The sequence below is a fragment of the Tatumella ptyseos ATCC 33301 genome, from assembly GCF_000735525.1.
Lineage (GTDB): Bacteria > Pseudomonadota > Gammaproteobacteria > Enterobacterales > Enterobacteriaceae > Tatumella > Tatumella ptyseos.
Genome location: NZ_JMPR01000038.1, coordinates 111,538 through 169,208, shown reverse-complemented (window position 1 = coordinate 169,208; position 57,671 = coordinate 111,538). Strand labels below are relative to the sequence as shown.

At 53.2% G+C, this 57,671-nt stretch carries 56 protein-coding genes (2 of these 56 only partly in view); 31 read left to right on the top strand and 25 right to left on the bottom strand.

Annotated elements, in window-relative coordinates:
* The 5 genes from acpA to GTPT_RS12670 form a co-directional block, all read right to left on the bottom strand.
* A protein-coding gene (gene acpA, locus GTPT_RS12695) for an acid phosphatase (protein ID WP_029989328.1) crosses the window boundary here: on the bottom strand, nucleotides 1-1,661 show its 5' portion. The gene continues 73 nt to the left of window position 1, outside the view; the window shows 1,661 of its 1,734 coding nt (coding positions 1-1,661); the start codon lies at nucleotides 1,659-1,661; its stop codon lies beyond the left edge, outside the window.
* A 148-nt stretch (nucleotides 1,662-1,809) separates the two neighbouring features.
* Nucleotides 1,810-2,928: an N-methyl-L-tryptophan oxidase gene (gene solA, locus GTPT_RS12690; protein ID WP_029989327.1), complete on the bottom strand. Its 1,119-nt coding sequence runs from the start codon at nucleotides 2,926-2,928 to the stop codon at nucleotides 1,810-1,812.
* A 308-nt stretch (nucleotides 2,929-3,236) separates the two neighbouring features.
* Nucleotides 3,237-3,491: a biofilm formation regulator BssS gene (bssS, locus tag GTPT_RS12685; protein ID WP_025901754.1), complete on the bottom strand. Its 255-nt coding sequence runs from the start codon at nucleotides 3,489-3,491 to the stop codon at nucleotides 3,237-3,239.
* Nucleotides 3,492-3,936: 445 nt separating this feature from the next.
* Entirely contained in the window at nucleotides 3,937-4,983 is a 1,047-nt protein-coding gene (gene pyrC / locus GTPT_RS12675; protein ID WP_029989326.1) for a dihydroorotase, read from the bottom strand.
* 128 nt (nucleotides 4,984-5,111) lie between these two features.
* Nucleotides 5,112-5,675 carry a lipoprotein gene (locus GTPT_RS12670; protein WP_029989325.1) on the bottom strand — a complete coding sequence of 188 codons (564 nt, stop codon included), beginning with the start codon at nucleotides 5,673-5,675 and terminating at the stop codon, nucleotides 5,112-5,114.
* Between the two features lie 275 nt (nucleotides 5,676-5,950).
* On the opposite strand from GTPT_RS12670, the gene rimJ reads away from it, so the two are divergent.
* A complete protein-coding gene (gene rimJ, locus GTPT_RS12665) occupies nucleotides 5,951-6,541 on the top strand; it encodes a ribosomal protein S5-alanine N-acetyltransferase (protein WP_025901758.1) in 591 nt (196 codons plus the stop codon).
* 125 nt (nucleotides 6,542-6,666) lie between these two features.
* Entirely contained in the window at nucleotides 6,667-8,205 is a 1,539-nt protein-coding gene (gene murJ, locus GTPT_RS12660; RefSeq protein WP_025901759.1) for a murein biosynthesis integral membrane protein MurJ, read from the top strand.
* 458 nt (nucleotides 8,206-8,663) lie between these two features.
* Here the strand turns inward: murJ and rne are convergent, their stop codons facing one another.
* Nucleotides 8,664-12,008 (bottom strand): ribonuclease E, encoded by a 3,345-nt coding sequence (gene rne, locus GTPT_RS12650; RefSeq protein ID WP_029989324.1) that lies wholly within the window; start codon nucleotides 12,006-12,008, stop codon nucleotides 8,664-8,666.
* Between the two features lie 563 nt (nucleotides 12,009-12,571).
* On the opposite strand from rne, the gene rluC reads away from it, so the two are divergent.
* Nucleotides 12,572-13,528: a 23S rRNA pseudouridine(955/2504/2580) synthase RluC gene (rluC, locus tag GTPT_RS12640; protein WP_025901763.1), complete on the top strand. Its 957-nt coding sequence runs from the start codon at nucleotides 12,572-12,574 to the stop codon at nucleotides 13,526-13,528.
* Between the two features lie 47 nt (nucleotides 13,529-13,575).
* Here rluC and GTPT_RS12635 read toward each other — a convergent pair whose 3' ends face one another.
* Entirely contained in the window at nucleotides 13,576-14,163 is a 588-nt protein-coding gene (locus GTPT_RS12635; protein WP_025901764.1) for a Maf family protein, read from the bottom strand.
* Nucleotides 14,164-14,304: 141 nt separating this feature from the next.
* On the opposite strand from GTPT_RS12635, the gene yceD reads away from it, so the two are divergent.
* From yceD to GTPT_RS12535, 21 genes are all read left to right on the top strand, one after another.
* A complete protein-coding gene (gene yceD / locus GTPT_RS12630; protein WP_025901765.1) occupies nucleotides 14,305-14,826 on the top strand; it encodes a 23S rRNA accumulation protein YceD in 522 nt (173 codons plus the stop codon).
* Nucleotides 14,827-14,840: 14 nt separating this feature from the next.
* The gene (gene rpmF, locus GTPT_RS12625) at nucleotides 14,841-15,011 is read left to right on the top strand and encodes a 50S ribosomal protein L32 (protein ID WP_025901766.1); all 171 of its coding nucleotides are present in this window, start codon (nucleotides 14,841-14,843) and stop codon (nucleotides 15,009-15,011) included.
* 27 nt (nucleotides 15,012-15,038) lie between these two features.
* Nucleotides 15,039-16,079, top strand: a complete 1,041-nt coding sequence (gene plsX, locus GTPT_RS12620) for a phosphate acyltransferase PlsX (protein ID WP_025901767.1) — start codon at nucleotides 15,039-15,041, stop codon at nucleotides 16,077-16,079.
* Entirely contained in the window at nucleotides 16,080-17,033 is a 954-nt protein-coding gene (locus tag GTPT_RS12615) for a beta-ketoacyl-ACP synthase III (protein WP_025901768.1), read from the top strand.
* A gap of 16 nt (nucleotides 17,034-17,049) precedes the next feature.
* Nucleotides 17,050-17,982, top strand: coding sequence for an ACP S-malonyltransferase (gene fabD / locus GTPT_RS12610; RefSeq protein ID WP_025901769.1), 933 nt, complete (start codon nucleotides 17,050-17,052; stop codon nucleotides 17,980-17,982).
* Between the two features lie 10 nt (nucleotides 17,983-17,992).
* Nucleotides 17,993-18,727: a 3-oxoacyl-ACP reductase FabG gene (fabG, locus tag GTPT_RS12605; RefSeq protein WP_025901770.1), complete on the top strand. Its 735-nt coding sequence runs from the start codon at nucleotides 17,993-17,995 to the stop codon at nucleotides 18,725-18,727.
* A gap of 153 nt (nucleotides 18,728-18,880) precedes the next feature.
* Nucleotides 18,881-19,117, top strand: coding sequence for an acyl carrier protein (gene acpP / locus GTPT_RS12600; RefSeq protein WP_025901771.1), 237 nt, complete (start codon nucleotides 18,881-18,883; stop codon nucleotides 19,115-19,117).
* Between the two features lie 85 nt (nucleotides 19,118-19,202).
* Complete coding sequence (fabF, locus tag GTPT_RS12595; RefSeq protein ID WP_025901772.1) at nucleotides 19,203-20,444, top strand: beta-ketoacyl-ACP synthase II; 1,242 nt, start codon at nucleotides 19,203-19,205, stop codon at nucleotides 20,442-20,444.
* Between the two features lie 102 nt (nucleotides 20,445-20,546).
* Nucleotides 20,547-21,356, top strand: a complete 810-nt coding sequence (gene pabC / locus GTPT_RS12590) for an aminodeoxychorismate lyase (RefSeq protein WP_029989323.1) — start codon at nucleotides 20,547-20,549, stop codon at nucleotides 21,354-21,356.
* Between the two features lie 2 nt (nucleotides 21,357-21,358).
* Nucleotides 21,359-22,522: an endolytic transglycosylase MltG gene (gene mltG / locus GTPT_RS12585; RefSeq protein WP_025901774.1), complete on the top strand. Its 1,164-nt coding sequence runs from the start codon at nucleotides 21,359-21,361 to the stop codon at nucleotides 22,520-22,522.
* Nucleotides 22,512-23,144 (top strand): dTMP kinase, encoded by a 633-nt coding sequence (gene tmk, locus GTPT_RS12580; RefSeq protein ID WP_025901775.1) that lies wholly within the window; start codon nucleotides 22,512-22,514, stop codon nucleotides 23,142-23,144. Before mltG ends, tmk begins: the two co-directional genes overlap by 11 nt.
* Complete coding sequence (locus tag GTPT_RS12575) at nucleotides 23,144-24,127, top strand: DNA polymerase III subunit delta' C-terminal domain-containing protein (protein ID WP_025901776.1); 984 nt, start codon at nucleotides 23,144-23,146, stop codon at nucleotides 24,125-24,127. Before tmk ends, GTPT_RS12575 begins: the two co-directional genes overlap by 1 nt.
* A 25-nt stretch (nucleotides 24,128-24,152) precedes the next feature.
* Entirely contained in the window at nucleotides 24,153-24,950 is a 798-nt protein-coding gene (locus GTPT_RS12570) for a metal-dependent hydrolase (RefSeq protein ID WP_025901777.1), read from the top strand.
* A 104-nt stretch (nucleotides 24,951-25,054) separates the two neighbouring features.
* Nucleotides 25,055-25,183, top strand: coding sequence for a hypothetical protein (locus GTPT_RS17945; RefSeq protein WP_276971104.1), 129 nt, complete (start codon nucleotides 25,055-25,057; stop codon nucleotides 25,181-25,183).
* A 104-nt stretch (nucleotides 25,184-25,287) separates the two neighbouring features.
* Entirely contained in the window at nucleotides 25,288-25,638 is a 351-nt protein-coding gene (gene hinT, locus GTPT_RS12565) for a purine nucleoside phosphoramidase (protein ID WP_025901778.1), read from the top strand.
* 17 nt (nucleotides 25,639-25,655) lie between these two features.
* Nucleotides 25,656-26,024, top strand: coding sequence for a YcfL family putative periplasmic lipoprotein (locus GTPT_RS12560; protein WP_025901779.1), 369 nt, complete (start codon nucleotides 25,656-25,658; stop codon nucleotides 26,022-26,024).
* A gap of 10 nt (nucleotides 26,025-26,034) precedes the next feature.
* Nucleotides 26,035-26,667, top strand: a complete 633-nt coding sequence (lpoB, locus tag GTPT_RS12555; RefSeq protein WP_025901780.1) for a penicillin-binding protein activator LpoB — start codon at nucleotides 26,035-26,037, stop codon at nucleotides 26,665-26,667.
* The gene (thiK, locus tag GTPT_RS12550; protein WP_029989321.1) at nucleotides 26,648-27,475 is read left to right on the top strand and encodes a thiamine kinase; all 828 of its coding nucleotides are present in this window, start codon (nucleotides 26,648-26,650) and stop codon (nucleotides 27,473-27,475) included. Before lpoB ends, thiK begins: the two co-directional genes overlap by 20 nt.
* A 35-nt stretch (nucleotides 27,476-27,510) precedes the next feature.
* Nucleotides 27,511-28,554, top strand: coding sequence for a beta-N-acetylhexosaminidase (gene nagZ / locus GTPT_RS12545; RefSeq protein ID WP_029989320.1), 1,044 nt, complete (start codon nucleotides 27,511-27,513; stop codon nucleotides 28,552-28,554).
* Between the two features lie 303 nt (nucleotides 28,555-28,857).
* On the top strand, nucleotides 28,858-30,162 hold the full coding sequence (locus GTPT_RS12540) for an NAD(P)/FAD-dependent oxidoreductase (RefSeq protein ID WP_071780082.1): 1,305 nt from the start codon (nucleotides 28,858-28,860) through the stop codon (nucleotides 30,160-30,162).
* A 209-nt stretch (nucleotides 30,163-30,371) separates the two neighbouring features.
* Complete coding sequence (locus GTPT_RS12535; protein WP_029989319.1) at nucleotides 30,372-30,914, top strand: glycine zipper 2TM domain-containing protein; 543 nt, start codon at nucleotides 30,372-30,374, stop codon at nucleotides 30,912-30,914.
* A 372-nt stretch (nucleotides 30,915-31,286) separates the two neighbouring features.
* On the opposite strand, the gene GTPT_RS12530 is transcribed toward GTPT_RS12535, so the two are convergent.
* Together GTPT_RS12530 and mfd are read right to left on the bottom strand one after the other, a co-directional pair.
* Nucleotides 31,287-31,847, bottom strand: coding sequence for a hypothetical protein (locus tag GTPT_RS12530; protein WP_029989318.1), 561 nt, complete (start codon nucleotides 31,845-31,847; stop codon nucleotides 31,287-31,289).
* Between the two features lie 506 nt (nucleotides 31,848-32,353).
* Nucleotides 32,354-35,797, bottom strand: coding sequence for a transcription-repair coupling factor (gene mfd, locus GTPT_RS12520; protein ID WP_025901787.1), 3,444 nt, complete (start codon nucleotides 35,795-35,797; stop codon nucleotides 32,354-32,356).
* Nucleotides 35,798-36,087: 290 nt separating this feature from the next.
* Between mfd and lolC the strand changes: the two genes are divergently transcribed.
* The 4 genes from lolC to cobB all read left to right on the top strand — a co-directional run bounded on the left by lolC (nucleotide 36,088) and on the right by cobB (nucleotide 40,465).
* Nucleotides 36,088-37,287, top strand: coding sequence for a lipoprotein-releasing ABC transporter permease subunit LolC (gene lolC / locus GTPT_RS12515; protein ID WP_025901788.1), 1,200 nt, complete (start codon nucleotides 36,088-36,090; stop codon nucleotides 37,285-37,287).
* Nucleotides 37,280-37,984: a lipoprotein-releasing ABC transporter ATP-binding protein LolD gene (gene lolD / locus GTPT_RS12510; protein ID WP_025901789.1), complete on the top strand. Its 705-nt coding sequence runs from the start codon at nucleotides 37,280-37,282 to the stop codon at nucleotides 37,982-37,984. The genes lolC and lolD overlap by 8 nt, the downstream gene beginning before the upstream one ends.
* Entirely contained in the window at nucleotides 37,984-39,228 is a 1,245-nt protein-coding gene (lolE, locus tag GTPT_RS12505) for a lipoprotein-releasing ABC transporter permease subunit LolE (protein ID WP_025901790.1), read from the top strand. The genes lolD and lolE overlap by 1 nt, the downstream gene beginning before the upstream one ends.
* A 400-nt stretch (nucleotides 39,229-39,628) precedes the next feature.
* On the top strand, nucleotides 39,629-40,465 hold the full coding sequence (gene cobB / locus GTPT_RS12500) for a Sir2 family NAD+-dependent deacetylase (protein ID WP_029989317.1): 837 nt from the start codon (nucleotides 39,629-39,631) through the stop codon (nucleotides 40,463-40,465).
* A gap of 286 nt (nucleotides 40,466-40,751) precedes the next feature.
* On the opposite strand, the gene potD is transcribed toward cobB, so the two are convergent.
* From potD to potA, 4 genes are all read right to left on the bottom strand, one after another.
* Complete coding sequence (gene potD / locus GTPT_RS12495) at nucleotides 40,752-41,795, bottom strand: spermidine/putrescine ABC transporter substrate-binding protein PotD (RefSeq protein WP_025901792.1); 1,044 nt, start codon at nucleotides 41,793-41,795, stop codon at nucleotides 40,752-40,754.
* Between the two features lie 18 nt (nucleotides 41,796-41,813).
* The gene (gene potC, locus GTPT_RS12490) at nucleotides 41,814-42,584 is read right to left on the bottom strand and encodes a spermidine/putrescine ABC transporter permease PotC (RefSeq protein WP_025901793.1); all 771 of its coding nucleotides are present in this window, start codon (nucleotides 42,582-42,584) and stop codon (nucleotides 41,814-41,816) included.
* A 400-nt stretch (nucleotides 42,585-42,984) separates the two neighbouring features.
* Entirely contained in the window at nucleotides 42,985-43,851 is an 867-nt protein-coding gene (gene potB, locus GTPT_RS12485) for a spermidine/putrescine ABC transporter permease PotB (RefSeq protein WP_038011505.1), read from the bottom strand.
* A complete protein-coding gene (gene potA / locus GTPT_RS12480; protein WP_025901795.1) occupies nucleotides 43,835-44,950 on the bottom strand; it encodes a spermidine/putrescine ABC transporter ATP-binding protein PotA in 1,116 nt (371 codons plus the stop codon). The genes potB and potA overlap by 17 nt, the downstream gene beginning before the upstream one ends.
* 52 nt (nucleotides 44,951-45,002) lie before the next feature.
* On the opposite strand from potA, the gene GTPT_RS17940 reads away from it, so the two are divergent.
* Together GTPT_RS17940 and pepT are read left to right on the top strand one after the other, a co-directional pair.
* Nucleotides 45,003-45,128 carry a hypothetical protein gene (locus tag GTPT_RS17940; RefSeq protein WP_277871014.1) on the top strand — a complete coding sequence of 42 codons (126 nt, stop codon included), beginning with the start codon at nucleotides 45,003-45,005 and terminating at the stop codon, nucleotides 45,126-45,128.
* Nucleotides 45,129-45,241: 113 nt separating this feature from the next.
* Nucleotides 45,242-46,540: a peptidase T gene (gene pepT, locus GTPT_RS12475; protein WP_025901796.1), complete on the top strand. Its 1,299-nt coding sequence runs from the start codon at nucleotides 45,242-45,244 to the stop codon at nucleotides 46,538-46,540.
* On the opposite strand, the gene GTPT_RS12470 is transcribed toward pepT, so the two are convergent.
* The 8 genes from GTPT_RS12470 to rluE form a co-directional block, all read right to left on the bottom strand.
* Complete coding sequence (locus tag GTPT_RS12470; RefSeq protein ID WP_025901797.1) at nucleotides 46,510-47,640, bottom strand: ribosomal protein uL16 3-hydroxylase; 1,131 nt, start codon at nucleotides 47,638-47,640, stop codon at nucleotides 46,510-46,512. The genes pepT and GTPT_RS12470 overlap by 31 nt on opposite strands.
* 69 nt (nucleotides 47,641-47,709) lie before the next feature.
* The gene (gene phoQ / locus GTPT_RS12465) at nucleotides 47,710-49,149 is read right to left on the bottom strand and encodes a two-component system sensor histidine kinase PhoQ (protein ID WP_029989315.1); all 1,440 of its coding nucleotides are present in this window, start codon (nucleotides 49,147-49,149) and stop codon (nucleotides 47,710-47,712) included.
* Between the two features lie 7 nt (nucleotides 49,150-49,156).
* Nucleotides 49,157-49,828, bottom strand: a complete 672-nt coding sequence (gene phoP, locus GTPT_RS12460; RefSeq protein WP_025901799.1) for a two-component system response regulator PhoP — start codon at nucleotides 49,826-49,828, stop codon at nucleotides 49,157-49,159.
* 106 nt (nucleotides 49,829-49,934) lie between these two features.
* Nucleotides 49,935-51,305, bottom strand: coding sequence for an adenylosuccinate lyase (gene purB, locus GTPT_RS12455; RefSeq protein ID WP_029989314.1), 1,371 nt, complete (start codon nucleotides 51,303-51,305; stop codon nucleotides 49,935-49,937).
* Between the two features lie 45 nt (nucleotides 51,306-51,350).
* A complete protein-coding gene (hflD, locus tag GTPT_RS12450; protein ID WP_025901801.1) occupies nucleotides 51,351-51,992 on the bottom strand; it encodes a high frequency lysogenization protein HflD in 642 nt (213 codons plus the stop codon).
* 14 nt (nucleotides 51,993-52,006) lie between these two features.
* On the bottom strand, nucleotides 52,007-53,122 hold the full coding sequence (gene mnmA / locus GTPT_RS12445) for a tRNA 2-thiouridine(34) synthase MnmA (RefSeq protein WP_025901802.1): 1,116 nt from the start codon (nucleotides 53,120-53,122) through the stop codon (nucleotides 52,007-52,009).
* Between the two features lie 63 nt (nucleotides 53,123-53,185).
* A complete protein-coding gene (locus GTPT_RS12440) occupies nucleotides 53,186-53,644 on the bottom strand; it encodes an NUDIX domain-containing protein (RefSeq protein WP_025901803.1) in 459 nt (152 codons plus the stop codon).
* A gap of 59 nt (nucleotides 53,645-53,703) precedes the next feature.
* Nucleotides 53,704-54,318, bottom strand: coding sequence for a 23S rRNA pseudouridine(2457) synthase RluE (rluE, locus tag GTPT_RS12435; protein ID WP_029989312.1), 615 nt, complete (start codon nucleotides 54,316-54,318; stop codon nucleotides 53,704-53,706).
* A 346-nt stretch (nucleotides 54,319-54,664) separates the two neighbouring features.
* Here rluE and icd point away from each other — a divergent pair, with 346 nt between their 5' ends.
* Nucleotides 54,665-55,915, top strand: coding sequence for an NADP-dependent isocitrate dehydrogenase (gene icd, locus GTPT_RS12430; RefSeq protein ID WP_029989310.1), 1,251 nt, complete (start codon nucleotides 54,665-54,667; stop codon nucleotides 55,913-55,915).
* A gap of 109 nt (nucleotides 55,916-56,024) precedes the next feature.
* Here the strand turns inward: icd and GTPT_RS12425 are convergent, their stop codons facing one another.
* The 4 genes in view from GTPT_RS12425 to GTPT_RS12410 are tightly spaced (at most 2 nt apart) and all read right to left on the bottom strand, a layout consistent with a single transcriptional unit that may run on beyond the window.
* Nucleotides 56,025-57,152, bottom strand: a complete 1,128-nt coding sequence (locus GTPT_RS12425) for a phage integrase Arm DNA-binding domain-containing protein (protein ID WP_029989308.1) — start codon at nucleotides 57,150-57,152, stop codon at nucleotides 56,025-56,027.
* Complete coding sequence (locus GTPT_RS12420; RefSeq protein WP_029989306.1) at nucleotides 57,133-57,378, bottom strand: excisionase; 246 nt, start codon at nucleotides 57,376-57,378, stop codon at nucleotides 57,133-57,135. The genes GTPT_RS12425 and GTPT_RS12420 overlap by 20 nt, the downstream gene beginning before the upstream one ends.
* A 2-nt stretch (nucleotides 57,379-57,380) precedes the next feature.
* Nucleotides 57,381-57,650, bottom strand: a complete 270-nt coding sequence (locus GTPT_RS12415) for a hypothetical protein (protein ID WP_051170674.1) — start codon at nucleotides 57,648-57,650, stop codon at nucleotides 57,381-57,383.
* Nucleotides 57,650-57,671 carry the 3' portion of a hypothetical protein gene (locus GTPT_RS12410; RefSeq protein WP_071780079.1) on the bottom strand. Its footprint extends 608 nt past the window's final position, so only the last 22 of its 630 coding nucleotides appear in the window; its start codon lies beyond the right edge, outside the window — the gene reads right to left on this strand; the stop codon is at nucleotides 57,650-57,652. The genes GTPT_RS12415 and GTPT_RS12410 overlap by 1 nt, the downstream gene beginning before the upstream one ends.

Here is a 57,671-nt window from a genome sequence, read left to right as displayed (position 1 = left end):
CGCAGTTTCAGCCCCGGTAACACCGGAAGATCATAGACGCGACTGATTAATCGCAGCACTGAACCGGTATCATATTGAGTATGCTCAACATGGCCTTTACGTGCATAAGGCGAAATCACCAGGGCCGGAATGCGGGTGCCGGGTCCCCAACGGTCGCCTTTCGGTGGAGCCACGTGATCCCACCAGCCACCATTTTCATCAAAAGTAATCACCACCAGGGTGTTTTCCCATTGCGGACCTTGCTGCAGCCGGTCGACAATATGGGCGATATGGCGATCCCCTGACTCCACATCCGAATATCCGGCATGCATATTCAGGTTACCCTGCGGTTTATAGAAGGTCACCGGAGGCAGTTTTCCTGCATCAACATCCGCCAGGAATTTATTAGTCTCTGCGGTATCACCCAGCCCACCGTCCCGCAGATGCTGGCGACGATTTTCCGGATGCCCCGGCCCCAGATCCGCAAAATAGTTTAACGGCTGGTGGTGGAGCTGGAAGTCAGGACGGGCAGGGAAATCGTTACTGTCTTTTTTACCATCAACAGCAAACTGCCAGCCACCGGCATACCAGGCCCAGTCGATATTCTTGTCTGACAACAGGTTACCGATATGTGTATGGGTCTGTGGCGGCAGTGTATTCGGTGATGAACTGTCAGCCAGTGCCGGGTCTGTTTTATCACGGCTGCCTGATGGCCAGTACGGTGGCAACATCGTATTGACGGCAAATCCGTCAGGGGTTATCTGGCTTGGCCCGAAGCGGGGGATCCCGTCAAGAGCGCTGGCCGGCGAGTCGTCCAGCGGTTTCAGGCGGGGATCCGCCGGGTCATCACTCATCAGTGTGGCCACCTTACCTTTGGCGGGAGAGTGATGAACGTCCGGATAAACCGGTGGCCGGGCAGAAACCAGATACTGGTGATTGAGGAACGATCCGCCAAAGGCTCCCTGGAAGAAGTTATCGCAAAGTGTGTATTCCCGGGCCAGGTTCCACAGCCGCATATTCCAGGCGCTGTCTCCATAATATCCCATCGTCAGCGCACCGGAATCTGCCCAGGCGACGAATTTGTCGTTCTTTCCGCCGTTGATCTGCATCTGATTCTGATAAAACACATGCCATAAATCCCGGGTAACCACTCCCTGAGGCAGGGCCTCACCACCGGGGCCTTTCAGGGCAAATGGCTGGTTAGGCAGTTGTTGCATGTAGTCAGCATTTTCCGGTACCTGGTAACGGGTATGGTTAACCGTTTGTTCATGCGGGACCAGGCCTGTCCAGACCGGAGGCAGGTGAGGAAGTAACTCTCCGTTACGATCACGTTGCCGGAGCGCTTCAGGTTTCAGGGATGACAAAGGTTGCTGTACACCCGGGAAATTGGCAAACAGGTTATTGAAACTGCGGTTTTCTGCGTAGATAACGACCACATTGCGGATATGTTTACGCAGTAAAAGATCCTGCTCTTTTCGCGGCAGCTTACTCAACAAATGCCGGGTATCTGTGCAGCCTTCCGTCCCTGTGGCAGCATTTGCCATCGGCAGAATACCGGAACTGAGGCCAAGCACAGAAGCCCCGGCCAGGAAGCGGCGGCGGGCCGGATTATCCGGCGTCATACCTTCTGCGGAGGGAGATTTTTCTGTGTTTTCAGGTTGTTTACTGTCTGGCTTTTTCATTAGTCTGACCTTAATAGGATCCGAATGGCAGAAGCAGCAGGGATGCTATTAAGCAGCGGTGACAGTCATATGACGATTTTATAAAGAAATGATGACAGTGACCCGGGGTGACAGTTACCCCCGGGAAATGAAAACGACGGACGTCAGATTAGCGGGTAAATCGGCTGAGCGAAAAAGGACGTAATCCGTCCGGTAATGTGCCCTGTTGTGCAAATTCACTCGCAATTTCACCTAGCAGTGGCGCGAATTTGAAGCCATGTCCGCTTAAACCAGTGATTACCATGCAGTCAGGGTTATCCGGCAGTGTATCAATAATAAAATCCCCGTCCGGGGAGTTATCGTAGCTGCAGCTTTCCCCGTACAGGCAGCCGCCGACACCGGGCAGACATTGGCGCAGAAAGGCAAAACATTCACTGCCATCTTCAGGGTAGCTGCCAAAAGGGAAGCCTTTATTATCTGACACCCCGGGCTGCCCCCCGTCATGACGACCGACTTTCAGCGCGTTATCCTGCGCCGGAAATCCATAATAATGGCTGCCGTCGTCCAGACCGATGCTGAAGCCCGGGAAATGATTATTTTCGCTGTAACGGCCATCCGCCTGGAACCAGGCAAAGACTTTCCGGGTCTGGATGACCGGCAGAGATGCAACAAAATCGTTGATCCGGCTTCCCATACTGATGAGCAGCCGGGCCGCGCTGAAGGTTCCCTCATCGGTGACCACCTGCTGCAGGTCGCCATCGCGGGAAATACTTTTTATCGGACAGTTAAACAGCTGTGCTGCCCCCTGTTCACGGGCAAGGCGGATCCAGTGTTCGACGGCCAGTTCACTGGACAGATAACCGGCGTCGGGTTCAAAAACAGCGTCAAAATGGGCCGGTAACGTAATCTCAGGCCAGCGTCGGGCCACCCCTTGCGGAGTCAGAGGTTCAACATTCAGTGACCAACGCTCAGCACTTTCTGCCAGGCTTGTCATAAACAGTGAGTCCCGGGGGCCTGCATTCAGCACGCCACAGGGATGAAGCAGCCGGACACCGGCATCGGCTTCAAACTGCTGCCAGAGCTGCTGACTGCGCAGCAGCAGCGGGACATATTTCTCACCTTCGCCATAGGCGTAGCGGATCAGTCGGTTCTTTCCGTGGTGGGCACCTTCTGTATGAGGCGGATGAAAGGCATCTACCATCAGCACCTTTAAACCGGCCTTGCTGGCATAATAACCGGCCGCCGCACCGGCAGATCCGCTGCCGGCGATGATCAGATCGTAAATCATTCCCTGTGAGCTCCTGAATCAAGACAGATAAAGCAGCATAGCAGACCCGCGTAGAGAATAAAAAAAGCAATAATGCGGATAAAGCGTCTCCGGTTGTTACCCCTGCAGTGCAGTTGTAGTGCAGGTGACTGATGTGCCCGGAGTACATTCAGGATGAACACCGGTACCTCTCAGGTTACCGTTACGGAGGGGGACTGACTAACAGAAGGGCATGCATCGACCTTTTGAGGACAGGTAACACGATAGCCTTGCAGGTGAGAAAACGGAAAGGATGCAGGCACCCGGCAGGGTGCCTGTCAGAGGAGAGATTAATGTTTTAGCGGTAAAGATAAACTGTTTTCGGCAGATTCTATTTTGGCGATACCCGCTTCCAGAATCGAAATAAATTGCCGGGCGACGTCCGTCGTCAGCCAGTAAGTCGGGCCCACATCGGCATCTTCTTCACTTTGCTGCATTGATGATAATGAGTGCAGGCGGATCATCATGGCGTCATAGACATCAACGGTACTGATATCCCAGCCGACCAGTGAATGGGTCTGAATAACATCTTTCTCTCTGTCCATAAAACCTCCTGATTACTCGTTAGACTACGTGTAGGTTGAGGTTTACATCCGGCCTTCTGTGATGGAAAGAAGGTGGATCCAGTATAGCATGACTGTTGAAAACACGCTTATTCAGCGCGAAGAATATGAGACAGGGATAATGATTACCGGAAAATGAACAGGAAGTACAGTCGGTTTACCGGAGAGCCCGGCAGGGTGTCGCCAGTCAGACAAAACTGCCTGCTTTTTATCGGACTTTTAGCATCGGGCTACGCCCGGGTGCTGCAGGCCAGTCTTAAGGACACGCTGTTGCTGAAACGAATAAAAAAGCCGGATGGCGACACCCGGCACGGCGCATGACACGCTTAATCGTTACTGAAATGATCGGTTAAACAGCCGCAGTGGCGGCTGTTTATGCTGTATGTATTTACAGTGTTTGGGCGGAAAATGCAACCCCTGGCGGCTCTCAGGCCTCTACACTCCAGTTCAGGGTTTCACCGGCCAGGAAAGGTACCAGCACATCTTCCCCGGCAGGGATGGTCTCCGGCACGGTCCAGGGTTTACGGACCAGTGTGACGGTATCGGTATTGACCGGTAAGCCGTAGAACTGCGGCCCGTTCAGTGAACAGAAGGCTTCCAGGTGCTGCAGAGCGCCCAGTTCATCGAATACAGTGGCATAGGCTGACAGTGCTGTCGGGGCATTAAAGACCCCGGCGCAACCGCAGGACGATTCTTTGCGTCCGCGCAGGTGAGGAGCCGTATCTGTTCCGAGGAAGAAACGGCTATCCCCGCTGGCAACAACCTGACGCAGCGCTTCCTGATGGACATTACGTTTCAGAATAGGCAGACAGTACAGATGCGGGCGGATCCCCCCGCTGAGCATATGGTTACGGTTAAACATCAGGTGCTGCGGTGTGATAGTCGCGGCAATATGTTGTTTTTCACTGCTGACAAACTGGGCCGCATCCCGGGTGGTAATATGTTCCATCACAATCCGCAGCTCAGGAAACTGACGGCGGAGCGGGATCAGGACCTGGTCAATAAATTGTGCTTCACGGTCGAAGATATCAATATGGGCATCGGTCACTTCACCATGAATAAGCAATGGCATACCGATAGCCTGCATGCGCTCCAGTACCTTAGCGATATGCTGAATACTGGTAACACCGTGGCTGGAATTGGTGGTCGCATGTGCCGGGTAAAGTTTAGCCGCCGTAAATACCTTCTCTTTAAAACCGGTTTCAATTTCATCCGGGTCCAGGGAGTCGGTCAGGTAGCAGGTCATCAGGGGCTGGAAGCGGTGTGCCTTTGGCGTCGCTGCCAGGATACGTTCACGATAGGCTTTCGCTGCGCTAACAGAAGTGACCGGCGGCACCAGGTTGGGCATGACAATCGCCCGTGCAAAAACATCACTGGTATACGGCAGGACAGTATTAAGCATTTCATCGTCACGTAAATGAATATGCCAGTCATCGGGGCGGCGTAAAGTGATTGTATCTGGGTGAAGAGTCATGCATCAGGCTCCGGCGTCAATAAGTGAAGGTGGGATTTAACCGGGGAGTAAGGATAAAGCTCCCCGCGCCGGAATGCACATGTTTTTTCGCGTGATTTCTGTCGTCAGCAGAAATCACTGTCACACCTTTAGCGGGTGAGTGAAATCACTAATTCTCCCGGTCTGACTTCCAGTCCCTGCGCCAGTTTTTTCGCTATCGCTTCCCCGGTACCGCGATCCGCATTCAGTACATAGGCCGGATGGGTTCTGAAATAGTCCTGCAGTGACTGGTTCAGTACCGGCATCAGGGCATTGACGACCTGTTGCAGTTTTTCCGGCCGGACCTGGCTGTCAGTCACCTGCAGATCCTGCAGATAAATGGCACCCTGATCAGGGTTATAAACCGGCTGTGCTTTCATCTTCAGGAAAATATCGGCGTTCTGCTGACCAAACAGCGACGTTAACTGCAGACTGGCTTTCCCCGAGAGGGTCATTTTACCAGGTTCTTCACGGCCGATAGCAGACTGCAAGTCTGTCAGGGTAATATGTGCGGTCGCCAGGCCGTTCACACCGATATCTTTCTCATAATTGTCATGCTTCTTCAGCGCCTGATTCACTTCCTGCTCCGTAATGGTATAGCGGGCCAGATGGTCACAGGCACTCAGTAACAGAATACTGATCAATAACGGTACAAACAGAATAACCTTACGCATTTTTCCTCACTCACCGGGCATTTTATCAGGCGCAGACGGGCATTTTGCCTGAGTTATCCCGGAGTGTATATCTCCGCGCGTCTGATACTCCGGGGAAGCCGGACAGTGACCGGGATTTCAGGAGGTGATCGGAAAATCGCCATTCAGGACAGAAAGTGATGCGTTTTTAATGGGATAAATTTCCTGACGGGTTTAACATAGCCTGCTTCCACCGCCGGCGTGGAGGGGCGTGGCAGAACGCAACTCTCCGGTGAATTTATCTTCAGGGAGCTTCTATGTTCGGATATCGCAGTATGGGACCACGGGTGAGTCTGACCACAGATCGCATGGTGGTCCGTTTAGTCAACGAACGTGATGCATGGCGTATGGCCGATTATTATGCCGGTAACCGTGACTATCTCATGCCCTGGGAGCCTATCCGTGATCAAAGCTACTTTCAGCCTTCGGGCTGGCAGACACGGTTATCGATCATGGCCGAACAGCAACGGCAGGGCGCAGCCTGTTATTTTATTCTGACTGATCCTGACAGCGAAGAAGTGATGGGGGTGGCTAACTTCAGTAATGTGGTACGAGGATGTTTTCATGCCTGTTATCTGGGATATTCGCTCGGCGAAAACTGGCAGGGACAGGGACTGATGCAGGAAGCATTACAAACGACTCTTCGTTATATGCAGCGCCAGCAGAAAATTCATCGCATCATGGCTAATTATATGCCGCGCAATCAGCGAAGTGGTAATCTGCTGGCGCGACTGGGATTTGAAAAAGAAGGCTATGCCCGGGAATATTTACTGATTAATGGCGTCTGGGAAGATCATGTACTGACCGCGCTGACCTGGAAAGAGGGCACGGCGGACAAGTATCGCTAAATCACGCCTTGTAACAAACAGTACTGGTCATTTTACTGCGGGGCAGTAGACTAACGCCGGCACACCCGGAGAGTTATCTCCTGGCAGGGACATAAATGTCGAAATAGCAGGATGTCAGAAACACTATGAATTTGCTCAAATCACTGGCTCAGGTCAGTTCTATGACGTTATTTTCCCGTATCCTGGGGTTTGCCCGGGATGCTATTGTCGCCAGAGTCTTTGGCGCAGGTATGGCGACGGATGCCTTCTTTGTGGCATTTAAACTGCCGAACCTGTTAAGGCGTATCTTTGCAGAAGGTGCCTTCTCGCAGGCTTTTGTGCCTATTCTGGCAGAGTATAAAAATACTCAGGGTGAGGAAGCGACCCGTATTTTTGTCTCCTATATCTCCGGTCTGCTGACGCTGGTACTGGCCATTGTCACGCTGCTGGGAATGCTGGCAGCCCCCTGGGTTATCTATATTACTGCCCCCGGGTTTGCGGATACGGCCGATAAATTTGCGCTGACGACGTCACTGCTGCGCGTCACGTTTCCTTATATTCTGCTTATTTCACTGGCCTCGCTGGTGGGTGCGATTCTGAATACCTGGAACCGTTTCTCGGTGCCGGCTTTTGCCCCGACGCTATTGAATATCAGCATGATTTTCTTTGCACTGGTCGCGACTCCCTGGTTCCACCCGCATATCATGGCTCTGGCCTGGGCTATTGTTGCCGGTGGCGTATTGCAGCTGGGTTATCAGCTGCCGCATTTACGTAAAATCGGGATGCTGGTACTGCCGCGTATCAATCTGCATGATAGCGGGGTCTGGCGCGTTTTACGGCAGATGGGGCCGGCGATCCTCGGGGTCTCCGTCAGTCAGATTTCCCTGATTATCAACACCATTTTTGCTTCTTTCCTGGCCTCCGGCTCAGTCTCCTGGATGTATTATGCGGACCGCCTGATGGAGTTTCCTTCCGGAGTGCTGGGGGTCGCACTGGGGACTATCCTGTTACCGTCGTTATCACGCAGTTTTTCCAGCGGTAACTTCAAAGAATATTCTCATCTGATGGACTGGGGGTTGCGCCTGTGTCTGTTACTGGCCATCCCGAGTTCGGTGGCTATCGGTATCCTTGCCGGTCCCCTGGTCTCTGCGCTGTTTCAGTACGGTAAATTCAACGCCTTTGATGCACTGATGACCCAGCATGCGCTGGTGGCTTATGCCGTAGGTCTGGTCGGCGTGATCGTGGTAAAAGTGCTGGCTCCCGGTTTTTATTCGCGTCAGGATATTAAAACTCCGGTAAAAATTGCCATCGTGACGCTGATTTCTACCCAGTTAATGAACCTGGTCTTTATCGGGCCGCTGAAGCATGCCGGGTTATCGTTATCTATCGGTCTGGCCGCCTGCCTCAATGCCTCACTGCTGTTCTGGCAATTGCGCAAGAAAAACTTTTTCCAGCCTCAGCCTGGCTGGTACAGCTTCCTGGCCCGGCTTATCCTGGCAGTGATCCTTATGGCCGTCGTGTTGTGCGTAGTGCTGCACTTTATGCCTTCCTGGGGCGAAGGTGAGATGGTCTGGCGTATTTTACGCCTGATGGGCGTGTGTGCTCTGGGTGGTTTTGTTTACTTCGCCAGCCTGGCGGCCTTTGGCTTCCGTCTGAAAGACTTTTCCCGCCGCAGTGTTCAGTAACGTATCATGAACATTCCACGGCTTACCCTGACAGGGTAAGCCGTGCGGGGTTCAGTTTTATCACTTCTGTTTCTTCCCCGCGATTATTATCTCTCCGGACCGTTTTCTGTCATTGAGTCTCTGCCTGCAGGACAAATGCCTCTGCTGTGCCGGGTGAGGCTATCAGCACGCCGGATTTCTGCAGAACCGTGAAACAGTAAGCGAAAGTCATGACGGATAGCCTGATATACCGGGCAGGGGGCTGAGCGCGGATTCTGTAATAGCGATTCCGTTCATGTAACCGGGTGATCAGCATAGTCACGCTGACTTAACAGAGAGGCTGGGGCTGATCCCTGTCATGCAAAACGGCAGGCAGCCTGACAGATCGGTTATTATGACCTGCAGAACCCGGAGGCAAAAAAAACCTGACCGCAAGGTCAGGTTTTTTGGGCTGGCAACATGGCCGGCATCATCAGGAATTACTCGCCGGTTTTAGTCACCGGAGCAGTTGCATGATGTGTAGCGGCATGACCACCGGCTGAACCTTTACCGTCGAAAGCATATTGAGGACGAACCCAATCGCTGTGTGGCAGAGGTTCCGGACGCCATTCCGGCGCCGGAGCTTTCGTCATCGGTGCCGTTGCATGGTAACGATAACGCGCAGTGACCGATGCGTCAGCCGGTGCTTCGGTCTTAACTGGCGCAATATCCGCGACCGGTGCTTCGGCGACCGTAGCCTGCGGCGCGGGACGTTGTTCTGCCGGTGTCGGTGTTTCAGCATCAGCCTGCTGTGCGGTAGCCTGTTCAGTCACCTGCGCTGCCTGAGGGGCTGGTGCAGGGACGACAGTTTCAGACGACTCGTCTTCTGCTGCAGGCTCTGCCACCACTTCAGTGTCGGGCTGACTGACAGCCGGCGCTTCTACGGCGACAGGCGTTACGTCGATAACCCCGGCTTCGCTCACCGGAGTGACGGTGTCAACGTCATGTTTTTCAGCCACTACCGCATTCGTTTCTGCGACATCAGCGGCATGTTCAGGTGATACCTGAGGTTCTGCCGGGGTTGTCACAACAGAGACAGGAGCCTGAGGTTCGGCCTGCGGAGTCACTTCAGCAACAGTTGTCTGTGGTTCAGACTCTGTAGTGACTGCCGGCAGATCGTAACGGATCCAGACTTTACCTGACGCCATCTCCGGGGAGGCAGCCGCTGTTTCCAGAGGCATCGGAGATTGCTGCGGGTAACGCTCATCACGATAACGACGACGACGCTGACCACTGACACGCAGGTGACGCGGTGAACGGCGTGAACGACGCGGAATATTAGCGTTATTCGCAGAGGCTTCGCGGCCGGTATCGCTTGCGGGTTCTTCCTGAACGGCCGGAGTGGTTTCCACCGCCGGAGTTTCTGCGGCCAGGTCTTCTTCAGACACATAACGGACTTTCTGTGTCAGCGTACGTTGCTGACGACGTGCAGTGACCTGAACCTGTTCTTCTTCACGTTCACGTGCAGGTTGCTCTGCCTCCGTTTCCGCGACGACGGTAGCCGTTTTTTCTGTAGCATTGGCCGCCTGTTGCTGGCGACGTTCTTCCTGACGGCGACGCTGGCGCTCAGCACGTTGTTCACGACGCTGTTGCTCACGTTGCTGACGGGCTTCTTCGCTCAGAGGCTGACGAGGTTCAGCGGCGGTGTTGCGATCCTCTGTAGCAGCCGTATTACGACGGTTGTTACGGCGATTATCGTCACGGGTATTTGCTGTCTCGTTATTACGATCGTTGTTGCGTGACTGACGGTCATTACGCTCGTTACGGTCATTACGCTCGTTACGGTCATTACGCTCGTTACGGTCATTACGCTCGTTACGGTCATTACGCTCGTTGCGGTCATTACGCTCGTTACGGTCATTACGCTCGTTGCGGTCATTACGCTCGTTGCGGTCAGTACGCTCGTTGCGGTCAGTACGCTCGTTACGATTGTTGTTACGGCGATTGTTACGGCGGTCGTTACGGTTGCCGGACGTATTTTCACGAGGGCGTTCCGGCGTCGCTGTTTTTTCCGGCGTTGCTACCGGGGCTTCAGCTTCCCGTGGGGCTCCGCCAAACAGGTTTTTCAGTCCGCTAAACAGACGACTGAAGAAACAAGACGCTGTTGCGGTGGTTTCTTGCTCTTTTTCTGCGGCACGACTCTGAGAAGCCGCTGACTCGGTCACTGCCGGAGGTGCTTCCTGGATTGCAAAAGCAGCAAGTGCAGGTTGCTCCGGACGACGGCGTTCAGCCGGCTCTTCATCTGAAATGGAGGCAATTTCAACTTCATGCAGCTTCGGCAGGTGATAGCTGAGGGTCTTGGTCTCTTCACCTTTACGAACACGCAGCACCGAATAGTGTGGAGTTTCCATACGCTCATCAGGAACAATGATAGTACGTACGCCCCCCTGACGGGTTTCAATGGCATTGACCGCTTCACGTTTTTCGTTCAGCAGGTAAGAAGCCACCTGTACCGGCACAATGGCATGGACTTCTTTGGTGTTTTCTTTCAGTGCTTCTTCTTCAATCAGACGAAGAATGGACAGAGAAAGTGACTCGTTGTCACGTACTGTACCGGTACCACTGCAACGCGGGCAAACGTGGTGGCTGGACTCACCCAGTGACGGGCTGAGACGCTGACGGGACATTTCCAGTAAGCCGAAGCGCGAAATGTGGCTGATCTGAATACGGGCGCGATCCTGACGGACAGCTTCACGCAGACGGTTTTCAACCGCACGCTGGTGGCGTACCGGAGTCATATCGATAAAGTCGATAACAATCAGGCCGCCCAGGTCACGTAAGCGTAACTGGCGGGCGATTTCGTCTGCCGCTTCCAGGTTTGTATTGAACGCGGTTTCTTCAATATCACCCCCGCGGGTAGCCCGGGCGGAGTTAATATCGATAGCGGTCAGAGCTTCAGTACTGTCGATAACAATCGAGCCACCGGAAGGTAGCCGGACTTCACGCTGGAAAGCGGATTCAATCTGGGATTCAATCTGGTAATGGCTGAACAACGGGATTTCCCCGGTGTACAGTTTGATTTTGCTGCTGAAGTCGGGACGGCCGAGCGCGGCAATATGCTGACGAGCCAGCTCCAGAACTTTCGGGTTATCGATAAGGATCTCACCAATATCCTGGCGCAGGTAATCACGGAAGGCGCGAACAATGACATTACTTTCCTGATGGATCAGAAAAGGGGCAGGGCGATTTTCTGCCGCTTTCTTAATCGCATCCCAGTGTTTCAGACGAAAGCTCAGGTCCCATTGCAGGGCTTCTGCCGATTTACCGACGCCTGCGGTACGCACGATCAATCCCATACCTTCCGGCAATTCCAGCGAGGAAAGGGCTTCTTTCAGCTCTGTACGGTCATCACCTTCGATACGGCGGGAGATCCCACCGGCACGCGGATTGTTCGGCATCAGTACCAGATAGCTTCCGGCCAGGCTGATAAAGGTGGTCAGCGCAGCGCCTTTGTTACCACGTTCTTCTTTATCAATCTGAACAATGACTTCCTGACCTTCACGTAACACGTCTTTAATATTAGGACGGCCGTGCATGGAGTAATTGGCAGGAAAATATTCGCGGGAGATTTCTTTGAGAGGAAGGAAACCGTGACGTTCAGCACCGTAATCAACAAATGCAGCTTCAAGGCTGGGTTCAATTCGGGTGATTTTACCTTTGTAGATGTTCGCTTTTTTCTGCTCATGACCAGGACTTTCGATATCCAGGTCATACAGGCGCTGTCCATCCACCAGGGCGACACGCAACTCTTCCTGCTGAGTTGCGTTTATTAACATTCTTTTCATTTATAAGTACTCGTCATTTTTTCATAAGTGACTCAGCTGTGGGCATCATTGCCCCGGACGAAGATAAACCGATGGCTCCGTGGCTTATTGCAATCACGTCAGCCTCACGGCTGTCGATCGCTAAAGGAGCGCAAATAATGTCGGAGGTGAGGTCTCTCAAAGAGACCGCGACCAGGAGGATGTCAACTGCATGATAAAAAACAGTGGTATGCCCCCCCATACGTCCGGGCTACAACCCGCAGCCCGCTAAGTGCCTGAGTTAACATTACGTCTTATGCCATTGCTGCGTGTCTGTTCAATCCGGCAAAAATTTCTGCTTCATGTTTTCCTTATTCCGGATTTCCGGAAAAAGAAACCAGAGCATTATTCCATTGCTGGCATTAATATAGCAAGGTGACTTTCACTGCGAAGATCACTTTATTTGTTATTTATTTGTTCTGCTGAACAGGCAGCTCTGGCGATAGGCCAAAAAGGAAACGCATTGCTGGCGAAATAACCAGCGCAATTGCTGGCCGGTGACAAAAAAGTAGCACTCAGGAATAACTCTCTTTAGAATCGCACCCATGAAAAATGAGAACCAGGGCGTACAATTTGTCGCCATTACGGCGGAAAACGCCGGACAACGTATCGATAACTTTTTGCGTACCTTTTTGAAAGGGGTTCCGAAAAGTATGATTTACCGTATTTTGCGTAAAGGTGAAGTACGGGTTAACAAAAAGCGGATCAAACCAGAATATAAACTGGAGGAAGGTGACGATATTCGTATTCCCCCGGTGCGGGTCTCAGAGAAAGAAGCGCCTGAAGTTTCTCCTAAGCTCGAAAAAGTGGCACAACTGGAGCGGGCCGTTATCTACGAAGACGAGGCTATCCTGGTCCTGAATAAACCTTCCGGTACCGCAGTTCATGGGGGCAGTGGCCTGAATTTCGGCGTTATTGAAGGGCTGCGTGCTCTGCGTCCTGAGGCACGTTTTCTTGAGCTGGTGCACCGTCTGGATCGCGATACCTCCGGTGTCCTGTTGATCGCTAAAAAGCGTTCAGCATTACGTTCATTGCATGAGCAGCTCCGTGAGAAGGGGATGCAAAAAGATTATCTGGCACTGGTCCGTGGCCAGTGGCCTTCGCATACTAAATCCGTGAAAGCTCCGCTGTTAAAAAATATTTTACAGAGTGGTGAGCGGGTGGTGCGGGTCAGCAGTGAAGGTAAACCGTCCGAGACGCGCTTCAAAGTCGAGGAACGTTATCAGCATGGCAGTCTGGTAAAAGCCAGTCCGATCACCGGGCGTACGCATCAGATCCGTGTGCATACTCTGCATGCCGGACATCCGATAGCCTTTGATGATCGTTACGGCGACAGTGAATTTGACCGGCAACTGGCGAAAACCGGGTTAAACCGGCTTTTCCTGCATGCCGCGGCCATTACTTTTACCCATCCGTCAACGGGCGAAACATTGCGCCTGGAAGCGCCGATGGACGAAAAACTGCGCCGTTGCCTGGCCATTCTGCGCCAGGAAAAACAGTAATTGCCTCTCCTGCCGGGGTATATGCCCCGGCAGCACTCACTGCGGGCTTAATCCGTTAGCGGATTAATTCCCGCGTCACGCAGAAATTCTCCGAGAGCGATCAGCGGCAACCCGACCAGGGTATTGGGGTCCCGGCCCTGTAACTTTTCAAACAGGCTGATGCCCAGGCCTTCCGCTTTAAAACTGCCCGCACAGTGTAATGGCTGCTCTTTCGCGACATACCCTGCAATTTCAGCCGCAGAAAGAGTGCGGAAAGTGACATCAAAAGTCTCACAGCATTGCCAGAATTGCCGGCGACGTGAACAATACACGGCCAGTCCGGTGTAAAAAGTGACGGTATTACCGCTGGCGGCTTTCAGTTGCTGTCTGGCGCGTTCTTCCGTATGAGGTTTGCCAAGGAACGTACCATTCAGCACGCCTGTCTGATCAGACCCGATGATAAGCGTGTCTGGCCAGGCGTCTGCCAGGGCCAGCGCTTTCTGCTTTGCCAGTCGTATCACCAGTTGCTCTGCAGTTTCGCCGTCCAGTGCAGATTCATCAATATCAGGCGCCGCCCATTGAAAGGGCAGGCCAAGTTTTTCGAGAATGGCACGGCGGAATGGGGAAGACGATGCCAGTAACAGTGCTTGTTTCATATTTTTTTCATTATCTGTAGCGAATTGAACGTTCTCATTTTAAACTATCCGCCGCACCGGATGCGAATATTGGGTGAAAGATGCCTGAAAACGGCCTTTTTCTTTGACTCTCTGACATTACAAAGTTAATATGCGCGCCCTATGCAAAAGGTAAAATTACCCCTGACACTGGATCTGCTCCGTTCTGCTCAGAAACGCCTTGATTATCATGGCGTCTATACTCCTGAACTCACGGAACGTATTGCGGCCTCAGTTGTGAGTGTGGACAGTGATGTAGAATGCACCATGAGTTTTGCAATCGATAACCAGCGCCTTGCGGTGCTGAAGGGCACGGCCGGAGTAGAGGTCACCCTGCGTTGTCAGCGTTGCAATAACACGTTTCCGCACACTGTAAACGTAAGTTATACCTTCAGTCCTGTCCGTAATGACGAACAGGCGGAGGCGCTACCGGAAGGTTACGAGCCAGTTGAAGTCGATGAGTATGGCGAAATCGATTTGCTCGCGGTCATCGAGGATGAAATTATCCTCGCATTACCTGTCGTTCCGGTGCATGATTCTGAACACTGTGAAGTGTCCGACGCGGATATGGTCTTTGGTGAATTGCCTGCAGAGGCAGAGAAACCAAACCCGTTTGCCGTATTAGCCAGTTTAAAGCGTAAGTAATAGGAGTAAGGTCCATGGCCGTACAACAGAATAAACCCACCCGTTCTAAGCGTGGTATGCGCCGTTCTCACGATGCGCTGACCACTACCACTCTGTCAGTAGATAAAGTTTCCGGCGAAACTCATCTGCGTCACCACATGACTGCCGACGGTTACTACCGTGGTCGTAAGGTCATCACTAAGTAATTTCTTGCTGCGACGCAAGGCGTTACTTTGACACGTTTGACCCTGGCAGTTGATGCCATGGGCGGGGATTTCGGTCCTCCCGTGACGGTGCCTGCTGCATTGCAGGCACTGGCCTCACACTCGCAACTTGAACTTCTTTTAGTCGGTTATCCCGACGAAATTCAGCCATTACTTGCCAGAGCGGATTCTCTGTTACGACAGCGGGTGCATATTATCCCGGCTGAGTCGGTTGTTGCCAGTGATGCTATACCTTCCGTCGCTATGCGTCACAGCCACGGATCTTCAATGCGTATCGCATTGGAACTCATAAAAGAAGGGCGGGCTGATGCCTGCATTAGTGCCGGGAATACCGGGGCATTGATGGGGCTGGCCACCTTGTTATTACGGCCGCTTGAAAATATTAAGCGACCGGCGCTGGTCTCTGTGGTTCCCCATATCCGACAGGGGCAGACCGTACTGCTGGACCTCGGGGCGAATGCCTGTGCAGACAGTACGATGCTGGTTCAGTTTGCGATGATGGGCGCAGTGCTGGCCGAAGAAGTGATGGGGATAAAAAACCCGCGCGTTGCTCTGCTGAATATCGGGCAGGAGGCAAGCAAAGGGCCACGGCATATCCGTGATGCCGCCGGAAAGATACGCTTACTCGACGGGCTTAACTACGTCGGTTTTCTGGAAGGCAGTGATTTGCTGAGTGGCAAAACAGATGTATTAGTGTGTGATGGCTTCGCAGGAAATGTCTCACTGAAAACTATGGAAGGTGTAATAAAAACATTTCTGACCCTGATGACAGGGACAGGACAGACAATGAAGCGATCATGGTGGCGTCACCTGGTTGTCCGGAGTATGAAGGGACGTCTGATGAAGCGTTTTGGCGAAATCGACCCCGATCAGTATAACGGTGCATCCCTGTTAGGGTTGCCCGGAATTGTTATTAAGAGTCATGGTGCCGCAAGTGAGCGAGCCTTCGCCGTTGCCATCGAACACGCGATTCAGGCGGTGATCCGTAATATCCCTGAAAAAATTTCGGTTCGGCTTGATACAGTACTAGCCAGGAGTGACATAGCCTAGATGTTTAGCAAAATTATTGGTACGGGCAGCTATCTGCCTCAACAGGTTCGCACCAATGCTGATCTGGAGAAAATGGTAGAGACCTCAGACGAGTGGATTGTCACCCGGACAGGTATTCGTGAACGACGCATTGCTGCTGCCGATGAAACGGTCGCGACGATGGGCGCAACCGCGGCGCAGAATGCGCTGCAGATGGCCGGTATCGATGCTAATGACATCGGGCTTATCATTGTCGCCACGACGTCGTCGTCACATGCTTTCCCAAGCTCGGCCTGTATTATCCAGCAACAGTTAGGGATCCGTGATTGCGCGGCCTTTGACCTGGCCGCGGCCTGTGCCGGTTTTACCTATGCACTCAGCGTTGCCGACCAGTACGTGAAAAGCGGCGCGGTTAAAAATGCACTGGTGATCGGTTCAGACACTTTATCCCGGACGCTGGATCAGGCTGATCGCGGTACCGTTATCCTGTTCGGAGACGGTGCCGGGGCAGTGGTTCTGGGCGCGAGTGAGCAGCAGGGGATTATCTCTACCCATTTACACGCGGACGGTAATTACGGTCAGTTACTGACGTTGGCTAATCCGTCACGTGATGAAGGGGCAGAACCTGCCTACCTGACGATGGCGGGCAATGAAGTCTTTAAAGTTGCCGTCACTGAATTGGCTCATATCGTTGAAGAAACACTGGCGGCTAACAATATTGATCGTCAGGAACTCGACTGGCTGGTGCCACATCAGGCGAATTTACGCATCATCAATGCAACGGCGAAAAAGCTGGGCATGGGGATGGATAAAGTCGTGGTCACGCTGGATCGTCACGGGAATACCTCGGCCGCTTCCGTGCCGACGGCCCTGGATGAAGCCGTGCGTGATGGCCGTATTAAACCAGGCCAACTGGTGCTGCTGGAGGCCTTTGGTGGCGGGTTCACCTGGGGTTCAGCGTTAGTTCGTTTTTGATAGACAGGAACTCGAAATGACACAATTTGCAATGGTATTCCCGGGTCAGGGGTCACAGGCTGTTGGCATGCTGGCTGAGCTGGCAGAACAGTATCCGTCAGTGGAAGCGACGTTCGCCGAGGCTTCTGCGGCTCTGGGTTATGACGTATGGCAATTGGTTCAGCAAGGACCGGCTGAAGAACTGAATAAAACCTGGCAGACACAGCCGGCATTGCTGGCGGCCTCCGTGGCTATTTATCGTGTCTGGCTGGAGCAGGGCGGCGAAGTCCCTGCGCTGATGGCAGGCCATAGCCTGGGCGAATATTCTGCATTGGTGTGTGCCGGTGTTCTGGATTTCGCTGATGCCATCCGTCTGGTAGAATTACGTGGCAAACTGATGCAGGATGCCGTCCCGGCAGGGACCGGGGCAATGCAGGCGATTATTGGTCTGGACGATGCGGCGATCCGTCAGGCATGTGAAGAGAGTGCTCAGGGCCAGGTGGTTTCACCGGTCAACTTCAACTCTCCGGGCCAGGTCGTTATTGCCGGTAATAAAGAAGCGGTTGAACGTGCGGGTGCAGCCTGTAAAGCCGCCGGTGCGAAACGCGCACTGCCTTTACCGGTCAGCGTACCTTCGCATTGTGCACTGATGAAACCTGCCGCGGATAAACTGGCTCAGGCTCTGCAGGATCTGACGTTTAACACTCCGTCAGTCCCTGTGGTCAACAACGTGGATGTGAAGTGCGAAGTCTCTGCGGAGGCTATCCGTGACGCATTAGTGCGCCAGCTTTACAGCCCGGTCCGCTGGACCGAAAGCGTTGAATTTATCGCTTCACGTGGCGTAAGCCAGTTAGTTGAAGCGGGTCCGGGCAAAGTCCTGACCGGCCTGACCAAACGTATTACGGACTCATTGACAGCCGTTGCTGTGAATGACCCGGCGTCCTTAACTGTGGCGCTGGCAAAAGAATAAGAGGATAATCATGAACTTCGATGGTAAAATTGCGCTGGTCACCGGTGCGAGCCGTGGAATTGGCAAAGCAATCGCAGAAAAACTGGCAGCACAAGGTGCCACAGTTATCGGTACTGCCACCAGTGATAAGGGTGCTGAGGCTATCAGTGCTTACCTGGGCGCAAACGGTAAAGGGATGACCCTGAACGTGACCGATGTTGATTCTGTTGAGTCTGTACTGAAAAACATCCGCGCAGAATTTGGCGAAATCGATATTTTGGTGAATAATGCCGGGGTAACCCGTGATAATCTGCTGATGCGTATGAAAGATGACGAATGGCAGGATATTCTGGATACCAACCTGACTTCAGTGTTCAGGCTGTCTAAAGCCGTGTTGCGTGCTATGATGAAAAAACGCAGCGGACGAATCATTACCATTGGTTCAGTTGTTGGAACAATGGGTAATGCGGGCCAGGCAAACTACGCAGCAGCAAAAGCGGGTTTGATTGGCTTTAGCAAATCACTGGCGCGCGAAGTTGCGTCACGTGGTATTACTGTAAACGTTGTGGCTCCGGGCTTTATTGAGACGGACATGACGCGAGCACTAAATGAAGAGCAACGGGCCGGTATTCTTGCAGAAGTTCCTGCAGGTTGTCTGGGCAGTCCTGCAGACATCGCGAATGCCGTTGCATTTTTGTCCTCTGACGAGGCGGGTTACATCACTGGTGAAACCCTTCACGTCAATGGCGGAATGTATATGGTCTGATAACTGCGAAAATTAGTTGCTTTTTTTGTGCAATAAAACGCAAAATATAGCAAATCGTGGTTTGACCAGATTGGTTTTAGTTGCATCTTTTTCAACATTTTATACACTACGAAAACCGTCGCGAAAGCGAGTTTTGATAGGAAATTAAATAGTATGAGCGATATCGAACAACGCGTTAAGAAAATCATTGCTGAGCAGCTGGGTGTTAAAGAAGATGAAGTGACCAACTCTGCTTCTTTCGTAGAAGACCTGGGTGCCGATTCTCTTGACACCGTTGAGCTGGTGATGGCTCTGGAAGAAGAGTTTGATACTGAGATTCCAGACGAAGAAGCTGAGAAAATCACTACCGTTCAGGCAGCGATCGACTACATCAATAGCCATCAGGGCTAATGAATATCTTCAGGCGGTCATTCGACCGCCTGAGTTTTTTGTCCGTCCCACTTAGTGTTTTTTTCCCCCTCCCTGGAGGACGAACTTGTCTAAGCGTCGTGTAGTTGTGACCGGTCTTGGCATGTTGTCTCCTGTCGGCAATACCGTAGAGTCTACCTGGAGTGCTCTCCTTGCCGGTCAGAGCGGCATCAGCATGATTGACCACTTTGATGCCAGTGCCTATGCAACCCGTTTTGCAGGTCTGGTGAAAGATTTTAATTGTGAAGATATCATTTCGCGTAAAGAACAGCGCAAAATGGATATATTCATTCAGTATGGAATTGCAGCGGGTGCGCAGGCGATGGCGGACTCCGGTCTGGTTGTCACCGAAGAAAACGCGCCGCGTATTGGTGCAGCCATCGGTTCCGGCATTGGCGGCCTGGGGTTAATTGAAGATAACCATCTTGCAATGACCCGTGGCGGCCCGCGTAAAATCAGTCCTTTCTTCGTACCGTCCACCATCGTTAACATGGTCGCCGGACACCTGACCATCATGTATGGTCTGAAAGGACCGAGCATCAGTATTGCGACGGCCTGTACCTCAGGTGTGCACAATATTGGTCATGCGGCCCGAATGATCGCTTATGATGATGCGGATGTTATGCTGGCCGGTGGCGCTGAAAAAGCCAGTACCCCACTGGGTGTCGGTGGCTTCGGTGCCGCACGTGCGCTGTCAACCCGTAACGATGATCCTCAGGCGGCAAGCCGTCCGTGGGATAAAGATCGTGACGGTTTCGTACTGGGAGACGGTGCCGGTATCGTGGTCCTCGAAGAGTACGAACACGCGAAAAAACGTGGCGCAAAAATTTATGCGGAGCTGGTTGGCTTTGGTATGAGCAGCGATGCTTACCATATGACCTCACCGCCGGAAGATGGTGCAGGTGCTGCGCAGGCGATGGTTAACGCTTTACGTGATTCCGGATTATCTGTGGATCAAATCGGCTATATCAACGCGCACGGTACTTCCACGCCGGCCGGGGATAAAGCAGAAGCACAGGCCGTTAAGTCTGTGTTCGGTGCGGCCGCGGATAAAGTGATGGTCAGTTCGACCAAATCAATGACGGGTCACCTGCTGGGAGCGGCCGGTGCCGTTGAATCGATTTTCTCGATTCTGGCGCTGCGCGACCAGGCGATACCGCCAACACTGAATCTGGATAATCCGGATGAAGGGTGTGATCTGGACTTCGTACCACACACTGCTCGTCAGGTAAGCGGGCTGGAATACAGTCTGTGTAACTCCTTCGGATTTGGCGGAACCAATGGTTCTGTTATTTTCCGTAAGATCTGATGTTTCAGTGACGCCTCAGGCCCGCAATGCGGGCCTTTTTTTTAGGTGGGTGTCCTGACCTGCCGAAGCTCTGTTGTATCTCAATCCTTTCCCGGAGAGCTGATGATGTTGATCAACGGTGATGAAACCGAATTCCTGCCGGTCAGTGACCGGGGATTACAGTTTGGCGATGGCTGTTTTACTACTGCGCTGATCCTCGAAGGTAAGATTTGCCGCCCGGAGGCACATCTGCAGCGCCTGCAGGAGGGCTGTGAACGCCTTGCTATCCCGTTTGCGGACTGGCAGAAACTGGTGCAGGAGATGCACTCCCGGGCTGCTACGCTGCAGCGCGGGGTGCTGAAAGTGGTGATCACCCGCGGCTCCGGTGGCCGGGGATACAGCAGTACGGGATGCGACCAGCCACGACGTATTGTGTCGGTGGCAGCCTACCCGGCACAGTATGATTCGTGGCGGGCACAGGGGATTACTTTGCTGACCTGTCCGATGCGTCTGGGGATCAATCCTGCGCTGGCCGGGATTAAACATCTGAACCGGCTGGAACAGGTCATGATCCGCCAGTTCATTGATCAGTCCGATGCAGAAGAAGCACTGGTACTGGACTGTCGTGACCGGATAATTGAATGCTGCAGCGCTAATATCTTCTGGCGCAGGGGTGAGCAATTGTTTACGCCACGGGTAGACGAAGCCGGTGTTAACGGTACAATGCGGCGTTATCTGATCCGTCTGCTGGCGGAGCAGGGGTATGATTGTCAGGAAGTCCGGGCCGGTCTGCCGGCTTTGCAACAGGCTGATGAAGTGTTTATCTGTAATTCGTTGATGCCGGTGGTTCCGGTGACCAGGGTCGATACCCTGACATATTCTCCGGGAACACTGACACAAAGATTGTCTGAGCTCTGTTATTCACCAGGTTAAGCATGCAGAAAAAAATAAAATTTACATTAGGTTTAGTCGTTGTGGCCGGTGCACTGATCGCCGGAGGGGTATGGAAAACCCGGCAACTGGCCGGGTCGCCGTTACTCATTTCGCAACAGACGATTTATACCCTCCCGGCAGGGAGCGGACGTGTAGCGCTTGAGCAACAGCTCGAAGAGCAACACATCATCCCGGACAGTTTCTGGTTTGGCTGGTTACTGAAAGCTGAGCCGGACCTGGCCCGGTTCAAAGCCGGCACCTATCGTCTGACTCCCGGAATGACCGTGCGCCAGTTACTACAGCTGCTGGCCAGTGGTAAAGAGGCTCAGTTTCCGGTCCGGTTTATCGAAGGGCAGCATCTTACGGAATGGCTGAAAACCTTACGTGATGCACCTTATCTCCGTCATGAACTGAAAGATGACCAGCTCAGTACGGTCGCTGCGGCCCTCAGACTTTCCCCTGATGATACGGAAGGGTGGTTTTATCCGGATACTTATCTCTATACCGCGCATATGAGTGACCTGTCGCTGCTGGAGCAGGCTCATCAGCGGATGGTCAAAGAAGTGAGTAACGTCTGGGAAAGTCGTGATGCCGGTCTTCCGTATAAAGATCAAAACCAGTTGCTGACGATGGCTTCTCTGATCGAAAAAGAGACGGCCCTCAGTAGCGAACGAGGCATTATCGCTTCAGTCTTTATTAACCGGCTGCGACTGGGGATGAAATTACAGACCGACCCGACCGTTATTTACGGGCTGGGAGATCGCTATACCGGCGCTCTGAGCCGGAAAGATCTGGAAACCCCGACGGCATATAACACCTATGTTATTCCAGGGTTACCTCCGGGGCCGATTGCTATCCCGAGTATTGCCTCCTTACAGGCAGCGGCTCATCCGCCGGTGACGGGCTATCTGTACTTTGTTGCTAACGGTCGCGGAGGTCATACGTTCACGACGAATCTGGCCAGTCACAACCGTGCGGTTCAGGTCTGGCGGACGCTTGAGGTTAAGCGTGCTGCTGAGGCAAAATCTGCCGGCAGTGCGCCGGCTCCCGGTGCAGCTGCTGACAGTCAGGCTCATGATGCACAGACGCCTTCCGCGCCATCAACGGCCTCGGGCGCAGATCCGGCAGTGAAGGGACAGGATAAAAAAACAGCCAATGAAAAGTAAATTTATCGTCATTGAAGGTCTGGAAGGTGCGGGCAAAACGACGGCCCGTGACCTTTTGGTGGATGTCCTCCGCCAGCATGGTGTGACAGACATTGTCTTCACCCGGGAGCCCGGCGGAACCCCGCTGGCGGAAGCCTTAAGGACCCTGATTAAAGAAGGCGTCACGGGTGAAGAGATTACAGACAAAGCAGAATTGCTGATGCTGTATGCGGCACGTGTGCAACTGGTGGATACTATTATTAAACCTGCGCTGGCGCGGGGAGCCTGGGTAGTCGGTGACCGGCATGATCTCTCCTCTCAGGCCTATCAGGGGGGCGGCCGGGGTTTTGATCGTGAACTGATGGATACCTTACGTCAGGCGGTACTCGGCGACTTTACCCCGGATCTGACGTTGTATCTGGATGTGGCTCCGGAGACAGGTTTGCAGCGCGCACGCAGCCGCGGGGCGTTGGATCGCATTGAACAGGAATCGCTGGATTTTTTCCATCGTACCCGCGCACGTTATCAGGAAATTGCCGCCCGGGATCCGTCAATCCTGACGGTGGATGCCAACGGTACACCACAGCAGGTTAGTGAGGCATTACGCCAGACCCTGACCCGCTGGCTGTCGGAACACAACTGATGCAATGGTATCCGTGGCTGAATGCCCCGTATAAACAGGTGATCACCCGCTGTCAGGCCGGGCAAGGGCACCATGCATTACTGATACAGTCCTTGCCGGGAATGGGTGATGAAGCGCTGGTCTGGGGGATTTCACGCTGGCTGATGTGTACATCGCCTGAAGGCATTAAAAGTTGTGGTCACTGTCACGGATGTCAGCTAATGCTGGCCCGCAACCATCCCGACTGGTACTCGCTGACGGTGGAAAAAGGTAAGTCATCACTGGGAGTGGATGCCATCCGCCAGGTGACGGATAAACTTTACCATTTTGCCCAGCAGGGCGGGGCTAAGGTGATCCATATTCCGGATGCGGCTCAGCTTACCGGGGCGGCGGCCAATGCCCTGCTGAAAACGCTGGAGGAACCGCCGGCAAATTGCTGGTTTTTCCTGGGCACGCATCAGCCTTCTGCGCTACCGGCCACGCTGCGAAGCCGGTGCATGGTACTGCATCTGGCAGTGCCGGCGGAACAGCAGAGTCTGCACTGGCTGAGTGCTCAGGTGTCTGCAGATCCTGCCACCCTCATGACCGCGTTGCGACTGGCCGCAGGAGCACCCGCCGCCGCACTGGAATTCCTGAGCAGCGAGCAGCAGACCCGGCGTATGCAATTCTGCCAGACACTGTCCGGGGCTATCCCGGACGACAGTTTGTCTCTGTTACCCCTGCTGACCCAGGACGATGTTGCCCTGCGTATACACTGGCTGATGAGCCTGTTACTGGACTGCGTGAAATACCACCAGAACAGCCTGCAATGGATGACCAATACTGACCAGCAGGCCCTGATTGCCCGGCTGGCAACCGTCATTTCATTGCCGGCGCTTCATCAGAGTCTGACGCTCTGGAAGCAGTGTCGTCACCGTATTCTGGAAACCCCGGCGGTTAACCACGAATTATTAGTCACCGAAGCGCTGCTGGACTGGGAGCAACTGTTCCTCCCGGCGGTGTAATAGCTGAAAGTTCAGAGAGTAATTTATGTTTTTAGTTGATTCACATTGCCATCTTGATTGTCTGGATTATGAAAAAGATCACAGTTCTCTGGATGATGTTATCCGTAAAGCCGCTGAACGGGATGTCCGTTTTATGCTGGCCGTCGCGACCACCCTGGACGGGTTCAGCCGTTTAAAATCATTTGTCGGCGACCGGCCTGACGTAGCATTTTCCTGCGGAGTACATCCGTTAAATATGGATCCCCTGTGCGATCCGCAACGTCTGGCTGCGCTGGCTGCCGACCCGCAGGTCATTGCTCTGGGTGAGACCGGACTGGATTACTTCTATGAGAAAGATGCGGAACAACAACGGCAGCAGCAAATAGCTTTCCGTCACCATATTCGTATAGGACGTCAGCTGAATAAGCCGGTAATTGTTCATACCCGGGATGCCCGTGAAGACACGCTGGCACTGCTGAAAGAAGAGAAAGTGGAAGAATGCGGCGGGGTACTGCATTGCTTTACGGAAGATAAAGAAACCGCCGCCAGATTACTGGATATGGGCTTCTATATCTCCTTCTCCGGCATTATTACGTTCCGTAACGCCGAACAGATACGTGAAGCCGCGCGCTATGTTCCGCTGGACCGAATTCTGGTGGAAACCGACTCGCCTTATCTGGCCCCGGTCCCGCATCGCGGTAAGCAGAATCAACCCGCTTTCACCCGTGATGTGGCCGACTTTGTGGCAGAACTGAAAGGCGTGGATACCGAAACGCTGGCCCGCCAGACCACCGAAAATTTTTCCCGTTTGTTCCATACGCCGCTCGGGAACAGCCACGACTGATAGCGGCAGGTGGCTCCGGTGCCCGGGCCGTCCAGCCGTCAGTCGGGCCACAATGTTTTCGGGGAGGAAGTTAGCCGGAATATTGATAGCGGACTAAGCTAAAAATGCTACGGAGACTTTCCGCAGGGGTCGCCGTTGCACCTGAGAAGTCCCTGCTGGCGCGGGATCGCTGCGCCAGCCTGTGGCTTCCGGGCTGGCGGATAGCCAGATTTTTATGGCTTTCCTGCGAATAAATAATGTAAAGTCAGATAATTACTTACACTTAGTATGATGCAGCAGACTGTTTACTGTGGGTGTTTCGCCGGCAGAAAACACAGGATAATCAGGAAATCGATGTATGGCCGAAGAAACTATTTTCAGTAAAATCATTCGCCGTGAAATACCGGCAGATGTGGTGTATCAGGATGAACTGGTGACGGCATTTCGCGATATTTCACCTCAGGCACCGACCCATATTCTCATTATTCCTAATCAGTTGATCCCGACAGTGAATGAACTCACCACTGAACACGAGCCTGCATTAGGACGTATGATGACGGTCGCGGCAAAGATTGCAAAACAGGAAGGTATTGATGAGGACGGTTACCGTTTGATTATCAATTGCAACCGTCATGGTGGCCAGGAAGTTTACCATATCCACATGCATCTGGTCGGTGGTCGGGTACTGGGGCCGATGTTATCCCGGTAATTATTCGGAGAGACCTTATGCGACCGGTCCTGTATACGTTGCCGCTGTTGCTGTTATTAACCGCCTGCAGCAGCCATCAGCCACAGATCAGTATTTCACAGCCGCTGGTGATGGAAGCTGATGTCTTGTCCGCAGGGATCACGACCGACGGACCGACGGTGAGTGGTGACAGCGGGCAGCACAAAGCCAGTATCATACTCTATAATGATCGTGATGTTCCGGTCACTCTGCACTATCGTTATTTCTGGTACGATGACAAAGGGCTGGAAATTTTACCGGAACAACCGGCTGCAACCATTGTGGTGCCCGCGCATCAGGATCGTCAGGCTGTTTCATGGTCAGGTAACCTGAGTGCCAGCCAGGTTCGTGTGTCTCTTTATCTCTGAGGATGTTCAAGTGATTCGCAGCATAAAATTCAGCAGTCCGTTATTGTTAGCTTTTATTCTGTCCGGTTGTGTCATTAACCAGACACAGAAACCTGCACCGGTTGAGTCGGCCCGGCCGGCGACGCAGGTGCCGCAACCGGCACAGCCGCCTATTCAGGCGCCGCCGACACCTCCGCAGCTCACAGAGTCACAGCCACAGGTACAGGAAGTCCCTCAGCTACCGAAACTGCAAAGTATCAACTGGCAGAATAGTGTTCAGCCACTGGTTAACAGTATGATGAATACCCCGGGGATTACTCCTGGCAGCGTATTGCTGGTGGATCGACTGAAAAACAATACCAATGGCTCAATTCAGAGCGATGATGCTTATCTGGCGATCAATCAGGCACTCAGCAGTAACAGCAAATTTACGCTGGTCACGACAGCGCAGCTGAACCAGGCTAAGCAGGCTCTGGGACTCTCGCCGGAAGACAGCCTTAACTCCCGTAGTAAAGCGATTGGTCTGGCTCGTAACCTGAATGCACAATATGTGCTTTACAGCACGGCACGCGGGGATGCCAAATCACCGAAACTGCAGATGCAGCTTATGCTGGTGCAGACCGGGGAGATTGTCTGGAGCGGCAGTGGCAACGCCGTCGATTGATCCCTCGCTGGAAACGCTGCTTCGTCAATACCACCCGGCCGGTCTCTCTGCCGGGTGTTTTTTATCCCTTCCCGGGCTGAGCGGTCAGTCTGTTAAAATCACCCTTCCTGACGTCACGCTGGTCGCCCGTCAGCAACCGCGACAGCCTTTGCCGTTTGTTGATCGTCGGCGTGAATACCGGGTGCTAAAAAAACTGGCCGCCGGGCACCTGGTATTACCTCCGCTGGCCGTTGACCGGCATTGGTTAGTGCAACCCTGGCAAGCCGGGGAAGGGCTGTCACCACAGACATTCTCTGAACAGTATGGCGGGATCACGGCACAGCTTATCCGCTTACATCGCCAGCCACTCACCGGTTACCGGCTCTGTTTTACCACGCTTCTGGAACAGTACTGGCTGCTCTGTCGTGAACACCATGTTCACTGGCTTCGTCACTGGCGACGCCTGCGACAGCGGAGAGAGCCTGCGCCGTTGCGCCTGGCACCGGTACATATGGATCTTCACGCCGGTAATGTCGTGCAGGGGAGCGACGGGTATCACTTTATTGACTGGGAATATAGCGCCGACGGCGATATTGCGGTTGATCTGGCCATCATTTCCATGAATGATCCACAACATGCTTCACGCTGGATAACCTGCTATGCCCGCCACTCAGGGATTGCTCCTGAACACTTAACCCGGCAAATTCGTCGCTGGCAGCCGTGGTTAAGTTTGCTGTCTGCCTGCTGGTATCAGTTACGGGCAGAACAGACCGGGCATCCGCAGTTCCGGCAGCTCGCCCGTCAGAGCTGGCAGACGCTCTCATTTTAAATCAATACCATTGCGTACGGATTAGGAAAAGTATTATGACAACATCAATTCCCGGCCCCCTGATGCTGGATGTGGAAGGCTACGAGCTGGATAGCGAAGAGTGTGAGTTGCTGCAACATCCGCTGACCGGCGGGGTGATCCTGTTCAGCCGTAACTACCACTCTTTGGACCAGCTGGCTGAACTGGTCCGCCAGATCCGTGCGGCTTCGCACACCCGGCTGGTGGTGGCCGTGGACCAGGAAGGCGGGCGGGTACAACGTTTTCGCGAAGGCTTTACTCAACTTCCGGCCATGCAGTCATTTTCTGCACTGACTGAAAATGAGCAACAGGCCGGTCGTCTGGCCAAAGAAGCCGGCTGGCAGATGGCCGCAGAAATGACGGCGATGGACATCGATATCAGTTTTGCGCCGGTACTGGATATCGGCCATATCAGTGCAGCGATCGGTGACCGTTCATTCCATGACAACCCGCAGATAGCATTGTCAGTGGCTGAACAGTTTATTGCCGGTATGCACGACGCCGGAATGAAAACCACCGGTAAGCACTTCCCCGGGCATGGTGCGGTACAGGCCGATTCGCACAAAGAAACGCCGATTGATCTGCGGGATGAAAAAACCTTACGTGAACACGATATGGCAATATTCAGCCAGTTAATCCGCCGTCAGGGACTGGATGCCGTTATGCCGGCGCATGTGATTTATCCGGCCGTGGATCCGCAACCGGCGTCTGGCTCACCGTACTGGCTGAAAACTGTCCTGCGTCAGGAACTGGGTTTTTCCGGTGTCATTTTCTCCGACGATCTGTCGATGGAAGGGGCCGCCGTGATGGGCTCTTACCCTGAAAGGGCGCAGCAATCCCTGGCTGCCGGGTGTGATGTTGTACTGGTCTGTAATCACCGTGCGGGCGCGATTGAGGTGCTGGATCACCTGCCACATACCACCGCGGAACGTCTGACCCGTTTATTTCACCGTGGGACTACGGGCTATGCCGCCCTGCAGCAGCATTCACGCTGGAAAGAGAATCATCAGCAGTTAGCGGCATTGCAGCAACGCTGGCTGGAGAAAAAAGCCGAAGGCTGAGCACCGTCGTTGACCGACTCCCCGGCTTACGAACTCCCGTAAGCCGGGGAGTTGCCCGGGATTGATGAGATGGGCTTACTCTTTCATCTGCATATCCCTCCGCTCCTCTGATGTTTTCTCTGCGACTTTTCCCGTCACAAAATATTATTCTGTCGTTCTTTTTTTGTGCTTATCATTTTGATAGGAACCGCTTACCGGCTCGTGTTATGCTGAATTCAGGTTGTATTTTGAAATTTAACTTTATGTTAGCTAAGGGTATTATCATCCTGGTTTAACTATCAGTGGATCTTTCGGGGGGTTTTGTTGACTACATCTGTGCAAAAAATCGTCATTGTGGGCGGTGGTGCCGGTGGACTGGAGCTGGCGACTCAACTGGGTAATAAACTGGGACGACATAAGAAAGCTGAGATAACGCTGGTTGATCGAAATCAGACGCACTTATGGAAACCTCTGTTACACGAAATTGCGGCAGGTTCGATGGATGAAGGTATTGATGCCCTCAGTTATCTGGCTCAGGCCCATCATCATCACTTTACCTTCCGTCTGGGCACACTGACAGAAATTAACCGCGAACAGAAAAGTCTGCGTCTGGCCGAAATCCGTGATGAGGATGGTCAGGTGCTGGTTGAAGAGCGTGATTTACCCTATGACACGCTGGTGATGGCGTTAGGCAGTGCGTCGAATGACTTCGGTACCCCCGGCGTCAAAGAACACTGTATTTTCCTGGATAACCCGCATCAGGCGCAGCGCTTCCACAACCAGATGCTTAATCTGTTCCTGAAATACAGTGCCGGGACTCAGCCGCAGAAAAAAGTAAATATCGCTATCGTCGGTGGCGGGGCGACCGGGGTCGAGCTGTCCGCTGAACTTTATAATGCGGTTAAAGAACTGCACAGCTATGGTTACAAAGAGCTGGGCGGTGAAGCCCTCAATGTGACTCTGGTGGAAGCCGGAGAACGCATTCTGCCGGCATTACCACCGCGTATCTCTGCGGCGGCAGAACTTGAGCTTAAAAAGCTGGGCGTGAATGTTCTGACGCAAACCATGGTGACGCGTGCCGATGCTGACGGGCTGGAAACCAAATCCGGTGAGAAAATCCACGCGGACCTGATGGTCTGGGCGGCCGGGATTAAAGCGCCTGACTTTATGAAGGATATCGGCGGCCTGGAAACCAACCGCATCAACCAGCTGGTGGTTACGTCGACGCTACAGACCACCCGCGATGAAGATATCTATGCCATCGGTGACTGTGCGTCCTGTGCGTTACCGGGGGGCGGGTTTGTGCCTCCGCGTGCGCAGTCTGCTCATCAGATGGCGTCCCGGGTGCTGGCAAATATCATTGCCCGTCGTAAAGGTAAGGCTCAGCAGGACTACGTCTATAAGGATTACGGCTCCCTGGTGTCACTGTCCCGTTTCTCAACGGTCGGCAGCCTGATGGGTAACCTGATGCGTGGCTCAATGATGGTTGAGGGCAAGATTGCCCGTATGGTCTATATCTCCCTGTACCGTATGCACCAGATAGCACTGCACGGTTATTTCAAAACCGGGCTGATGATGCTGTCCGGCAGCATCAACCGGGTGATCCGGCCTAAGCTGAAACTGCACTAATTTCCTCTCCTTAACCCCGGCCCGCCTGTGGCCGGGGTTTTATCAGAAGCTTCCCAAAATGTCGCCAGAGATGTGCTGACAGCCATTTTTTCCGTTTGTCTGATAGTGACCCGCGAGTGATTCTGACAGACTGCCACCCGTAAGGCGGGACACGCACGCCAGCGTCACTATGTTAATGCGTGGTCATTCGATCAGTCAGGAGGATCCCTGTGAATAAATCAATGGTTGCAGGTGCAGGAATCGGGATAGCCGCCGCATTGGGCATCGCGTCGGTGGCAGGTGTGAATATATTTCATCGCAATCCGGAATTCGCGCAGGTGATGTCGGCAACACCTATCCGTGAGGTGATCAAAACCCCCCGCCAGGAGTGTCACGCGGTTAATGTGGTTCACCGCCGTGCAGTTCAGGATGAAAACCGTCTGGCCGGCTCGGTGCTTGGTGCAGTCGCCGGCGGGGTACTGGGGCATCAGTTCGGCGGAGGGCACGGGCGTACACTGGCGACGGTCGCCGGGGCAGTGGCCGGCGGATATGCGGGTAACCAGGCTCAGGCCGGTTTACAGGATCGTGATACCTACACCACGACACGTCAGCAGTGCAGAACCGTCTATGATAAGCAGGAAAAAACGCTGGGCTATGATGTGACCTATAAGATAGGCGACCAGCAGGGCAAAATCCGAATGGATAACGACCCCGGGACCCGTATTCCGCTGGACAACCGGGGCCAGCTGATTATTGACAGCGCGCGCAGTTAAGGGCGTTATATAATCAAGCCCCCGACGGAATGCATCTCAAAAGTTGGACACCCGATGGATTACGGTGCAGTTCAGTGAGCCGTCCAAGGTTTTCCCGCAAATTACGGCTCACGGTTGTCACGCCTTCTCTCAACAGCAGCGATGGCTATCGTCATCGACCGTACAGTTATGTATCTCAGTAGTGCAGTAAATCTCGTCAAAAAGGCCGGTATTGTTTGAGCCATATCTGAGAACCGGCTTTGTTTCAGTCTGTCGTGGTGGTTTAAACAGTACCCGTTTGCAGCGGTCATACAGTCGCTGTTTCCGATGATTTGAGGAAGGCATGGTCAGGTACTTTAAAGGTACCTGACCCATGTTTAATGCGACAGAGTCTTACAGAGACTGATAAATCGTAATTCTTTTGGGAGAAACGGGGCCACGGATAATAACTTCTTCAGTATGTGTCACTAAATTATAATTATAACGATTGAGTCTTACTGCGGCGTCAAAATAAAGATCATCCAGAGTCTCTTCATTGTTGTTATTGCTTTTCGGATAAATTACGGATTTATTATAAAGATAAAGTCGTGATGTATCGCGCTGTGACAGCACGTGCTTTAAATCCTCCGCAACATCGACAACATCCAAAGCAGTGGCATTTATCTGATAGACGTAACATTTTTTTCCGGAAGGATATAACGCTCTTTTCGAGCTTAAGGATCCGGAACGATTGCTGCCATCAACATGCTTATTCAGCACCGATTCTAAGAAAAAACGGCTGATCCCTCTGAGGGATTTTGATGCAAAAACGGTGTGCTCTCCAAAGATGTTATTCATCCATAGTGAGTTTGTGCCTTTAAAACCTTTGCTCAAAATTACGTTGGGTGGTAAGAAATCTAATCGATAAAGGGTATCAATATTCGGATGATAATTTTTTTTCCATATTAACATCATCAGACCTTAAGTAAGCGTCACCTCCGGATCCTTCCGGAAGTGTTGTGGCGACTTTTCCGGCCAGAAACCATCAGCAGGCATTTCTGCTCTGATTCCGGTTAAAGGCCAGGAACTTACCGACTGAAACCGGCTTAAATATATTAAGCTATTTTCTCTGACAGATATACTTATGCAGAACCAACACAGGCTGACCGGGGCGGGGCAAGGTAGAACACACCGGTTTTACGGCGGGATTACCGCAGGCGGTGTGCTGAATATGAAGCAGGCAGGGAACGACAAAATAAACCCTGTTGAAAGCGTCAGTCTTCAGTATGAAAAAATTATATGGCGTAGTGTGGAGGGAAATATTCAGTACACAGACGTCCGGGATCAGCGGCCAACGGCATAAATGAAAATGGGTGGGATTCCGGCCCACCCATGACTACCTTGTGATTACAAAGCTAACTTTCATCCCTCAACCTGGTGTGTCCGGCTTTCGGGGTTCACTTCAGACGGAGGCTTGACGTTTACAGCCGGTGCTGCTGCATTTGCACTAACAGTTCTGCAACCCACTCGATACGTACCTTTCGTTCCTGCAGGTCACGGGTAAAGCGCAGTTTTACCGGACCTTCCAGCTTCCACTGCTGCGGATCTTTCTGTAACAGACCAATCAGCCAGCCAGGGTCGACATGGTTTTTCTCAGCAAACTCGATATACCCCCCTTTCTCTCCGGCTTCAATTTTCCGGATCCCCAGCGCCTTCGCTTGCTGACGCAGACGTGCAATGTCCAGCAGATAGCGGGCCGGGTCCGGTAGCAGTCCGAAACGGTCAATCAGTTCGACCTTCAGCTCCTGGATTTCGTCTTCATGCTCCGCACTGGCGATACGTTTGTAGAAAGACAAGCGGGTATTCACATCCGGAATATACTCCTCCGGCAGCAGGGCAGGCAGCCTTAATTCCACTTCCGTCTGCTGACTGGTCAGATCTTCCAGTGACGGTTCACGTCCTTCTTTCAGTGCTTCGACGGCGTTTTCCAGCAGCTCCATATACAGGGTAAAGCCGAGCGTTTCCATCTGTCCGCTTTGATCCTCACCCAGTAATTCACCGGCACCGCGGATTTCCAGGTCATGGGTCGCCAGCGCAAATCCGGCTCCCAGGTCTTCCAGCGAGGCAATGGCTTCCAGACGCTTCTTCGCATCGGTGGTCATCGCTTTCGGATGCGGCGTCAGCAACCAGGCATAGGCCTGGTGATGTGAACGTCCCACGCGTCCGCGTAACTGGTGCAACTGTGCCAGGCCGAAGTGGTCGGCGCGTTCAATAATGATGGTATTGGCGCTCGGAATATCGATACCGGTTTCGATAATGGTGGTGCAGACCAGGACATTGAAGCGCTGGTGATGGAAATCATTCATCACCCGTTCCAGTTCACGTTCACGCATCTGCCCGTGACCGACGCTGACACGGGCTTCCGGCACCAGAGTGGCCAGGCGTTCTGCGGCTTTACTGATGTTTTCGACATCGTTATACAGGTAATACACCTGACCTCCGCGCAGCACTTCACGCAGGATAGCCTCACGGACCACCAGGTCATCATATTCACGGACAAAGGTTTTAACCGCAAGACGACGGGCCGGTGGTGTCGCAATAATCGACAGATCACGCATACCGCTCATCGCCATGTTCAGTGTCCGCGGGATCGGGGTGGCGGTCAGCGTAAGAATATCCACATCTGCCCGCATCGCCTTAATACGCTCTTTGTGCCGGACCCCGAAACGGTGTTCTTCATCGACAATCAGTAATCCCAGATCATGCCATTTCAGATCACTCATCAGCAGTTTGTGGGTACCGATCAGAATATCGACTTTACCTTCGCTGGCTTCCTGCAGAACCGCATTCTGCTCTTTGGTGGTACGGAAGCGTGAAAGCATCTCGATCCGCACCGGCCAGTCAGCGAAACGGTCACGGAAATTATCGAAGTGCTGTTGTGCCAGCAGAGTCGTCGGTACCAGCACCGCGACCTGCTTGTTATTTTCTACTGCCAGGAAGGCGGCGCGCATGGCGACTTCGGTTTTACCGAAACCGACATCCCCGCAGACCAGCCTGTCCATCGCCAGCGGCTGGCACATATCACTCAGCACAGCATTAATGGCTTGTCCCTGATCCGGAGTGGTTTCATAAGGGAAGCCCTCACAGAACTTCTGATACATCTCGCGCTGATGTCTGAACGCATAACCGGTTTTTGCCGCCCGCTGGGCATAGATATCCAGCAATTCTGCGGCCACATCGCGGACTTTTTCCGCCGCTTTCTGACGGGCGCGGCTCCAGCTGTCACTGCCCAGTTTATGCAGCGGGGCATTTTCATCGGCACCACCGGCATAACGGCTGATCAGGTGTAAAGACGAGACCGGCACATACAGGCTGGCATTGCCGGCATAGGTCAGCATCAGATACTCACCTTTGACACCGCCGGCTTCCAGGGTCGTCATTCCGGCGTAACGGCCAACACCGTGTTCCAGGTGAACCACCGGCTGCCCGGGATGCAGTTCGGCCAGGTTACGGATCAGCACATCCGGATTAATGGTTTTGCGGTTGTCCTGGCGGCGGTGAACGACCCGTTCGCCCAGTAAGTCGGTTTCACAGATCAGTGCACGCTGCCGCAGATTATCGATAAACCCGCGTTCTGCCGGGCCCGTCATCAGATAATAGCCGGGAGCGCTGGCGTCGTTCAGCAGCCCGATGTCTGTCGGACGGATTTTTATTTTACTCAGCTGCTCCTGGAGCCGTTCACGGCGTCCCTGGCTCTCTACCGAAAAAATAATGGCGCCGTCAAACGACTCGATGAAGTTGCGTAGCGCACCGAGCGGTTCCCGGGCCTGAGCCTGCAGGCTGATATCCGGCAGGGGGCTGTAGCTCAGGTTCGTATTAGCTGCCTTGTCTTTGACTTCCCCGCTGGCCAGCCGGATCAACGGCCATTGCTTCAGGGCGGTCATTAGCGTATCCGGCGGCAGCCAGAGCGTCTGTGGCTCCAGCAGCGGGCGTAACGGATCCACCCGTCGGTTCTCATAACGCTGTTTTGTATCCTGCCAGAAACGTTCACTGCCGGCCTGAAGATCACCGCAGCTCAACAGCAGGGTACTGGCAGGCAGATAGTCAAACAAGGGCAGTAGTGGTGAAGAGAAGAACAGCGGTTGCCAGTATTCAATCCCCACCGGCAGGGTGCCTTTGCTGACCTGCTGATAGATATGACCGGCATCGCGTAACACATCAAAATGTTCACGCCATTGGGTACGGAAAAGCTCTATTGAGGCTTTATCCGTCGGGAACTCATGGGCAGGCAGAAGATTAATGGCATCCACTTCTTCCAGGGTTCGCTGACTGTCCGTATCGAAGAGACGCAGGCTGTCGATTTCATCATCAAAAAAATCAATCCGGTAGGGCTGTTCACTGCCCATGGGGAACAGGTCGAGCAGGGCACCACGGATGGCAAACTCACCATGTTCCATCACCTGGTCCACATGCCGGTAACCGGCCTGGTCAAGTTGCTCACGCAATAAATCACGGGATACCTTTTGCCCCCGGGACATCATCAGGGCATATCCCTGCAGGAAAGAATGCGGGCAGACACGCTGCATCAGGGTATTGACCGGCAGGATCAGTACCCCTTTTTCCATGGCGGGCAGCTGATAGAGCGTCGATAAACGTTCCGAAATAATATCCTGATGGGGAGAAAAACTGTCGTAAGGAAGGGTTTCCCAGTCAGGTAAGTGGCTCACGGGCAGGGTCGTGAACTGACGGATTTCCCCCCGCAGATGCAGGGCAGACTGCATGTCATTGGTGATCAGTAACAGTGGCCCGTTATGGCGTTCTGCAATATCTGCACACTCTGCGGCCAAAGCTGCGCCTGTTAACAGCCCCAGCTGACGGTGGTCGCCGGCATTGACGGGCAGCGAATAACTTGTCTTATCTGACATATGGGCTAATCATTCTCTCCGGATTTTCCAGACTGCTATGATTCCACAGAACGTCGCGGGGATCATCTTCCTGACAACATTTTCCTGCCTTCACGGGGGCAGAGCGGATTGAAGTCGCTGTAATTTTAACCATAAATGATGAAAAAACAGGCAATGACAGATTAATTTCCCCCGGAAGGGGCATTATCAGATAACTTTACCCGCCAAACAGGGAGGCAGGGTTTCCTTAACGGCCTGGCTCCTTTATCATCCTGATACTGAATTTCAGGCAACCGTCCGGGACGGATTTCATGTACCAACCCGTAGCTCTGTTTATAGGTCTGCGTTATATGCGCGGACGTGCATCCGACCGTTTCGGTCGGTTTGTGTCATGGTTATCAGCCATTGGTATCACTTTAGGGGTGCTGGCGTTAGTCACCGTCCTCTCTGTGATGAATGGATTTGAACGACAACTTGAAGGCAATATTCTGGGGCTGATGCCCCAGGCGCTGGTGACCAGCGACAGCGGCAGTATCAATCCGCAGAAGGTGCCTGCGGATAGCCTGCATCTGCAGGGTGTTTCGCGGATTGCACCGCTGACAACGGCGGATGTGGTGCTGCAGAGTGCCCACAGTGTCGCGGTCGGGGTAATGCTGGGGATCAATCCTCAGGAAAAAGATCCACTGATCCCCTATCTGGTGGCTGGCTCGGCGAATGATCTGCAACCCGGGTCCTATCGCGTTATTCTTGGTGCCCAACTGGCCAGTCAGCTGGGCGTTCAGCCAGGTGATCGACTGCGCCTGATGGTACCTTCCGTCAGTCAGTTTACCCCTGTCGGACGGATCCCCAGTGAGCGTATCTTTACCGTCGCAGGCACCTATGCCGCCGACAGCGAAGTCGATAGCTATCAGATCCTGGTCAACCAGCAGGATGCCTCGCGGGTGATGCACTATCCCGTGGGTAACATCACCGGCTGGCGTCTGTGGCTGGATCATCCGCTGGATGTAGATCAGCTGAGTCAGCAGACGCTGGCGCATGGCTTACAGTGGAAGGACTGGCGTGAGCGCAAGGGCGATCTGTTCCAGGCGGTGCGTATGGAAAAAAATATGATGGGGCTGTTACTGAGCTTAATTGTTGCGGTCGCCGCGTTTAACATCATCACTTCCCTCGGTCTGCTGATTATGGAAAAGCAGGGAGAAGTCGCCATCCTGCAGACCCAGGGGCTGACACGCCGTCAGATCACCGCCGTATTTATGGTTCAGGGAGCCACTGCCGGAATTGCCGGTGCTCTGCTTGGAACACTGGGCGGGATACTGCTGGCCAGCCAGCTGAATCACCTGTTACCGGTCATCGGACTGTTCCTCGACGGTGCAGAATTACCGGTTGATATTAATCCGGTGCAGGTCGTGACTATCGCCGTAACGGCAATGATCGTGTCGTTGCTGGCCACTCTTTATCCTGCATGGCGCGCTGCCGCTGTGCAACCCGCTGAGGCTTTACGCTATGAATAACTCGCTGTTGCTGCAATGTGAGCAGCTGTGCAAACGCTATCAGGAAGGTAGCGTACAGACTGACGTACTGAAGGAAGTCTCCTTCACCCTGCAACCTGGTGAAATGACGGCGATTGTCGGCAGCTCAGGTTCCGGTAAAAGTACCTTGCTGCATCTGCTGGGGGGGCTGGATTCGCCGACCTCCGGCGAAGTCCTGTTTAAAGGTCAATCGCTGAACCGGATGTCTGCGGCGGCGAAAGCGGAATTACGTAACCGTGAGCTGGGCTTTATTTACCAGTTCCATCATCTGTTACCTGACTTTTCGGCGGTGGAAAACGTGGCGATGCCGTTACTGATCGGCAAAAAAAGCAGCGCTGAAGCCTTACAGCGTGCCACAGAGATGCTGGCTGCGGTGGGTCTTGCAGCGCGTGCAGCCCACCGTCCGTCGGAGCTTTCCGGGGGGGAGCGGCAGCGTGTCGCCATCGCCCGTGCGCTGGTTAACCGGCCGAGTCTGGTGATGGCGGATGAACCGACCGGTAACCTGGATGCGCGGAATGCCGATGCTATCTTTCAGTTACTGGGGGAGCTTAACCAGACGCAGGGGACAGCCTTCCTGGTGGTGACCCATGACCTGTCACTGGCAAAACGACTCAGTCGTCAGATGGAAATGCGCGACGGGAAATTAACCGCGGACGTCACTCTGACAGGAGCGTTGTAATGCGGCTTCCGTTATCTTTACTGCTGGCATTCCGGTTCAGCCGGGGCCGTCGCCGCGGCGGCATGGTCTCGCTGATTTCAGTTATTTCCACGGTCGGCATTGCGCTGGGGGTAGCGGTACTGATCATCGGACTCAGTGCGATGAACGGTTTTGAGCGCCAGCTGAACGAACGAATTCTCAGCGTGGTACCTCACGGTGAAATTGAGCCGGTGCATCAGCCTTTTACAAACTGGCAGCAACTGATCGCCCCGATTGAGCACGTCCCGGGGATTGCCGCGGCGGCAGGCTATATTAATTTTACCGGCCTGGTGGAAAGCGCCAGCAAACTTCAGGCCCTGACGGTCAAGGGCGTTGACCCGCAGGCAGAAAAGCGGCTCAGTTCGTTACCGATGTTTGTGCAGGATAACCGCTGGGCAGATTTTCGTGCCGGCCAGCAACAGATCATTCTGGGTGGCGGGATCGCTAAATCCTTATCGGTGAAAACCGGTGACTGGATAACCATAATGATCCCGAATAATGACGGTCAGAACCGCCTGATGCAGCCGAAAAGGATCCGCCTGCAGGTCGAGGGTATTCTGCAACTGAGCGGCATGCTGGATCACAGTCTGGCGCTGGTCCCGCTGGCCGATGCCCAGCGTTATCTGGAAATGGGCGACAGTGTCACCGGCATTGCGCTGAAAATGAGTGATCCGTTTAAAGCGGTCAGTCTGGTGCGTTCTGCCGGGGAAGTCACCCATAGCTATGTCTATATCCGGAACTGGATCAGCACTTACGGCTATATGTACCATGATATTCAGATGATCCGCGCCATTATGTATCTGGCAATGATCCTCGTGATCGGGGTCGCCTGTTTTAACATTGTCTCCACGCTGGTGATGGCAGTGAAGGATAAGAGCAGTGATATTGCGGTGCTGCGTACTCTCGGGGCCGGCAACCGCCTGATCCGTGCCGTATTTATCTGGTATGGCTTGCTGGCAGGTCTGGCCGGGAGCATTGCCGGGGTCATCGTCGGGGTGTTCGGGGCGCTGAATCTGACCGCGATAATCCGCGCACTGGAAAAGGTGACCGGTCATCACTTCCTGTCCGGAGATATTTACTTTATCGATTTCCTGCCTTCGGAACTGCACTGGCTTGACGTCTGGTCGGTATTGGTGACCGCCATTTTACTTACCCTGCTGGCCAGCTGGTATCCGGCCCGCCGCGCCAGCCGGATTGATCCGGCCCGGGTGTTGAGCGGTCAGTAACATTCATCCCTGCCGGTTTCACCGGCAGGGATGATGAGCGTCATTCTTCACTGTTCCTGAACGGACGCCTTGTTTTATTCACAGACCCGATCGCCTGATTGATCTGAACCGCCACTGCCTGTGGTTCAGCCAATATCCCTGCGGTCATTCTGTCTGCCCCGCAGGGGCCTCTCGCCAGCATTTTGCAGAATATCATGGCAATCCGTAGTACCTTGCGTGACAAAAGCCACCGACGGGGAAAGGTTTAGGCCTTTGCCGAAAACTGTTATTCTTATCCGGCACTGGTTGCCGTATGGCCTGCCAGTGTTCTGCAGGTGCTCATCAGTGACAGAGTTAAATAAAGACACTCTGTGGCTTCAGCGTCTGCAATTTTAAGAAGATATGCAGCAGAGGAATTGATATGCGAACACCGCGACGCCGCGTCCGGATCAGTCGTTTTCGTAAACAGAAACGTAAGAGACATTTACGGGTACGACAGTCTATTTTCGAATCTGATCGTCATGAACAGCGTCTGGCGATGACCCGCCAGCCGAAAGTGGTGATACTGACCGGTGCCGGGATTTCGGCAGAATCCGGAATACGTACATTTCGGGCCGAAGACGGACTGTGGGAAGAGCATAAAGTCGATGATGTGGCGACGCCAGAGGGATTTCAGCGTGATCCACAACGGGTACAACAGTTCTATAATCAGCGGCGTCAGCAGTTAGCCTCCGCAGAAATTGCCCCCAATGCTGCACATTATGCACTGGCAGAACTGGAATCGCTGCTGGGGGATAACCTGTTACTGGTGACCCAGAACATCGATAACCTGCACGAAAGGGCGGGGAGTCAGCGAATTATCCATATGCATGGCGAGTTGCTGAAAGTACGCTGTGAGAATACGGACCAGGTGATCCCGTGGCCGGGTGATATCAGTGATAATGACCGCTGTACCTGCTGTCAGTTTCCTTCAGTGCTGCGCCCGCATATTGTCTGGTTTGGTGAGATGCCGCTGGAGATGGATCGCATCTATCAGGCACTCCGGGAAGCCACATTGTTCATCGCCATCGGAACATCCGGCCATGTCTACCCGGCGGCAGGCTTTGTTCACGAAGCCCGTTTGCAGGGGGCGCATACGGTTGAACTGAATCTGGTTCCCAGCCAGGTGACTTCTGAGTTTGCCGAGCGCCATTACGGCTCGGCCAGTGAACTGGTACCGGAGTTTATCAGCGGTTTAATCCGGTCTCTGAAACGCTAACCTGGCAACTTACCGCATATATGCAGTCCGGTAATATGAACTGCATCCCAAAAGCCGGATATCCCGCTGAGTAAGGTGCAGTTTTTTATGGCAGCGTCACAATCCCCCTCAGCCACCGGCGTTACGGCCAACCATCACAGCCCTGCTGGAAAAGACAAAACCAGTCTCCGCTGAATCGCTGTTTGTTGAGATAACATCGGGACGATGATGGGCAGGGCGATGAACCTTCGGGCGGCTCTGCAGTCTCACTAATAAAAAACCCCGCAACAGGTGGCGGGGTTTCAGGTTATTCGCCTGCTTTCAGTTTCTGGAACAGGGTTTCATAGAGCCGGCTGGCATCACCGACATCATCCTGCCATTCGCCGTTCTGTAATACGCTGGCTGGCGGATACAGTGACGGGTCATTCGCAACATCTGCTGGCAACAGTTTACGTGCCGCCAGGTTCGGGGTCGGGTAACCGATAGTCTTCGCCACTTTTGCCGCAATATCCGGACGGAGCAGGAAGTTGATCAGTTTCAGCGCACCGGCTTTATTTTTGGCATTGGCCGGGATCGCCAGGTTATCCATCCAGAAAATCCCGCCTTCTTTCGGCCAGATAAACTGCAGCGGTGTTCCCGCCTGACGGGCCACATAAGCGGAACCATTCCAGATCATTCCCAGGTTAACTTCCCCTTCCATAAACGGGTTGCCCGGGTTATCTGAGTTAAAGGCCAGCACATTTGGCATTAACAGGCGCAGTTGCTGATAGGCCTCTTCAATCTGTTTCGGGTCACGGGTATTCCCGGAGTAACCCAGTTTACGCAGGGCTATCTGGAATACTTCACGAGCGTCATCGGTCAGCAGAATGCTCTGACGGTATTGCGGTTTCCACAGATCAGCCCAGCTGGTGACAGTTTTCGGGTCAATCGCACTGGTATTGACGCCGATAGCCGTCGCACCCCAGATGTAGGGCACAGAGTATTCATTGTTCGGGTCGAAAGATTTATTCAGCAGCGCCGGGTCCAGATTTTTAAAGTTGGATAGCTGCGATTTATCGATCTTCGCCAGCATGCCTTCTTTACGCATTTTCGCCACGTAGTAAGACGAAGGAACGACCAGGTCATAAGCGCCGTCTTTCCAGGTCTTCAGTTTTGCATACATGCTCTCGTTCGACTCATAGGTCGAATAAACCACTTTAATGCCGGTTTCTTTGGTGAACTGCTCCAGCAGTCCGTCCGGTACATATTCGGTCCAGTTATAAAAGTAGAGCGTTTTACTGTCATCGGCCCGTGCAGCTGACAGGGTGAATGCTGCGGTCAGAGCAACCAGTAAAAGTGATAGCTTTTTCATTCTTATCCTCGGTAACTTTTAATGTTTATCACGTGTCAGCCATTGGCTGCAGGCCACCAGAATCAGCGACAGGCAAAGCAGTAAGGTCGCCAGTGCATTCACTTCCGGAGAAACGCCCACTTTCACCATCGAATAGATCTTCAACGGCAGGATCTCAAACGTCGGCCCGGTCACAAAGGAGGACACCACGACATCGTCCATCGACAGAGTGAAGCTCAGCAGCCAGCCCGCCGCAATTGCCGGAAGTGCCAGCGGAAAAATAATCCGGCGCAGGGTCGTCAGTTCATTAGCGCCCAGATCTTTGGCAGCTTCCAGCATACGAATATCAAAGCCCTGCAGCCGCGAAAAGACGGTGATCACTACAAACGGCAGACAAAAAGTAATATGTGCAATCAGCAGGGTCCAGAAACCGAGTGAAATCCCCAGTAGCATAAACAACACCAGCAGGGAGATGGCCATCACAATGTCCGGTGACATCATCACGACAAACAGCATGCCGTTAACCAGGGGCTTTCCCCGGAACCGGTAATGGTATAGCGCGACGGCGGTCATACTGCCCAGCAAGGTTGCACAGGTTGCGGAGGTGACCCCAAGCAGCAATGAGTGCCTGGCGGCCTGCAACAGACTGTAGTTATTCAGCAGCACGTTGTACCAGTGCGTTGTCCAACCCTGCCAGTTAATACCAAATCGCGACTGATTAAATGAATTGATGACCAGGATGGCAATCGGGATATAAAACCAGGCGTAAATGATCGACATAAAGCCGTTACGGATCCAGCGCATTAGCATAAGAAGCCCCTGCGTAAGACTTTTTCAGTCGGGAGATGGCGGGGGAAAAGCCCCGAAGTTAGGTTATTTTTGACCACTCGTGTATTTGCCTCACCTGCCTCGATACAGTGCGTATATTCATCTGTTAGTTGATAAGGCCGCGCATTCTACACGATTTTATCCTAAAGCACGATTAGCTGAGGCACTTAAGTGATGAAACAGGCCTGAAGACACACGGTTAACCCGGCATCCCGGGGGGCTGTTGCCTGCCACACACCTCCGACGCGATTTTACGCGGCAGGTGTTGTACATCTGCGTAATCTGCATCGGGCACAGGCGGTTAAGACAGCCGCCAGCCAGACGCAGAGAAACAAAAGGGGAGGCCGGTATCTCCGGACCTCCCCCTGTCGGTGACGCAAACTTAACGGTCAATACCGATGATTTTTTTGTTCATCGCCTTCGCGGAGCGCCAGTACAGAAGTAACATCAGCCCCATCAGAACCGTCATAATAATGCTGGTGGCAGACCCGGCAGGCCAGTCCCTGAGCGATAAGAACTGGGTTTTAATGACATTACCGATCAGCAGGTTTCTGGCCCCCCCCATCAAATCGGACACATAAAACATCCCCATCGAAGGGATAAACACCAGCAGGCACCCGGCAATCACGCCCGGCATCGTCAAGGGCAGAATTATCCGCATAAAAGTCTGCACCCTGCCAGCCCCCAGGTCCCGTGCAGCCTCCAGACAAGGCTTATCCAGCTTTTCCAGACTGGAGTAGAGCGGCATCACCATAAAAGGCAACAGGATATAGACCAACCCCAGGATCACCGCTTCGGGGGTATACATAATCCGTAACGGCTGGTCGATAGCCCCGGCCCAAAGCAGGAAGCTATTGAGTAATCCGCGGACACTCAGGAAAATTTTCAGTGCATAGATACGGATCAGCGAGTTAGTCCAGAACGGCAGGATCAGTAAAAACAGCATTAGCGGACGCCAGCGTACCGGCAGACTGCTCAGGCACCAGGCAAACGGATACCCCAGTAGCAGACAGCAGGCCGTCGCAATAAAGGCCATATTCAGGGAATGCACCAGTACATCAATGTACAGCGGATCCGCCAGCCGACGATAGTTACTCAGCGTAAATACCATGCGGATGAAATTATTGTCGTCCCGGGTCAGAAAACTGGCCAGCAGTATCATCAGGTTCGGGGCCAGCACAAACAGCACCAGCCAGCCGGTGATCACTGCAACAACAACAGTCTGAAAGCGATTACGCATCAGCTTCATAGGGCAATACAACCTCCCAGTGATTGACCCAGCTTACGGTCACTTTTTGATTGAGCAGATAATCGAAATCAGGATCATCTTCGTTGAAGAATTCACTCACGGTAATGCTCTGACCATTATCCAGTTCAACCACCGATTCAAGCGTACTGCCTTTATAGTTCCGTTCGCGGATATATCCGGTCAGGCCCTGGGCACTGCCTGCATTTTGCACTTCGTCGATACGCAAATCTTCCGGGCGCAGCAGCACATTGACACGGTCTCCTTCGCTGACCGGGAACGGACAATGTACCTGATATTCGCATCCGCTGATTTCAACCTGAGTGGCCCCGTCCGCCCCGGTTCGGATGACCCGGCCATCGAACAGGTTAATCTCTCCGATAAAACGGGCAACAAACAGGTTAGCGGGTTCTTCATAGATAGCGCGAGGTGAGCCATCCTGCTCAATCTTTCCGTCCCTGAGAACCACAATACGGTCCGACATGGTCAGGGCTTCTTCCTGGTCATGGGTGACGAAAATAAAGGTAATACCCAGTTTACGCTGCAATGCTTTCAGCTCGTTCTGCATCTGCTTACGTAATTTGTAATCGAGAGCCGACAGGGATTCATCCAGTAACAGGACCTTAGGCCGGTTAACCACGGCCCGGGCAATCGCTACGCGTTGTTGCTGGCCCCCGGAGAGTTGTGAGGGTTTACGGTCGGCAAATTCCTGTAAGCGCACCATCGTCAGAGCTTCATTGACGCGCTGTTTAATTTCAGCGGCGGGGGTTTTCTGCATCCGTAATCCGAACGCCACGTTATCAAAAACGTTCATGTGCGGAAACAGAGCATAGCTCTGAAATACGGTATTGATATGACGTTTTTCGGCGGGCAGATGAGTAATATCCTGACCGTCCAGTGTGACCTGCCCCTGATCGGTGTTTTCCAGTCCGGCAATCAGGCGCAGAATGGTGGTTTTACCGCACCCGGAAGGTCCCAGCAGGGTCACAAACTCGCCATGTCCGATGGTGAGGTCGAAGTCAGCAACCACTGACTTCCCGTCAAAGGCTTTACTGATGCCAGAAAGCGTAACCAGCGCCTGTTGCGCGCATGTTTGCGTCATTTTAGTCACTCAGTTGAAATGAGAGCAGATAAGCAAAACCAGCCAGGCTGGCTTGCCACAATTTAAGCGCGGGATGATACCTGAATTATCCCTGATTGCCAGTGAAACAGGCCGTCAGGGCCTGAACCGCCAGTCAGTCGCGGCAGAGAAAGCGCCGGGACTGGCGCTCGCCGGGTAACCATGACCTGAAAGAATTAGTTAAAAATAATAACCGAATGATTTATGACCCTGGACAAAATAAAACCGCGACGCAGGGGCAATAATACCTTTCGGGTTAAAGAGGAGGGTATTATGGAGCAATTACTGGAGAGATTTTTAGAATATGTTCAGATAGATACTCAATCAAAAATACAATGCCGGGCCGTTCAGGTCCCCAGCAGTGAAGGGCAATGGTTGCTGGCCACGGTGCTCAAAGCTCAGCTGGAGTCACTGGGCTGTGTTGATATTAGTTTAAGTGAGCACTGCTGTCTGATGGCGACATTGCCGGCGAATACCACGGCAAAGGCCCCGGTGATCGGATTTATTGCGCATCTGGATACCGCGCCGGATTTTACCGGCAAACATGTCCATCCTCTGCTGGTGGAAAACTATCGTGGCGGTGATATTGCGCTGGGAATAGGGGATGAGGTGCTGTCGCCGGTACTGATGCCGGTATTGCATGAACTGCATGGCCATACACTGATCACGACGGACGGCAAGACCCTGTTAGGTGCCGATGATAAAGCCGGGATCGCAGCCATCATGACAGCACTGGCAAGGCTGAAGTCCCGTCCTCACGGGAAAATTCGGGTGGCATTCACCCCGGATGAAGAAACCGGGGCCGGGGCACCGTTATTTGATATTCAGGCCTTCGGTGCAGACTGGGCCTATACGGTCGATGGCGGCGGTTTGGGTGAATTTGAATATGAAAATTTTAACGCGGCCGATGCGGTGATCCGTATCAACGGACAGAGTGCGCATACGGGATATGCTAAAGGGAAGCTTATAAATTCTCTGGAACTGGCCTGGGCATTTCACCGTCAGTTACCGCAGGATGAGAAGCCGGAGAAGACAGAAGGAGATGCAGGGTTCTGGCATCTTCACTCACTCAAAGGGAATGCGCTGAAAGCGGAAATACATTATCTGATCCGCGATTTTGACGACCATCATTTCGCCGCACGCCAACAGACACTGGAAGCCATTGCTGAAGAGATGAATCAGACGTATGGCGGAAAAGCGACAGTTTCGGTCGTTTTTCATGAGAGCTACCGCAATATGCGCAGTAAAATAGAAGCGCATCCACAGGTGATTGAGCTGGTCCTGCGGGCGATGGACAAGAATGGTATCCGGCCGAAAATAAAGCCTATCCGTGGCGGGACGGATGGTGCATTCCTTTCCTGGCGGGGATTACCTTGCCCGAATCTGTTTACCGGTGGATTTAACTTCCACAGTAAATATGAGTTTGCATCACTGGATATTATGGAGCAAAGCGTGGAGCTGATCGCCAGCATCGCGGAGCTGGCCTGCGAGGGTGAGGCCGCAACACTCCATAAAGGTGCGGTTGCGGCCACCGGGCGCGGTTATTCTTCCTCGTCGCCAAAATACCAGTAACCGCAATTCACCAGGCCGGCCAGCTGGCTCAGGAACGCAGGATCATCCAGCGCATCCCCGAAGTCAGCAACTCCCAGCGAGGGCTTGTTAGCCAGTGCGTGTAAGGCATCAGGCCAGGCACTACTCAGGCTCTCGCCATTAATAAAGACGGTATCATTGTATTCTAACACCCGTAACCCGCCCAGACGGGTAAGCGGTTCACCCTGCTGCAATGCCTCCAGCACTTCATCCGGCTGGTAGGGCGGTTCAGGCGGGGCAACATCCAGTTCATGACGTGACTGGGAAATAAACTCCCCGAACCACTGGCTGAACGTGGCCGGCTCATTGATCAAATCCGTCATCATCTGACGAATACGGTCAGTTTCACTGCTCAGAACCTGTGAGGGATTCTCGCGCAGTGGCAGGTCCGGGTCACTGTAACGGTGTGTCCCCAGCTCATTTGCCAGCATGTAATCGGCAAAGCTGCTCAGCAGTTCTTTACCTGACGGCGCACGGAACCCGACCGAATAATTCAGGGCATTTTCCAGTGAATAGCCTTCATGCGGAAATCCTGGCGGGATATAGACAATATCACCAGGTTCCAGCACTTCATCAATAATGGCCTCAAAGGGTTTCACCTGTAACAGGTCCGGATGAGGACAATGCTGCTCCATCCGGACATTATTACCGACCCGCCAGCGACGGCGGCCGCTGCCCTGAATGATAAAAACATCATACTGGTCCAGATGCGGGCCGACTCCGCCCCCGGGGACAGAAAAAGAGATCATCAGGTCATCCATACGCCAGTCAGACAGGGCGCGGAAAGGTGCCATCAGTGCGGCAGACGGGGCATGCCAGTGGTTGACGGCCTGAACCAGTAATGACCAGTGGGTTTCTCCAAGATGGTCAAAACTTTCAAACGGGCCGTGGCTGACCTGCCATTTATCACCTTCCTGTGAAACCAGGCGGCTGTCGGTTTCGTTTTCCATCGCCAGACCGGCCAATTCATCGGGGGTGATGGGATCCGTAAACCCGGCGAATCCCTGCCGGATAACGACCGGTTTTTTCTGCCAGTAAGTCGCCAGAAATTCCGGCCAGTTAATTGAAAGTGAGTAGTCCATAGACGCCTGCTGTTGTTCTGAAGTAATCTCGCCAGTATACCAGCCCGCGGAGGGTTACGTCCGGCCAATTTACATCTGCTGGAGCCGGAAAATCACTTCCATACGTGTCCCCCCAAGGTGGCTGCTATGGGCAATAATATCGCCCTGGTAGCGCTCCACAATTTCCCGGGCGACTGCCAGCCCGATCCCCTGGCCGGGCCGCAGCGTATCTGCCCGCTGGCCGCGCCGGAAAATCAGGTAACGCTTACTGTCAGGGATCCCGGGGCCATCGTCATCGATAAACAGATGTAATGCGGTGTCGGTCTGGCGGGCCGTGATTTCGATAAATTCCAGGCAATACTTACAGGCGTTATCCAGCAGATTCCCCATCACTTCCATAAAGTCATTCTGGTCTCCGCAGAAGGTGATCTCCGGTGAAATATCCAGCGTCAGGTCGACCCCTTTACGTTTATAAACTTTATTTAAAGCAGAACAGAGACTGTCAGACAGTGCCGATACGGAATGCAGATCACGCTGCAGCGGATTATGGTCTGCCTGCAGGCTGGCCCGGTGCAGATAGTAGCCGATCTGCTGCGAGATACGGCTGATTTGCTCAAGCATTACCGGTTCGGCTTCTTCAACACTGATAGCCGCGCCGCCCCGCAAAGAACGCAGTGTACTCTGCAGGACGGCGAGGGGGGTTTTCAGACTGTGAGTCAGGTCGGATAAGGTATTGTGGTAGCGCAGCCCCTGCTGACGTTCATTATTCAGCAAAAGATTAAGATTACGTACCAGACTGCGCAGTTCCTGTGGGGGAGTCGGGTCAAGACTTTCCCTCTGACTGGTCTCCAGCTCATGGATCTGCGCGGCCAGATGGCCGATAGGCCGCAGGCTCCAGCGTGCAGCCAGCCACAGCAGGGGGATCACTAACAGTAAATTGGCGGCCAGCACATAACTGAACCACATCCACACCACATTAGAGTGCTGCAGCTCCTGGGGAATAGAGTCCACGACGACGATAGTCAGGGCTGGCAGGCTGGGAGTTGCATCGTACCGGCTGACCGCCACGGAGTGGGTAAAGGTCTCATCGCTATCGAGCTGGCTCATCTTCTGTCTGGCTTCCCGGTTATCCCCGATGGCTTCCAGACTGGTGCGGTTATTGGTATCTATTTCATAGAAATCACTCTTCATCAGCCAGCCGGGGCGGATTTCAGAACGGATTTCCGGGACATCGCGGAGTTGCCAGAGCAGTCGCCCATGTTCATCATAGATAAACACCAGTGTCGGAAAATTCAGTTTGATCCGCTCAGGTTTGGCGATAGTCAGTTTATTATCCTGCCACTGAGCCAGCGTAAAAAAGAGGTTACTTTCACCGCGCATGACACGGTAGGTATTGTTATCGAAACCGATGGCATAACCGAAAACGGCCACTACACCATAAGACAGCGAAAGAAACAGCACAAGCACAGAGGCTGCCAGCAAAAAACGCACCCGCAGTGAAAGGGGAGCCCGCCTGGACAGCCACGGCAGCCAGTGTTTACCGGCACTCAAAACGATAGCCCTGGCTGCGGACGGTCGTGATCACTTCACCGTCGTGCAGTTGCTGGATTTTCTTACGCAGGCGTCCCATCAGTACATCGATAGTATGGCTTTCCCGCAGTTCGGCATCGGGATAGAGCTGTAGCATCAGCGATTCTTTACTGACCACTTTACCGGCATTACGGATGAGCATTTCGACAATGGTATATTCGAACACCGTCAGGCGAACGGTCTGACCGCTGATGGTGAGTTCCTTGCGGGATAAATCAACCTGAAACGGCCCGTATTCAATCAGTTGCGAAGCATGACCACTGTTACGACGCATCAGTGCCTGCAGGCGGGCCGCGACTTCTTCAATATGAAAGGGTTTGGTCACATAATCATCAGCACCGGCTTCCAGTGCCTCTACTTTTGCCTGCCAGCCTTCGCGGGCAGTCAGCACCAGGATAGGCTGTTTCACTGCCTGCATCCGCCATCGCCGGATAAGGCTCATACCATCCTCCCCGGGCAGGCCCAGGTCGATTAACGCCACATCGGGTTCATGTTCTGTCAGAAAATAATCGGCTTCACGGGCATCTTCTGCCACATCCACCTGGTGGCCCATATCCCGTAGCTGTACAGCCAGGTGATGACGTAATAACGCATTATCTTCAATAACCAGCACACGCATAATAACAACCTCAAAGGCAGGCAGGAAAAACTATGGGGGGATTATACGTGAAATGAAGTAAACAGGGGATTAACGCAGACCGGAAACTCCGGCCTGCGCAACAGACTTATTTCAGAGAATCCACCAGTTTCACGGCGTGGCCGATATAGTTGGCAGGTGTCATGGCTTTCAGACGGTTTTTTTCGTCTTCCGGCAGCGGCAGGTTATCGATAAACTCCTGCATCCCTTTTGCATCAACGCGGCGCCCGCGGGTCAGTTCTTTCAGTTTTTCGTACGGTTTTTCGATACCGTAACGGCGCATCACGGTCTGTACCGGTTCGGCCAGCACTTCCCAGTTACGGTCCAGCTCTTCCAGCAGACGGTCTGCATTCACTTCCAGTTTGGAAATGCCTTTCAGCGTTGACTGATAAGCAATAACCGCATAGCCGATACCCACACCCAGATTCCGCAGTACAGTCGAGTCGGTCAGGTCACGCTGCCAGCGGGATACCGGCAGTTTCGCGGCCAGATGCTGTAAGACCGCATTAGACAGGCCCAGGTTACCTTCGGAGTTTTCGAAGTCGATAGGGTTAACTTTGTGCGGCATGGTCGAAGAGCCGATTTCACCGGCAATGGTTTTCTGTTTAAAGTGATTCAGCGCGACATAGCCCCAGATATCACGATCGAAATCGATCAGGATGGTGTTAAAACGCGCGACACAATCGAACAGCTCCGCGATGTAATCATGAGGTTCAATCTGCGTGGTATAAGGATTCCAGCGGATACCCAGCGAAGTGACAAACTCTTCGCTCAGACGATGCCAGTCCACTTCCGGGTAAGCGGCCAGGTGGGCGTTATAGTTACCTACGGCACCGTTGATCTTACCCAGCACTTCCACCTGCTCTAACTGGCGGACCTGGCGGGCCATACGGTAAGCAACGTTCGCCATCTCTTTACCCATCGTCGACGGGGAAGCCGGCTGACCATGGGTACGGGAAAGCAGAGGCAGATCACGGTATTCTTCGGCCAGACCTTCGATAGCCTGTGTCAGTTGTTTCCAGTACGGCAGGATCACTTCACGACGTGCTGTTTCCAGCATCAGGGCGTGAGACAGGTTATTGATATCTTCAGAGGTACAGGCGAAGTGAATAAATTCAGAAACCGCATGCAGTGCAGGCACCGCTTCGACTTTTTCTTTCAGAAAATATTCCACGGCTTTGACATCGTGGTTAGTGGTGCGCTCAATTGTTTTGATACGCGCCGCATCTTCTTCGCTGAAATTGTCGACAATCTGGTCAAGGAAAGCGTTTGCGTTGGCGTCAAATGCAGGAACTTCCCTGACTTCTGCGGTTGAGGCCAGCTTCTGTAGCCAGCGAACTTCAACCTGAACACGGAACTTCAGTAAACCAAATTCACTGAAAATTGCGCGCAGCGGGCTGACTTTTTCCCCATAGCGTCCGTCAACAGGGGAAACGGCGGTCAGTGCAGATAATTCCATCAGTGCAACTCCTGAATTATTGTAAAAGCAGTAAGGCTGTCGCCGTTAAACGCCGGGCGACAAACGGGATAAAATGAGTTTAGCTTCGTCTACGATCCGTGACCGGCTGAACATCAGGTGCAGGCGTCCGCCCCCGACTTGCTGCCAGAGCACGGCGGCACGGATACCGGTCAGCAGGGCTGCGCGAATTTTACTTTGTACCAGAGAGTTCTGCAGGATAGCCGACGAGCCTGTGACCTGGATCCGCGGTCCGACAGGGCTTATCACATCCACATAAATCCCTGCAATGGCAGCGGTGATCGTCTCTGACTCCAGCTCATAAAACTGTAATTGCCGGTCGAGCTTCGCAATACGCTCGCTCAGTTCTGCCATGGCTTTGCTGTTTTTATGCAGCTTACGCTCCAGCATCAGCAGGCTAAGGGTATAACGGGTAATTTCTGCGCCAGCACCCTGACGGGAAGGATTATGAAGCACGGCGATTAAGGACTCCAGCCCGAAACGCAGGTTCGACTCATCATTACCATACACGGTCAGTGTATCGGCAGGGTTGAGATCCAGCAGACTGCGGAGGGAAACCTCAAAAACATCCTGCGGGCAATGGCCCTGATGGGCCAGTTGCTGTGCCAGATGTGCTGCCTGACAAACCCCGGCCAGTGCCAGGGTAATATCATAAATATTTTTCGCCACTGCGCCTCCGGGGGCTATTGTGCTATCGGCAGCGGCAGGCGTTGCTCGATGACGCCTCCACCCAGACAAACATCGCCCAGATAAAAGACTGCGGACTGACCCGGGGTAACTGCGGCAACAGGCGCATCGAAACGAACGTCTATTCTGTCATCGGACAGCGGAGTGACGGTGCACGGAATATCGGTCTGACGGTAGCGGGTCTTAACGGTACACCGCAGTGGTTCGGTCACCGGCTGACGGTCGACCCAGTCCAGTTGCTGAGCAATCAGGCCCACAGACATCAGTCGCGGATGTTCAGCGCCCTGAGCAACGATAAGACGGTTACCGGCCACATCTTTATCCACCACATACCATGGATTATCATTACTGTCTTTCAGGCCACCGATCCCCAGTCCTTTACGCTGCCCCAGGGTGTGATACATCAGCCCCTGGTGTTCGCCTAATACCTGTCCGTCGGTGCTTTCTATCACCCCGGGCTGTGCCGGAAGATAGCGGGCCAGGAAGTCGCGGAACTTGCGCTCACCGATAAAGCAGATGCCGGTGGAATCTTTTTTACGCGCCGTGACCAGGTCCAGTTCTTCCGCGATGCGGCGGACTTCCGGTTTTTCCAGCTCACCGACCGGGAACAGGCTTTGTGCAACCTGCTGGTGGCTCAGGGTATACAGGAAATAGCTCTGGTCTTTATTGCTGTCCAGGCCACGCAGTAACTGGCTTTTACCGTCTTTATCCTGGCGGCGGACATAATGCCCGGTGGCTATCAGATCGGCACCCAAATCTTCGGCGGCAAACTCCAGGAATGCTTTGAATTTGATCTCTTTGTTGCAGAGAATATCAGGGTTAGGGGTACGGCCTGCTTTGTATTCTTCCAGGAAATGTTCAAACACATTGTCCCAGTATTCAGCGGCAAAATTAATCTTATGCAGCCGGATCCCCAGTTTATCGCAAACCGCTTGTGCGTCAGCCAGATCGTCGGCTGCGGTACAGTACTCTTCTCCGTCATCTTCTTCCCAGTTCTTCATGAACAGGCCTTCAACCTGGTAGCCTTGCTGCAGCAGTAACCAGGCAGAAACAGAGGAATCAACGCCGCCGGACATCCCGACGATTACTTTTTTTTGACTATTGTCAGACATGACCTACTCACACAAGACGCATTTAAGAAAAACTGGCGGCACATTCTACCATGATGCCTGCGGTTACGCATCCCCGGAGGAAGGCCAATTGAACGCGCAGACAAGGCTGAGCGGATAACGTTCGCCCTGCTGCCAGAGACGGACACTCTCTGCAACCAGCACCGAACGCAGGTTCTTTGCCTGCAGGATGTCCCCGGGCGACAGCCAGTGACAGCGGGTGATATCGCTGTCCTGCGGGGCGGTTTCCGCACAAAAGGGGAGGTCGAGGCCGAAAAGAAAGCGGATAAAAGGCGTCTTATCCGGGGCGATCCATTGATGAACCCCGAGAAAATAGTGCGGTTCTGCCTTCAGACCGGTTTCTTCATACAGTTCCCGGCAGGCTGCCTGTAACAGAGTTTCATCCGCTTCCAGGTGCCCGGCGGGCTGGTTAAGCGTTGGCTTGCCGTTAACGTCTTCCTCAACGACCAGTAACTGACCTTCGGCATGGACAAGGCAGGCAACGGTGATATGCGGACTGAACATAATGACCTCCGGTTTAAAGTGACCGACCCCGGCAACCGGTACCGGGCAGAATGGTCAGCTTACACCGCGGGGGATACTTCACGCCAGTCACCGTTCCCGAGATTATCGAGGGTATAACTGCCGATGGCATAGCGGATCAATCGCAAGGTCGGAAAGCCGATAAAGGCAGTCATCCGACGCACCTGCCGGTTACGTCCTTCATGAAGAACAATTTTCAGCCATTGGGTCGGGATAGATTTACGTTCACGGATCGGTGGCTGACGGGGCCAGAGCCACGCCGGTTCAGGGACTTTTTCGACGCCGGCCGGTAACGTCAGGCCATCTTTTAACACCACACCGTCCCGAAGACGCTGCAGAGCCGCTTCGTCAGGTTCACCTTCCACTTGAACGTAATAAATTTTTGCGGTGCGTTTTCCCGGTTGTGTCATCCGGGCTTGCAGTTTGCCATCGTTGGTCAGCAGTAACAGCCCTTCGCTGTCCCGATCCAGACGGCCGGCAGCATAAACCCCGGCCACGGGGATAAACGCTTTTAATGTCTGACGGCCACCTTCATCGGTAAATTGCGGCAGGACATCAAACGGCTTGTTAAACAGTATCACTCTGCGGGGGGCAGACTCTTTGGTCACGGCAGCAGGACGCCGTGGGCGTCGCGCGGGTCGGGATTTATTTTGCATAATCTTACTTCTTTAGGGGCGTCGCGGCAGTATAGCCTGAACTGCAAGGGCAGACACCAGCAGAAAGCACAGGAGACGGGCGCAGGGAGAATAACTGCTGGTTTTTCGAGCACTTACTCTGAGCCGTATTTCCGCGGCAGACATCACACATCGGGCGGGTGAATCCGACGCGATGTGAATAAAAGACTTATCAGCGACCACTTTTTGGGGTAATACTCTTGGTATGCGTGACACAGGAAAGCGTCCGACAGGTTCGGTTTTTTTGCATGCTATTGCCGGAGAATTGCAGTAATATTTCCCGGCGCATTACAAATCATTAACATAAAATCGCTCGAAGGAGAGGTTGATGGAAAGCAAAGTTGTCATTCCGGCGGAAGGTCAGAAAATCACCCTGCAGCAGGGTAAACTGGTTGTTCCTGAAAACCCGGTGATCCCTTACATCGAAGGGGACGGAATTGGTGTTGATGTTTCTCCGGTAATGTTAAAAGTCGTTGATGCCGCGGTAGAGAAAGCCTACCAGGGCAAACGTAAGATTTCATGGCTGGAAATCTACACCGGTGAAAAATCCGTTGAGCTGTATGGCCCGGATGTCTGGTTGCCACAGGAAACCCTGGACCTGATCAAAGAATACCGCGTTGCCATTAAAGGCCCATTGACCACTCCTGTAGGCGGCGGTATCCGTTCTCTGAACGTGGCACTGCGTCAGCAACTCGATTTGTACATCTGTCTGCGTCCTGTCCGCTACTACCGCGGGACCCCAAGCCCGGTAAAACGTCCTGAAGATACTGATATGGTCATCTTCCGTGAGAACTCTGAAGATATCTATGCCGGTATCGAATGGAAAGCCGGCAGCGCAGAAGCAGATAAAGTGATCAACTTCCTGCGTGAAGAAATGGGTGTGAAGAAGATCCGTTTCCCTGAGCAGTGTGGTATCGGGGTCAAACCGTGTTCTGAAGAAGGTACCAAGCGACTGGTGCGTGCAGCGGTGGAATACACCATTGCTAATAACCGCGACTCCCTGACGCTGGTTCACAAAGGCAACATTATGAAATTCACCGAAGGTGCTTTCAAAGACTGGGGCTACCAGTTAGTGAAAGAAGAATTCGGCGGTGAATTGCTGGATGGCGGCCCGTGGATGACCTTTAAAAACCCGAACACCGGCAAAGACATTATTGTCAAAGACGTTATCGCCGATGCCTTCCTGCAACAGATCCTGCTGCGTCCGGCAGAATATGATGTGATTGCCTGTATGAACCTGAACGGCGACTACATTTCAGATGCGCTGGCAGCACAGGTGGGCGGGATTGGTATTGCTCCGGGAGCGAACATCGGTGATGAATGTGCACTGTTTGAAGCCACCCACGGAACCGCACCAAAATATGCCGGCCAGGATAAAGTTAACCCTGGCTCAGTGATCCTTTCCGCAGAAATGATGCTGCGTCACATGGGCTGGACCGAAGCAGCCGATTTAATCATTAAAGGTATGGAAGGAGCCATCGCGGCCAAAACCGTCACCTACGATTTCGAACGTCTGATGGACGGCGCTAAGCTGCTGAAATCCTCAGAGTTTGGTGATGCGATCATCAGCCATATGTAATCCGGCCACACCGCAGATACATAAGCACGGGTTCTGAAAAGAGCCCGTTTTTTATTAGCGTGCTAAGGGTTATCAAAATATTATCAAAACGAGTTATCAAAACCCGGTCCTAAATCGCTATCGTGATCCAGTCTTTTCCCCGGTCGTCGTGATATTTATCCGTCTGTTGTTGTGATTTATGACCCAGCAGATTTTTAGTATCTATCCCCTGAGCTTTATACAGACGTTCTGACAATGATCGCTGTTCATGAAAGGTAGCCGGCGTTCCTGCGCCCCAGTCAATATTGGCTTTATCCCTGGCCTTACTGAAATTTGTGGTAAGGGTATTCGGTGTGACCTGTGCTCCCCGTTCTGATTGTGAGGTCGTACGGAAGTAATGAACCAGGAAAGGACTGACGGCGTAATCTCTGCAGCGCCTGATAACATCATCCAGAGTCACCCCTAATGCATCGCATTGTAAGCTGACAGGGATAGCCAGCCTGGTCCCCGTTTTCTGCTGAACAACGTGCAGGTGTCCATCCCAGACATCACTGAATTTCATTCCGGAAATATCGCCCAGCCTCTGGCCCGTGACCACTGCCAATAGCATGGCGTTACCCATGTATTTATGCTGTCTATCAGCAATGGCAAAAATCTTATGCCACTCCTCAAGGCTGAGTCTCTGGCGGGTAACTTTTATTCTGGGCTGTCTGGTGGCGAGGGCAGGGTTATGTCCCGGCGGAACTTCTCCGGCATGTTGTGCTTCTTTGAAAACATCAATCAGAACGGATCTTATGACCTGGGCCATCCTGTGCTGCCCCTGTGACTGGTATTGATCAAGGATCTGCGCAATATCCCTTACAGAGACATCAGCAATCCCCTGCTGTCCGCACTTTTCTGTAAGCAGGGCGACGGGTTTAGTTTTCTGTTTATAGGTATTCGGTTTTATATCACCGCTGTTCAGCCGATCTTCCTGGATTTGCCGATAGCGGGTGATCCATCCGTTCACACTGATACCGTGGCCCTTTACTGAAGATATGCGGTCCGTGAGCGCCATGATCTGCCGGCTGCGTTGCTCTGCCAGGCGAATATTCGCTTCGATAGCTATCGCTTTTGCTTCATCTTCATTGCTGCCGAGGGGGTGGAACTTACCCGTCACCGGATGTTTATATCGCCAGTAGACCTTGTTCACCTTACGGCTATAAAGGGGGTAAAGGTTGGGGATGCTGACATTATTTTTACGGGGTCTGGCAGCCATCGGTAAGAATCCTCAGTAACAGGGGAGAATCATTCCTCCGCACTTCGGGCATGCTTAATTCCCCGACAAGTTCAGCATCTTCACGAACGCGCCAGAACCGGCCTTGTTTACTTGCCGGTGGCAAAAAGAGCTGTTGTTTAGCGTAACGTCTCAGAGTTGACAGGCTCGGAGGGTTGCTTTTGTATTTCTCCGTAGCCCATTCTTCCAGTGTCAGCATCTGTATCATGATTATCCTCCCTTAAACTCCTTCCGTAACGAACTATTCCCCTCAGCCACAAGGTTAAGACCAAAGAGCTTGTCCATTTTATCATCAAGAATTGACCATCCTGTCTTCTGCCATAATTCACCTGAATACCAGCGAGCCACAGGCTGACCTGATTCATCAACCATCTGATTGCCTTGCATCCTGAAAAATTCATCCGGACTAAAGTATTCATGCTTTACGGCTTTCCCCTCACTCATGGCCTTCTTAGCGTCTTCCCAGGTCATTGAGTACATTAATCAGCTTCCTGTTTTGTT

Bases quoted from the DNA above. Each gene is read 5' to 3' on its own strand.
- mltG (WP_025901774.1), top strand. From the start codon at position 21,359: ATGCAGAAAAAAATAAAATTTACATTAGGTTTAGTCGTTGTGGCCGGT.
- GTPT_RS12615 (WP_025901768.1), top strand. From the start codon at position 16,080: ATGTTTAGCAAAATTATTGGTACGGGCAGCTATCTGCCTCAACAGGTT.
- acpP (WP_025901771.1), top strand. From the start codon at position 18,881: ATGAGCGATATCGAACAACGCGTTAAGAAAATCATTGCTGAGCAGCTG.
- potB (WP_038011505.1), bottom strand. From the start codon at position 43,851: ATGAAGCTGATGCGTAATCGCTTTCAGACTGTTGTTGTTGCAGTGATC.
- GTPT_RS12440 (WP_025901803.1), bottom strand. From the start codon at position 53,644: ATGTTCAGTCCGCATATCACCGTTGCCTGCCTTGTCCATGCCGAAGGT.
- icd (WP_029989310.1), top strand. From the start codon at position 54,665: ATGGAAAGCAAAGTTGTCATTCCGGCGGAAGGTCAGAAAATCACCCTG.
- GTPT_RS12570 (WP_025901777.1), top strand. From the start codon at position 24,153: ATGTTTTTAGTTGATTCACATTGCCATCTTGATTGTCTGGATTATGAA.
- mnmA (WP_025901802.1), bottom strand. From the start codon at position 53,122: ATGTCTGACAATAGTCAAAAAAAAGTAATCGTCGGGATGTCCGGCGGC.
- potA (WP_025901795.1), bottom strand. From the start codon at position 44,950: ATGACGCAAACATGCGCGCAACAGGCGCTGGTTACGCTTTCTGGCATC.
- pepT (WP_025901796.1), top strand. From the start codon at position 45,242: ATGGAGCAATTACTGGAGAGATTTTTAGAATATGTTCAGATAGATACT.
- phoP (WP_025901799.1), bottom strand. From the start codon at position 49,828: ATGCGTGTGCTGGTTATTGAAGATAATGCGTTATTACGTCATCACCTG.
- GTPT_RS12425 (WP_029989308.1), bottom strand. From the start codon at position 57,152: ATGGCTGCCAGACCCCGTAAAAATAATGTCAGCATCCCCAACCTTTAC.
- tmk (WP_025901775.1), top strand. From the start codon at position 22,512: ATGAAAAGTAAATTTATCGTCATTGAAGGTCTGGAAGGTGCGGGCAAA.
- pabC (WP_029989323.1), top strand. From the start codon at position 20,547: ATGATGTTGATCAACGGTGATGAAACCGAATTCCTGCCGGTCAGTGAC.
- fabD (WP_025901769.1), top strand. From the start codon at position 17,050: ATGACACAATTTGCAATGGTATTCCCGGGTCAGGGGTCACAGGCTGTT.
- rpmF (WP_025901766.1), top strand. From the start codon at position 14,841: ATGGCCGTACAACAGAATAAACCCACCCGTTCTAAGCGTGGTATGCGC.
- mfd (WP_025901787.1), bottom strand. From the start codon at position 35,797: ATGTCAGATAAGACAAGTTATTCGCTGCCCGTCAATGCCGGCGACCAC.
- rimJ (WP_025901758.1), top strand. From the start codon at position 5,951: ATGTTCGGATATCGCAGTATGGGACCACGGGTGAGTCTGACCACAGAT.
- rluC (WP_025901763.1), top strand. From the start codon at position 12,572: ATGAAAAATGAGAACCAGGGCGTACAATTTGTCGCCATTACGGCGGAA.
- lolD (WP_025901789.1), top strand. From the start codon at position 37,280: ATGAATAACTCGCTGTTGCTGCAATGTGAGCAGCTGTGCAAACGCTAT.
- purB (WP_029989314.1), bottom strand. From the start codon at position 51,305: ATGGAATTATCTGCACTGACCGCCGTTTCCCCTGTTGACGGACGCTAT.
- GTPT_RS17945 (WP_276971104.1), top strand. From the start codon at position 25,055: ATGCTACGGAGACTTTCCGCAGGGGTCGCCGTTGCACCTGAGAAGTCC.
- GTPT_RS12575 (WP_025901776.1), top strand. From the start codon at position 23,144: ATGCAATGGTATCCGTGGCTGAATGCCCCGTATAAACAGGTGATCACC.
- lolC (WP_025901788.1), top strand. From the start codon at position 36,088: ATGTACCAACCCGTAGCTCTGTTTATAGGTCTGCGTTATATGCGCGGA.
- GTPT_RS12635 (WP_025901764.1), bottom strand. From the start codon at position 14,163: ATGAAACAAGCACTGTTACTGGCATCGTCTTCCCCATTCCGCCGTGCC.
- rne (WP_029989324.1), bottom strand. From the start codon at position 12,008: ATGAAAAGAATGTTAATAAACGCAACTCAGCAGGAAGAGTTGCGTGTC.
- GTPT_RS12560 (WP_025901779.1), top strand. From the start codon at position 25,656: ATGCGACCGGTCCTGTATACGTTGCCGCTGTTGCTGTTATTAACCGCC.
- fabG (WP_025901770.1), top strand. From the start codon at position 17,993: ATGAACTTCGATGGTAAAATTGCGCTGGTCACCGGTGCGAGCCGTGGA.
- nagZ (WP_029989320.1), top strand. From the start codon at position 27,511: ATGACAACATCAATTCCCGGCCCCCTGATGCTGGATGTGGAAGGCTAC.
- lolE (WP_025901790.1), top strand. From the start codon at position 37,984: ATGCGGCTTCCGTTATCTTTACTGCTGGCATTCCGGTTCAGCCGGGGC.
- murJ (WP_025901759.1), top strand. From the start codon at position 6,667: ATGAATTTGCTCAAATCACTGGCTCAGGTCAGTTCTATGACGTTATTT.
- hinT (WP_025901778.1), top strand. From the start codon at position 25,288: ATGGCCGAAGAAACTATTTTCAGTAAAATCATTCGCCGTGAAATACCG.
- solA (WP_029989327.1), bottom strand. From the start codon at position 2,928: ATGATTTACGATCTGATCATCGCCGGCAGCGGATCTGCCGGTGCGGCG.
- GTPT_RS12470 (WP_025901797.1), bottom strand. From the start codon at position 47,640: ATGGACTACTCACTTTCAATTAACTGGCCGGAATTTCTGGCGACTTAC.
- GTPT_RS12530 (WP_029989318.1), bottom strand. From the start codon at position 31,847: ATGATGTTAATATGGAAAAAAAATTATCATCCGAATATTGATACCCTT.
- rluE (WP_029989312.1), bottom strand. From the start codon at position 54,318: ATGCAAAATAAATCCCGACCCGCGCGACGCCCACGGCGTCCTGCTGCC.
- GTPT_RS12415 (WP_051170674.1), bottom strand. From the start codon at position 57,650: ATGTACTCAATGACCTGGGAAGACGCTAAGAAGGCCATGAGTGAGGGG.
- yceD (WP_025901765.1), top strand. From the start codon at position 14,305: ATGCAAAAGGTAAAATTACCCCTGACACTGGATCTGCTCCGTTCTGCT.
- GTPT_RS12420 (WP_029989306.1), bottom strand. From the start codon at position 57,378: ATGATACAGATGCTGACACTGGAAGAATGGGCTACGGAGAAATACAAA.
- bssS (WP_025901754.1), bottom strand. From the start codon at position 3,491: ATGGACAGAGAGAAAGATGTTATTCAGACCCATTCACTGGTCGGCTGG.
- pyrC (WP_029989326.1), bottom strand. From the start codon at position 4,983: ATGACTCTTCACCCAGATACAATCACTTTACGCCGCCCCGATGACTGG.
- cobB (WP_029989317.1), top strand. From the start codon at position 39,629: ATGCGAACACCGCGACGCCGCGTCCGGATCAGTCGTTTTCGTAAACAG.
- potD (WP_025901792.1), bottom strand. From the start codon at position 41,795: ATGAAAAAGCTATCACTTTTACTGGTTGCTCTGACCGCAGCATTCACC.
- potC (WP_025901793.1), bottom strand. From the start codon at position 42,584: ATGCTAATGCGCTGGATCCGTAACGGCTTTATGTCGATCATTTACGCC.
- GTPT_RS12670 (WP_029989325.1), bottom strand. From the start codon at position 5,675: ATGCGTAAGGTTATTCTGTTTGTACCGTTATTGATCAGTATTCTGTTA.